Annotated in this window: 54 protein-coding genes (2 of these 54 only partly in view); 26 read left to right on the top strand and 28 right to left on the bottom strand. The window is 69.3% G+C overall.

All coding sequences use genetic code 11. The features are described from left to right. From AC1RRS_RS16310 to AC1RRS_RS16325, 4 genes are all read left to right on the top strand, one after another. Window positions 1–158 carry the final stretch of a class II aldolase/adducin family protein gene (locus AC1RRS_RS16310; protein WP_492856032.1) on the top strand. It extends 619 nt beyond the left edge of the window, so the window shows 158 of its 777 coding nt (coding positions 620–777); its start codon lies beyond the left edge, outside the window; the stop codon is at window positions 156–158. 176 nt (window positions 159–334) lie between these two features. Beyond that, the gene (locus tag AC1RRS_RS16315) at window positions 335–1,456 is read left to right on the top strand and encodes an efflux RND transporter periplasmic adaptor subunit (RefSeq protein WP_492856033.1); all 1,122 of its coding nucleotides are present in this window, start codon (window positions 335–337) and stop codon (window positions 1,454–1,456) included. Continuing rightward, window positions 1,456–4,602, top strand: a complete 3,147-nt coding sequence (locus tag AC1RRS_RS16320) for an efflux RND transporter permease subunit (RefSeq protein WP_492856034.1) — start codon at window positions 1,456–1,458, stop codon at window positions 4,600–4,602. Before AC1RRS_RS16315 ends, AC1RRS_RS16320 begins: the two co-directional genes overlap by 1 nt. Window positions 4,603–4,617: 15 nt before the next feature. After that, window positions 4,618–6,972 (top strand): thiamine pyrophosphate-binding protein, encoded by a 2,355-nt coding sequence (locus AC1RRS_RS16325; RefSeq protein ID WP_492856035.1) that lies wholly within the window; start codon window positions 4,618–4,620, stop codon window positions 6,970–6,972. A 131-nt stretch (window positions 6,973–7,103) separates the two neighbouring features. Here the strand turns inward: AC1RRS_RS16325 and AC1RRS_RS16330 are convergent, their stop codons facing one another. The 3 genes from AC1RRS_RS16330 to AC1RRS_RS16340 are packed head-to-tail and all read right to left on the bottom strand — an operon-like array spanning window position 7,104 to window position 8,347. Beyond that, window positions 7,104–7,466, bottom strand: a complete 363-nt coding sequence (locus tag AC1RRS_RS16330) for a nuclear transport factor 2 family protein (RefSeq protein ID WP_492856036.1) — start codon at window positions 7,464–7,466, stop codon at window positions 7,104–7,106. Between the two features lie 3 nt (window positions 7,467–7,469). Next, on the bottom strand, window positions 7,470–7,832 hold the full coding sequence (locus AC1RRS_RS16335) for a nuclear transport factor 2 family protein (protein ID WP_492856037.1): 363 nt from the start codon (window positions 7,830–7,832) through the stop codon (window positions 7,470–7,472). Further along, a complete protein-coding gene (locus AC1RRS_RS16340) occupies window positions 7,829–8,347 on the bottom strand; it encodes a c-type cytochrome (protein ID WP_492856038.1) in 519 nt (172 codons plus the stop codon). The genes AC1RRS_RS16335 and AC1RRS_RS16340 overlap by 4 nt, the downstream gene beginning before the upstream one ends. A gap of 288 nt (window positions 8,348–8,635) precedes the next feature. Here AC1RRS_RS16340 and AC1RRS_RS16345 point away from each other — a divergent pair, with 288 nt between their 5' ends. Next, complete coding sequence (locus AC1RRS_RS16345) at window positions 8,636–9,127, top strand: GcrA family cell cycle regulator (RefSeq protein WP_487288251.1); 492 nt, start codon at window positions 8,636–8,638, stop codon at window positions 9,125–9,127. 47 nt (window positions 9,128–9,174) lie between these two features. Beyond that, on the top strand, window positions 9,175–9,375 hold the full coding sequence (locus tag AC1RRS_RS16350) for a hypothetical protein (RefSeq protein ID WP_487288250.1): 201 nt from the start codon (window positions 9,175–9,177) through the stop codon (window positions 9,373–9,375). A gap of 160 nt (window positions 9,376–9,535) precedes the next feature. On the opposite strand, the gene AC1RRS_RS16355 is transcribed toward AC1RRS_RS16350, so the two are convergent. The 3 genes from AC1RRS_RS16355 to AC1RRS_RS16365 all read right to left on the bottom strand — a co-directional run bounded on the left by AC1RRS_RS16355 (window position 9,536) and on the right by AC1RRS_RS16365 (window position 12,214). Beyond that, window positions 9,536–9,991 (bottom strand): hypothetical protein, encoded by a 456-nt coding sequence (locus AC1RRS_RS16355; RefSeq protein WP_492856039.1) that lies wholly within the window; start codon window positions 9,989–9,991, stop codon window positions 9,536–9,538. 38 nt (window positions 9,992–10,029) lie between these two features. Then, complete coding sequence (locus AC1RRS_RS16360) at window positions 10,030–11,502, bottom strand: tyrosinase family protein (protein WP_492856040.1); 1,473 nt, start codon at window positions 11,500–11,502, stop codon at window positions 10,030–10,032. 64 nt (window positions 11,503–11,566) lie between these two features. Continuing rightward, the gene (locus AC1RRS_RS16365; RefSeq protein ID WP_492856041.1) at window positions 11,567–12,214 is read right to left on the bottom strand and encodes an alpha/beta hydrolase; all 648 of its coding nucleotides are present in this window, start codon (window positions 12,212–12,214) and stop codon (window positions 11,567–11,569) included. A gap of 223 nt (window positions 12,215–12,437) precedes the next feature. Between AC1RRS_RS16365 and egtB the strand changes: the two genes are divergently transcribed. Next, window positions 12,438–14,597 carry an ergothioneine biosynthesis protein EgtB gene (gene egtB, locus AC1RRS_RS16370; RefSeq protein ID WP_492856042.1) on the top strand — a complete coding sequence of 720 codons (2,160 nt, stop codon included), beginning with the start codon at window positions 12,438–12,440 and terminating at the stop codon, window positions 14,595–14,597. Window positions 14,598–14,768: 171 nt separating this feature from the next. Here egtB and AC1RRS_RS16375 read toward each other — a convergent pair whose 3' ends face one another. Further along, on the bottom strand, window positions 14,769–14,978 hold the full coding sequence (locus AC1RRS_RS16375; RefSeq protein ID WP_058350544.1) for a KGG domain-containing protein: 210 nt from the start codon (window positions 14,976–14,978) through the stop codon (window positions 14,769–14,771). Window positions 14,979–15,407: 429 nt separating this feature from the next. On the opposite strand from AC1RRS_RS16375, the gene AC1RRS_RS16380 reads away from it, so the two are divergent. After that, window positions 15,408–15,947: a DUF1345 domain-containing protein gene (locus AC1RRS_RS16380; RefSeq protein WP_487288245.1), complete on the top strand. Its 540-nt coding sequence runs from the start codon at window positions 15,408–15,410 to the stop codon at window positions 15,945–15,947. A 181-nt stretch (window positions 15,948–16,128) separates the two neighbouring features. Here the strand turns inward: AC1RRS_RS16380 and AC1RRS_RS16385 are convergent, their stop codons facing one another. The 3 genes from AC1RRS_RS16385 to AC1RRS_RS16395 all read right to left on the bottom strand — a co-directional run bounded on the left by AC1RRS_RS16385 (window position 16,129) and on the right by AC1RRS_RS16395 (window position 19,322). Beyond that, on the bottom strand, window positions 16,129–16,920 hold the full coding sequence (locus AC1RRS_RS16385) for an EF-hand domain-containing protein (RefSeq protein WP_492856043.1): 792 nt from the start codon (window positions 16,918–16,920) through the stop codon (window positions 16,129–16,131). 147 nt (window positions 16,921–17,067) lie between these two features. Further along, window positions 17,068–18,558 (bottom strand): ATP-binding protein, encoded by a 1,491-nt coding sequence (locus tag AC1RRS_RS16390; RefSeq protein ID WP_487288242.1) that lies wholly within the window; start codon window positions 18,556–18,558, stop codon window positions 17,068–17,070. Further along, window positions 18,555–19,322 carry a response regulator gene (locus tag AC1RRS_RS16395; protein WP_110121993.1) on the bottom strand — a complete coding sequence of 256 codons (768 nt, stop codon included), beginning with the start codon at window positions 19,320–19,322 and terminating at the stop codon, window positions 18,555–18,557. The genes AC1RRS_RS16390 and AC1RRS_RS16395 overlap by 4 nt, the downstream gene beginning before the upstream one ends. A 105-nt stretch (window positions 19,323–19,427) precedes the next feature. Here AC1RRS_RS16395 and AC1RRS_RS16400 point away from each other — a divergent pair, with 105 nt between their 5' ends. Continuing rightward, window positions 19,428–19,889: an EF-hand domain-containing protein gene (locus tag AC1RRS_RS16400; RefSeq protein ID WP_492856044.1), complete on the top strand. Its 462-nt coding sequence runs from the start codon at window positions 19,428–19,430 to the stop codon at window positions 19,887–19,889. A gap of 7 nt (window positions 19,890–19,896) precedes the next feature. Here the strand turns inward: AC1RRS_RS16400 and AC1RRS_RS16405 are convergent, their stop codons facing one another. After that, window positions 19,897–20,607: an MBL fold metallo-hydrolase gene (locus tag AC1RRS_RS16405; RefSeq protein WP_487288240.1), complete on the bottom strand. Its 711-nt coding sequence runs from the start codon at window positions 20,605–20,607 to the stop codon at window positions 19,897–19,899. A gap of 74 nt (window positions 20,608–20,681) precedes the next feature. Further along, window positions 20,682–22,298 carry an amino acid permease gene (locus tag AC1RRS_RS16410; RefSeq protein WP_487288239.1) on the bottom strand — a complete coding sequence of 539 codons (1,617 nt, stop codon included), beginning with the start codon at window positions 22,296–22,298 and terminating at the stop codon, window positions 20,682–20,684. 181 nt (window positions 22,299–22,479) lie between these two features. Here AC1RRS_RS16410 and hrpB point away from each other — a divergent pair, with 181 nt between their 5' ends. Next, window positions 22,480–24,924 carry an ATP-dependent helicase HrpB gene (hrpB, locus tag AC1RRS_RS16415; protein WP_492856045.1) on the top strand — a complete coding sequence of 815 codons (2,445 nt, stop codon included), beginning with the start codon at window positions 22,480–22,482 and terminating at the stop codon, window positions 24,922–24,924. Between the two features lie 36 nt (window positions 24,925–24,960). Here hrpB and AC1RRS_RS16420 read toward each other — a convergent pair whose 3' ends face one another. Next, the gene (locus tag AC1RRS_RS16420) at window positions 24,961–25,161 is read right to left on the bottom strand and encodes a hypothetical protein (protein ID WP_492856046.1); all 201 of its coding nucleotides are present in this window, start codon (window positions 25,159–25,161) and stop codon (window positions 24,961–24,963) included. A 219-nt stretch (window positions 25,162–25,380) separates the two neighbouring features. Between AC1RRS_RS16420 and AC1RRS_RS16425 the strand changes: the two genes are divergently transcribed. Next, a complete protein-coding gene (locus AC1RRS_RS16425) occupies window positions 25,381–25,851 on the top strand; it encodes a hypothetical protein (RefSeq protein WP_492856047.1) in 471 nt (156 codons plus the stop codon). Between the two features lie 149 nt (window positions 25,852–26,000). After that, window positions 26,001–27,497 carry an Asp-tRNA(Asn)/Glu-tRNA(Gln) amidotransferase subunit GatB gene (gene gatB / locus AC1RRS_RS16430; protein ID WP_492856048.1) on the top strand — a complete coding sequence of 499 codons (1,497 nt, stop codon included), beginning with the start codon at window positions 26,001–26,003 and terminating at the stop codon, window positions 27,495–27,497. A gap of 83 nt (window positions 27,498–27,580) precedes the next feature. On the opposite strand, the gene AC1RRS_RS16435 is transcribed toward gatB, so the two are convergent. After that, on the bottom strand, window positions 27,581–27,976 hold the full coding sequence (locus tag AC1RRS_RS16435; RefSeq protein ID WP_492856049.1) for a proteophosphoglycan 5: 396 nt from the start codon (window positions 27,974–27,976) through the stop codon (window positions 27,581–27,583). 192 nt (window positions 27,977–28,168) lie between these two features. Further along, the gene (locus AC1RRS_RS16440) at window positions 28,169–28,696 is read right to left on the bottom strand and encodes an RcnB family protein (protein WP_487288233.1); all 528 of its coding nucleotides are present in this window, start codon (window positions 28,694–28,696) and stop codon (window positions 28,169–28,171) included. A 179-nt stretch (window positions 28,697–28,875) separates the two neighbouring features. Between AC1RRS_RS16440 and AC1RRS_RS16445 the strand changes: the two genes are divergently transcribed. Together AC1RRS_RS16445 and AC1RRS_RS16450 are read left to right on the top strand one after the other, a co-directional pair. Then, window positions 28,876–29,601, top strand: coding sequence for a glutathione S-transferase N-terminal domain-containing protein (locus tag AC1RRS_RS16445; RefSeq protein WP_492856050.1), 726 nt, complete (start codon window positions 28,876–28,878; stop codon window positions 29,599–29,601). A gap of 174 nt (window positions 29,602–29,775) precedes the next feature. Further along, window positions 29,776–30,054 carry a sel1 repeat family protein gene (locus AC1RRS_RS16450; RefSeq protein WP_487288231.1) on the top strand — a complete coding sequence of 93 codons (279 nt, stop codon included), beginning with the start codon at window positions 29,776–29,778 and terminating at the stop codon, window positions 30,052–30,054. A gap of 65 nt (window positions 30,055–30,119) precedes the next feature. On the opposite strand, the gene AC1RRS_RS16455 is transcribed toward AC1RRS_RS16450, so the two are convergent. Further along, the gene (locus tag AC1RRS_RS16455) at window positions 30,120–30,860 is read right to left on the bottom strand and encodes a polysaccharide biosynthesis/export family protein (protein ID WP_110121984.1); all 741 of its coding nucleotides are present in this window, start codon (window positions 30,858–30,860) and stop codon (window positions 30,120–30,122) included. An 86-nt stretch (window positions 30,861–30,946) separates the two neighbouring features. Between AC1RRS_RS16455 and AC1RRS_RS16460 the strand changes: the two genes are divergently transcribed. From AC1RRS_RS16460 to AC1RRS_RS16470, 3 genes are all read left to right on the top strand, one after another. Further along, a complete protein-coding gene (locus tag AC1RRS_RS16460) occupies window positions 30,947–32,449 on the top strand; it encodes a GumC family protein (protein WP_492856051.1) in 1,503 nt (500 codons plus the stop codon). Window positions 32,450–32,548: 99 nt separating this feature from the next. Beyond that, entirely contained in the window at window positions 32,549–33,250 is a 702-nt protein-coding gene (locus AC1RRS_RS16465) for a P-loop NTPase family protein (protein ID WP_487288228.1), read from the top strand. Next, window positions 33,247–34,509 carry an O-antigen ligase family protein gene (locus tag AC1RRS_RS16470; RefSeq protein ID WP_492856052.1) on the top strand — a complete coding sequence of 421 codons (1,263 nt, stop codon included), beginning with the start codon at window positions 33,247–33,249 and terminating at the stop codon, window positions 34,507–34,509. The genes AC1RRS_RS16465 and AC1RRS_RS16470 overlap by 4 nt, the downstream gene beginning before the upstream one ends. Window positions 34,510–34,730: 221 nt before the next feature. Here AC1RRS_RS16470 and AC1RRS_RS16475 read toward each other — a convergent pair whose 3' ends face one another. From AC1RRS_RS16475 to crtY, 3 genes are read right to left on the bottom strand one after another with little or no spacing between them, the layout of a single operon-like run. Next, window positions 34,731–35,675, bottom strand: a complete 945-nt coding sequence (locus AC1RRS_RS16475; protein WP_492856053.1) for a phytoene/squalene synthase family protein — start codon at window positions 35,673–35,675, stop codon at window positions 34,731–34,733. Beyond that, a complete protein-coding gene (locus tag AC1RRS_RS16480; protein WP_492856054.1) occupies window positions 35,672–37,195 on the bottom strand; it encodes a phytoene desaturase in 1,524 nt (507 codons plus the stop codon). Before AC1RRS_RS16480 ends, AC1RRS_RS16475 begins: the two co-directional genes overlap by 4 nt. Then, window positions 37,192–38,379 (bottom strand): lycopene beta-cyclase CrtY, encoded by a 1,188-nt coding sequence (crtY, locus tag AC1RRS_RS16485; protein ID WP_492856055.1) that lies wholly within the window; start codon window positions 38,377–38,379, stop codon window positions 37,192–37,194. Before crtY ends, AC1RRS_RS16480 begins: the two co-directional genes overlap by 4 nt. A gap of 124 nt (window positions 38,380–38,503) precedes the next feature. Here crtY and folD point away from each other — a divergent pair, with 124 nt between their 5' ends. Then, window positions 38,504–39,382 carry a bifunctional methylenetetrahydrofolate dehydrogenase/methenyltetrahydrofolate cyclohydrolase FolD gene (folD, locus tag AC1RRS_RS16490; RefSeq protein ID WP_492856056.1) on the top strand — a complete coding sequence of 293 codons (879 nt, stop codon included), beginning with the start codon at window positions 38,504–38,506 and terminating at the stop codon, window positions 39,380–39,382. A 142-nt stretch (window positions 39,383–39,524) separates the two neighbouring features. Here folD and AC1RRS_RS16495 read toward each other — a convergent pair whose 3' ends face one another. From AC1RRS_RS16495 to AC1RRS_RS16520, 6 genes are all read right to left on the bottom strand, one after another. Continuing rightward, window positions 39,525–41,099, bottom strand: a complete 1,575-nt coding sequence (locus tag AC1RRS_RS16495; RefSeq protein ID WP_492856057.1) for a glycosyltransferase family protein — start codon at window positions 41,097–41,099, stop codon at window positions 39,525–39,527. Continuing rightward, window positions 40,994–42,199, bottom strand: coding sequence for a glycosyltransferase (locus AC1RRS_RS16500; RefSeq protein ID WP_492856058.1), 1,206 nt, complete (start codon window positions 42,197–42,199; stop codon window positions 40,994–40,996). Before AC1RRS_RS16500 ends, AC1RRS_RS16495 begins: the two co-directional genes overlap by 106 nt. Before the next feature lie 126 nt (window positions 42,200–42,325). After that, window positions 42,326–42,802, bottom strand: coding sequence for an Hpt domain-containing protein (locus AC1RRS_RS16505; RefSeq protein WP_110121973.1), 477 nt, complete (start codon window positions 42,800–42,802; stop codon window positions 42,326–42,328). A gap of 90 nt (window positions 42,803–42,892) precedes the next feature. Further along, a complete protein-coding gene (locus tag AC1RRS_RS16510) occupies window positions 42,893–43,672 on the bottom strand; it encodes an NAD kinase (protein ID WP_487288221.1) in 780 nt (259 codons plus the stop codon). Between the two features lie 59 nt (window positions 43,673–43,731). Continuing rightward, the gene (locus tag AC1RRS_RS16515; RefSeq protein WP_492856059.1) at window positions 43,732–44,049 is read right to left on the bottom strand and encodes a hypothetical protein; all 318 of its coding nucleotides are present in this window, start codon (window positions 44,047–44,049) and stop codon (window positions 43,732–43,734) included. Between the two features lie 5 nt (window positions 44,050–44,054). Next, complete coding sequence (locus AC1RRS_RS16520; protein WP_110121971.1) at window positions 44,055–45,176, bottom strand: DUF2336 domain-containing protein; 1,122 nt, start codon at window positions 45,174–45,176, stop codon at window positions 44,055–44,057. Window positions 45,177–45,319: 143 nt separating this feature from the next. Here AC1RRS_RS16520 and glpK point away from each other — a divergent pair, with 143 nt between their 5' ends. From glpK to AC1RRS_RS16545, 5 genes are all read left to right on the top strand, one after another. Next, complete coding sequence (gene glpK, locus AC1RRS_RS16525; RefSeq protein ID WP_492856060.1) at window positions 45,320–46,813, top strand: glycerol kinase GlpK; 1,494 nt, start codon at window positions 45,320–45,322, stop codon at window positions 46,811–46,813. A 181-nt stretch (window positions 46,814–46,994) separates the two neighbouring features. Then, on the top strand, window positions 46,995–47,954 hold the full coding sequence (locus AC1RRS_RS16530; RefSeq protein ID WP_492856061.1) for an SMP-30/gluconolactonase/LRE family protein: 960 nt from the start codon (window positions 46,995–46,997) through the stop codon (window positions 47,952–47,954). A 22-nt stretch (window positions 47,955–47,976) separates the two neighbouring features. Continuing rightward, complete coding sequence (locus tag AC1RRS_RS16535; RefSeq protein WP_492856062.1) at window positions 47,977–49,080, top strand: Gfo/Idh/MocA family protein; 1,104 nt, start codon at window positions 47,977–47,979, stop codon at window positions 49,078–49,080. Further along, window positions 49,080–49,922, top strand: a complete 843-nt coding sequence (locus tag AC1RRS_RS16540) for an alpha/beta hydrolase (RefSeq protein ID WP_492856063.1) — start codon at window positions 49,080–49,082, stop codon at window positions 49,920–49,922. Before AC1RRS_RS16535 ends, AC1RRS_RS16540 begins: the two co-directional genes overlap by 1 nt. A gap of 122 nt (window positions 49,923–50,044) precedes the next feature. Beyond that, window positions 50,045–51,064 (top strand): hypothetical protein, encoded by a 1,020-nt coding sequence (locus tag AC1RRS_RS16545; RefSeq protein WP_492856064.1) that lies wholly within the window; start codon window positions 50,045–50,047, stop codon window positions 51,062–51,064. Here the strand turns inward: AC1RRS_RS16545 and AC1RRS_RS16550 are convergent. Together AC1RRS_RS16550 and AC1RRS_RS16555 are read right to left on the bottom strand one after the other, a co-directional pair. After that, on the bottom strand, window positions 51,061–51,735 hold the full coding sequence (locus tag AC1RRS_RS16550) for a uracil-DNA glycosylase (protein ID WP_492856065.1): 675 nt from the start codon (window positions 51,733–51,735) through the stop codon (window positions 51,061–51,063). The two genes, AC1RRS_RS16545 and AC1RRS_RS16550, sit on opposite strands and share 4 nt — an antisense overlap. A gap of 12 nt (window positions 51,736–51,747) precedes the next feature. Next, entirely contained in the window at window positions 51,748–52,350 is a 603-nt protein-coding gene (locus AC1RRS_RS16555; protein WP_110121965.1) for a LabA-like NYN domain-containing protein, read from the bottom strand. A 10-nt stretch (window positions 52,351–52,360) separates the two neighbouring features. Between AC1RRS_RS16555 and folK the strand changes: the two genes are divergently transcribed. Further along, window positions 52,361–52,888 carry a 2-amino-4-hydroxy-6-hydroxymethyldihydropteridine diphosphokinase gene (folK, locus tag AC1RRS_RS16560; protein WP_492856066.1) on the top strand — a complete coding sequence of 176 codons (528 nt, stop codon included), beginning with the start codon at window positions 52,361–52,363 and terminating at the stop codon, window positions 52,886–52,888. 41 nt (window positions 52,889–52,929) lie between these two features. Here folK and AC1RRS_RS16565 read toward each other — a convergent pair whose 3' ends face one another. Continuing rightward, on the bottom strand, window positions 52,930–53,544 hold the full coding sequence (locus AC1RRS_RS16565; protein ID WP_492856067.1) for a sulfotransferase family 2 domain-containing protein: 615 nt from the start codon (window positions 53,542–53,544) through the stop codon (window positions 52,930–52,932). A 229-nt stretch (window positions 53,545–53,773) separates the two neighbouring features. Here AC1RRS_RS16565 and rpoZ point away from each other — a divergent pair, with 229 nt between their 5' ends. After that, window positions 53,774–54,133, top strand: a complete 360-nt coding sequence (rpoZ, locus tag AC1RRS_RS16570) for a DNA-directed RNA polymerase subunit omega (RefSeq protein WP_058350513.1) — start codon at window positions 53,774–53,776, stop codon at window positions 54,131–54,133. 80 nt (window positions 54,134–54,213) lie between these two features. Beyond that, on the top strand, window positions 54,214–54,230 hold the 5' end (the start) of the coding sequence (locus tag AC1RRS_RS16575) for a RelA/SpoT family protein (RefSeq protein WP_492856068.1). The gene runs 2,239 nt beyond the window's last position; the window shows 17 of its 2,256 coding nt (coding positions 1–17); its start codon is at window positions 54,214–54,216; its stop codon lies off the right edge, out of view.

A 54,230-nucleotide genomic window follows, 5' to 3' on the forward strand; every position in this document is an offset into this window, starting at 1 on the left:
CGCTCAGCGCAGGACGCGAGCACGTGCTGCTCGCTCCGGAGGCGGCCCAGGCCGAAGTGCGAAGCCAGACCGGCATGGGCCTGGGCATGATCGCGGGCCTGGCCTGGCCGGGGTGCCTGAGGCGGCTGGATCGCGAGTCCCCGGGCTACACGGACTAGCGCGTTCAAGGCGGCGCTTTGGCGACCGACGTTACGTCAAAGCGCTGCCATGAAAGTGTTGCGTCGATGAAATAAACCGTAATTCTAGTGTCACTAGACGCGGGTCTAGGGTGAGGTCATATGTCGCCGCAACCTAGACTTTGAGGCCCGGTTCAACGGGGCCGGAGCGTACCTTAGTGATCCGCAGGCACTTCTTCCTCATGGCGGCCGGCGTCGCCCTGGTTCTGATGATCGTGGCCGGCGGCGCCAAGCTTCTGCTGGGCGGCAAGGCCGAGGGGCAGGGCGGTCCGGGCGGCCGCGCCACCGCGGTCTCGCAGGTCAAGGTCGACAGCCGTCCGTTCACCGATCGCATCGAGGTGCTGGGCGTGGCCAAGGGCCGCCAGTCGGTGACCATCACCTCGAACACCACCGAGATGATCACCGCCGTCCACTTCCGCGACGGCCAGCAGGTGGTCCGCGGCCAGGTGCTGGTGACCCTGAAGGACGACCAGGAAAACGCCGGCATCGCCGAGGCCCAGGCCAACCTGAACCAGGCCGAGCGCGCCTATCAGCGCTGGAAGACCCTGGCCGACAAGGGCATCGCCCCGCGCGCCACCGCCGAGCAGTACCAGGCCGCCTACGAGACGGCCAAGGCCAGCGTCGCCTCGGCAAAGGCCCAGCGGCTGGACCGCGTGATCCGCGCGCCGTTCGCCGGCCGGGTGGGCATTTCCGACGTCGCCCCGGGCACGCTGATCGCGCCGGGCACGGCCATCGTCAGCCTGGACGACGCCTCGGTCGTGCGCGTCGATTTCGCCGTGCCGGACCGCTATCTGGCCACCCTGCGCGAGGGCCTGCCGATCCAGGCCGCCCCCGACGCCCTGCCGGGCGAGACCTTCCAGGGCCGCATCGCCCAGATCGACACCCGCATCGACGAGACCACCCGCGCCATCAAGGCCCGGGCAGAGTTCCCCAACCCCGGCGGCCGGCTGAAGCCGGGCATGCTGGTCAAGGTCGCCATCGACCAGGGCGTGCGCCAGGGCCTGGCCGCGCCCGAAGCGGCCGTGCAGTTCGAGGGCCAGCAGGCCTCGGTGTTCGTCGTCGCCAAGGGCGACAAGGGCCATGTCGCCCGCCGCACCAACGTGACCACCGGCCTGACCGCCGGCGGCTTTGTCGAGATCCGCTCGGGCCTGAAGGCCGGTGAGGTGATCGTGGCCGACGGCCTCAACCGCGTGCAGGACGGCGGCGCGGTGCGTGACGTCAACAAGCCGGCGGGCCAGCCTGGCCAAGACCACGCCAAGCAAGACCGCAAGGCCGGCTGATGCTTTCCGACATCTCCGTCCGCCGCCCGGTATTCGCCGCCGTCGCGGCGATCATCCTGTGCGTCATCGGCCTGGCCGCGTTCGGCTCGCTGCCGATCCGCGAACTGCCCAATGTCGATCCGCCCGTGGTGTCGATCTCGACCGCCTATCGCGGCGCCTCGGCCGAGGTCATCGAGGAGCGCATCACCCAGGTGATCGAGCGCCAGGTGGCCGGCATCCAGGGCATCGACCGGGTCAACAGCTCCTCGCGCGACGGCCGCTCGCAGATCAGCATCACCTTCCGCCTGGACCGCGACCTGGACGCCGCCGCTAACGACGTGCGCGACGCCGTCAGCCGGGTGTCGGCCAACCTGCCCGACCAGGCCGACCCACCGCAGATCGCCAAGGCCAACGCCGACAGCTCGCCGATCATCATCCTGAACCTGACCTCGACCACGCTGGATCCGCTGGAGCTGGCCGACTACGCCGACCGCTATCTCGTCGAGCGGATGTCGACCATCGACGGCGTGGCCCAGGCCAACCTCTTCGGGGCCAAGATCTACGCCATGCGCATCTGGCTGAACGCCGACGCCATGGCCGCTCGGGGCGTGACGGTCAGCGACGTCGAGGACGCGCTGAACGCCCAGAACCTGGAGCTGCCGGCCGGTTCGCTGGAAAGCAGCGCCAAGGACTTCACGATCCGCGTGGCCCGCGCCTACGCCAAGCCCGAGGACTTCGCGCGCCTGCCGCTGCGGCCCGCCGACGCCAGCGGTTTCGTGCTGCGCCTGTCGGACGTGGCCCGCATCGAGGAAGGGCCGGACGAGCGCCGGCGCCTGTTCCGCGGCAACGACGTCGACCAGGTCGGCATCGGCCTGACCCGCCAGTCGCAGGCCAACGACGTGGCCATCTCCAAGGCCGTGGCCAAGGAAGTCGAGGTCATCAACCAGACCCTGCCGGCCGGCACCAAGCTGGTGGTGGCCGTGGACAACTCGGTGTTCACCGCCGAGGCCATCCACGAGGTGTGGATCACCATGGGCATGTCGGTGGCCCTGGTGGCGCTGGTCAACCTGATCTTCCTGGGCAGCTGGCGCTCGGCGCTGATCCCGTCGATCGTCGCGCCGATCTGCATCCTGTCGACCTTCATCATCCTGGCCCCGCTGGGCTTCTCGCTGAACCTGCTGACCCTGCTGGCCCTGGTGCTGGCGGTGGGCCTGGTGGTCGACGACGCCATCGTCGTGGTCGAGAACATCCAGCGCCGGGTGGACGAGGGCGAGCCGCCGCTGATCGCCGCCCAGCGCGGTTCGCGCCAGGTGTTCTTCGCGGTGGTGGCCACCACCATCGTGCTGATCTCGGTGTTCGCGCCGCTGATGTTCCTGCCGGGCTATATCGGCCGGCTGTTCGTCGAGCTGGCCGTGGCCATCGCCGCGGCCGTGGCCTTCTCGGCGCTGCTGGCGCTGAGCCTGTCGCCGATGATGGCCTCCAAGCTGCTGAAGGGCGCCCACGGCGGCGGCTGGTTCAACAAGCGCATGGACTGGGCGATGGGCAAGCTGCGCGACAGCTACCGCGCCTCGCTGGAAAGCCTGCTGGGCGGGCGTGCCGCCACCTTCGCCGCCGGCGGGGCGGTGATCCTGCTGGCCGGCTTCGCGGCGCTGCTGTTCGTCAGCCTGCCCAAGGAACTGGTGCCGGCCGAGGATCGCGGCCGCGTCGACATCCAGATCAGCGCCCCGGAAGGGGCGGGCTTCGACTACACCTCGGCGATCGGCTCGCGGATCGAGAAGATCATGGGCCGCTATCGCGACGACGGCGTCGCCGAACGCACCATCCTGACCATCCCGCGCTTCGGCCAGAGCCAGTTCAACTCGGGCAACGGCGTGGTGGTGCTGAAGGGCTGGGGCGAGCGCGACAAGACCGCCGACCAGGTGGCCGCCGAGCTCAACAAGGATCTGTCGAAGATCACCGGCGTGCGGGCCGTGGCCAGCGTGCGCGGCGCCTTCCAGCGCGGCGGTGGCGGTGGTGGCGGCGGTGGGACGAACGTCGACCTGATCGCCGTCGGCAACGACTACGTCCAGCTGGCGAACTGGCTGAAGCCGATCCTCGACGCGGCCCAGGCCAATCCGGGCTTCTCGCGTCCGCGCATCGACTACGAGCCGACCGCGCCGCGCCTGTCGGTGCAGATCGACCTCGACAAGGCCGCCACCCTGGGCGTCTCGGCCCAGGCCGTGGGCCGGGCGCTTGAGACCATGTTCGGCTCGCGCCAGGCGACGACCTACATCAAGAACGGCCAGGAATACGACGTCATCCTGCAGACCGAGCTCGACCAGCGCCGCAGCGTGGCCGACCTCGACAAGCTGCAGGTGCGCACCAACGCCGGCGGTCTGGTGCCGCTGTCGACGGTCGTGAAGACCCAGCTGCGGGGCGACACCCCCGACCGGCCGCGCGTCGATCGCCTGCGCTCGGTGACCCTGACCACCCAGCTGTCGCCCGGATTCACGGTCGAGGACGCGGTGAGCTTCTTCCAGGCCCAGGCCGCGGCCCATCCGACCCCCGGCGTCAGCGTCAAGTGGGGCGGCCAGGCCAAGGACTATCTGGAAGGCTCGGGCGGCATCGCCATCGCCTTCGGCCTGGCCCTGCTGCTGGTGTTCCTGGTGCTGGCCGCGCAGTTCGAAAGCTGGATCCACCCGGCGGTGATCATGTTGACCGTGCCGCTGGCGGTCTTGGGCGGCCTCTTCGGCCTGCTGATGGCCGGCTCGACCATCAACACCTACAGCCAGATCGGCCTGATCATCCTGGTCGGCATCGCCGCCAAGAACGGCATCCTGATCGTCGAGTTCGCCAACCAGCTGCGCGACGAGGGACTGAAGGTCACCGAGGCGGTGATCGAGGCGGCGGCCCTGCGCCTGCGCCCGATCATCATGACCTCGATCGCCACGGCCATGGGCGCCCTGCCGCTGCTTCTCTGGACAGGAGCAGGGGCGGGAAGCCGCCAGACGATCGGGGCGGTGATCTTCTTCGGCGCCATCGTGGCGACCCTGCTAACCCTGTTCATCGTTCCGGTGTTCTACAACCTGCTCGCCCGCTTCACGAAATCTCCGGAGTGGACGGCGCGGCAGATCGAGGACTATGAAGCGCGCGAAAAGGCGGGCGAGGGGCATACCTCACCCGTATAAAACGGGTGAGGAAGCATGGCTGACGGGTCTCTGACGGCCAGGCGGCAGGAAATAGCGCTGCTGCGGCGTCTCGAGGAACGCATTCTCTGGCTGGCGTCGTGGACGATCCACAACGCCAACCACCTGCGTGAAAGCCGCGACGGTCTGAAGGTGGGCGGCCACCAGGCCTCCTGCGCCTCTATGACCACCCTGATGACGGCGCTCTACATGAAGGCGCTGCGGCCGCAGGACCGGGTGGCGGTCAAGCCGCACGCCAGTCCCGTGTTTCACGCCATCCAGCACCTGTTCGGCCGCCAGAGCCTGGACAAGCTGAAGGCCTTCCGCGCCCTGGGCGGCGCGCAGTCCTATCCGTCGCGCACCAAGGACGTCGACGACGTCGACTTCTCGACCGGGTCGGTGGGCCTGGGCGTGGCGGTGACGGCCTTCGCCTCGCTGGCCCAGGACTATCTGGCCGCGCGGGGCTCGGTGAAGCCGGAGAGCATGGGCCGGATGATCTCGCTGCTGGGCGACGCCGAGCTGGACGAGGGCAACATCTACGAAGCCCTGATCGAGGCCTGCAAGCACGACCTGCGCAACACCTGGTGGATCGTCGACTACAACCGCCAGAGCCTGGACGCGACGACCAAGGACCGGATGTTCACCCGCTACGGCGAGATCTTCGAGGCCGCGGGCTGGACGGTCGAGACGCTGAAGTGGTCCAAGCGCCAGAGGGAAGCGTTCGAGCGGCCGGGCGGGGCGGCGCTGAAGTCCTGGATCGAGACCGCGCCCAACGACCTCTATTCGGCCCTGACCTATCAGGGCGGCGCGGCCTGGCGCGAGCGCCTGACCGCCGACCTGGCCGGCGACGCCGACGCCCTGGCGCTGATCGCCGGCTACAAGGACGTCGATCTCGGCGAACTGATGACCGAGCTGGGCGGGCACTGCCTGGAGACGATCCTGGAGGCCTTCGAGCGGGCCTCGCAGGACGACGCGCCGCGGTTCTTCATCGCCTACACCGTCAAGGGCCTGCGGCTGCCGTTCCAGGGCCACAAGGACAACCACGCCGGCCTGATGAACCCCACCCAGGTCGCCGAGCTGCGCGAGCGGCTGGGCGTGGTCGAGGGCGAGGAGTGGGACGCCCTGTCGGGCCTGTCCGCCGCCGAGCGCACGGCGCTGAAGGGCCTGGTGGCCCGCGCGCCCTTCGCGGCGGCCAACAACCGTCACTACGACGCGCCGAGCGTGGCGACGCCGAGCGCCGACGAACTGCTGGCGGCGGTCGCGGGCGGCGGCGAGCAGTCCACCCAGGCGGCGTTCGGCAAGGTCATGTTCGACATCGCCGCCCGCAAGGACGAGTTCGCCGGCCGGGTGGTGACCACCTCGCCGGACGTGACGGTGTCGACCAACCTCGGCGGCTTCGTGAACCGGCGGGGTGTCTTCCATCGCCGGGCGCACGAGGACGTCTTCAAGCGTCGCCGCATCCCCTCGGCCCAGGTGTGGTCGATGGGCGAGACCGGCCAGCACGTCGAGCTGGGCATCGCCGAGAACAACCTGTTCATCGCCCTGGCGGCCCTGGGCCTGACCGCGCCGCTGTTCGGCGAGCGATTGTTCCCGGTCGGCACCCTCTACGACCCGTTCATCGCCCGCGGGCTCGATGCCCTGAACTACGCCTGCTACCAGGACGCCCGCTTCCTGCTGGTCGCAACGCCGTCCGGCCTGACCCTGGCCCCCGAAGGCGGCGCGCACCAGTCGATCGGGTCGCCCCTCATCGGCATGAGCCAGCCGGGGCTGGACGCTTACGAGCCGGCCTTCGCCGACGAGACGGCGGTGCTGATGGCCCACGCCTTCGAGCGTATCCAGGCGGCGGACGGCTGCTCGACCTATCTGCGCCTGTCGACCCGGAGCATCGCTCAGGCCGAGCGTGTGGACGAGGCCTGGCGGACTGGCGTGGTCGAGGGGGCCTACTGGCTCAAGCCCCCGGCGCCCGACACCCGGCTGGCAGTGGTCTATTGCGGGGCTCTGGCCCCCGAAGCCCTGGAAGCCCATGCGGCCCTGCTGGAGGACGAGCCGGGCGCGGGCCTGTTGGCCGTCACCTCGCCCGACGTGCTGCACCGCGATTGGACGGCTGCGGGCCGCTCGCGCTGGACGGACGGCGTGGCGCGGGTCTCGACGATCGAGCGGCTGCTGGCCGACCTGCCGCGCGAGGCGGGGCTGGTGACCCTGATCGACGGCGCGCCGGCGGCGCTGTCGTGGCTGGGCTCGGTGCGCGGCCATCGCCTGCGGGCGTTGGGCCTGGAGACCTTCGGCCAGTCGGGGGACTTGCCGGACCTCTATGGCAAGTACCGGCTGGATGCGGAGGCGGTTCTGGACGCCTGCGCGGATCTGCTGGCTTAGGGGAGGACCCCCTCCGGCCCTCCGGGCCACCTCCCCCAGAGGGGGAGGATCTGGTTGGCGCGGCGCTCTTCAAGATGCTCCCCCTCCGGGGGAGTTGTCGCGGAGCGACTGAGGGGGCGCCGAAGGCGTTTCTACCGCGTCCCCGGATCCGGCTGCGGGTCGATGCCCACGATCAGGCCGTCGCGCAGCAGATAGGCGATCACGGCGCTGTTCTGCGACCACAGGCGGCCGTCGGGGCGGCGCAGGGTGATCTCGACGTCGGCGTGGACCCAGCCGTCGGCCTGGGGCCGCACGCGCATCAGGCCGATATCGACGCCGGCCATGGCGAACTGGCGCTGGAAATAGCCGCGCGCGGCCTCGATCCCGGCGACGTCGCCGCCTTCCAGGATGTTGGCGAAGGCGATGTCGGGGTGCAGTTGGGCGACGACGGCCTCAAGATCCCGGCGGCGCGTCGCGTCGAAGTGCCGGGTGAGCAACACTTCAGCCTTTGCCATGCCTCACGCCTCGTCACGCTCTTCGGCGACATCCATGCGCGCCACCCGGCTCGCATGGAAGGTGTAGATATGTCGCACGAGGATGTCGGACCAGAGACGGCCCTGCAGATTGGTGACGATCTGCTTGGCGGCGACCGCCACCCGGTCGTCGTCCAGCGGGGTGAAATCGACCGGATTGGCCTCGACCCGAACCATCGCGTCGCGACGGGACCAGAAGTCGCGCATCGCCTCCAGACCCTGCACGCGGCCGCCGCCGATCTGGTCGGGCCAGTCGATCGCGGGGTCGAGCTCGGCGCAGAAGGCCTCGAAGTCCCCGCGGTTGAAGGCCGCGTAGAGCCGGGTCAGGAGGGCGACGCGGTCGTTCATTGAGCGGGAGCGGCCGGTGGAGCTGGTTTGTAGCCCGTCTCGACCTTCAGATAGGCGATCAGGTCGATCCGGTCCTTGGGATTGGCGAGTCCTGCGAAGGTCATCTTGGTGCCGGGCAGGGCGGTGCGCGGATTGGCCAGCCAATGGTCCAGGTGCTCGGCGTCCCAGGTGAAGCCGGCGGCCTTCACGGCGTCGGAATAGGCGTAGCCGGGGTGCGCGCCGGCCTTGCGGCCGAAGACGCCGTAGAGGTTGGGGCCGGTCATGTTGGGACCGCCCTGCGTGATGGTGTGGCACGAGCGGCAGAGGGCGAATTTGCTCTGGCCGTTCAGCAGGTCGCCGGTGTTGTAGGGGGCGGGGAGGGCGGCCACGGCGGCGGCCTTCTCGGCGTCGGTCGGCGGCGGGGTCGCGGGCGCGGCGGGGGCCGAGGCGGTTTCGCCGGAAGTCTCCCCCTTGGGCGAGCAGGCGGCCAGAGAGACGCAGAGCATGGCCGCGGCCACGACGGTGAGGGTACGCATCACAATCCCCGATAGGCGTTATGTCGCAAGGCTTGCGACGCCGCGCCGCATTCAAATCCAAGCCGGTTTCTGACCCGTGAATTCATCGTGGAACGACGTTATTCGGTCAAGGTCTTGCCGCAGTCTTTTGGGGCTCCCTGCGACAACGCACGCTATCTAGCGAGATTCGCAGGGGAAATGTGATTTCGAGAACCGTGGGTATGCACGGAAGAATTTGACCGTTGTTAACCATGATTCTACCCAAGAGAGGCGGGGGCTGATCCCGCGCCCAAAAAAGCGGATAGCGTCATGGACTGGAACGAGGAACGTACCGCCACGCTTAGGAAGCTGTGGCTCGAAGGATTGAGCGCAAGCCAGGTGGCCCGGCAACTCGGCGGCGTCAGCCGCAGCGCCGTCATCGGCAAGATCCACCGCCTGGGCATCACCGCCCGCGAGACCCCGGTCCGGCCGCGCACCGTCGCCGTCCGCGTCTCCCGCCAGGCGCCGCGCGCTCGCGCCGCGGCTCCGGCTCAGGCCCGACCGGCGCTCCGCCCGCAGACCGCGGTGATGGAAGACCTGACCCCCACCGCCGGCATTCTCGACCTGTCGATGCACTCGTGCCGCTGGCCGATTGGCAATCCGGACGCCGGCGACTTCGGCTTCTGCGGCCGCGAGACCGCCAGCAAGCGCGCCTCCTACTGCCCGGATCACACCCAGGGGGCCTTCCGTCGCTTCCAGTCGCCGTCCGACATCGACGCCTGGACCCGCCAGAGCCTGCCGCAGGAACGCCGCGTCCTCTGACGCGCCTCGACAGCTTCTCACAAACCCTCCCAATTCAGGGACATCCCATGATCCTCATCGAGAACGCCGCCGGCAGCAGCCAGGTGATCACGATCATCGAAGAGTTCGCCGGTCACTCGACCTCGCGCGACCTGCAGCCGGGCGACGCCGCCCGTATCCCGGTCGGCCAGTTCAAGTCGATCGTCGTCCGAGAAACCTATCCGGAAGACTGGATGAGCCGAGTGCGCAGCCGCCAGGCCGCTGCCTAGTAAGATCGCGTAACGACCGGATCTTCGCGGAACAGCGCGCTCGCCCGTAGGGAGGCTCGAGCAGGCGCTGAGGATCGCGACCCCGGCCGAAGTATCCGTACCCAGTACGAGCCCCGCGAGCCGCTCTGGCTCGCGGGGCTTGTTCGTTTTGGGCGTCAGCTCAGCAGCCGCCTTCGGCGATGGCGGCCAGGCGCGCCTCGCCCAGCACCGCGGTTGCGCCGTCGCCGTCGCCCGACACCGCTTCGAGGGTCAGGCGCAGGCGGGCCTTGCCGGCGTCCAGGCCCTGGCGGTCGACGCGGAAGCCGAAGCTCTGGGCCGGATCGCCCTTGCCGGTCGAGAAGGCGGTCTGCGGAAAGACGGCGGTGCGGCCCAGGGTCTGCACGCCCTGGGGGGTGACCAGGGCGAAAACGAGGTCCACCTGGCCCGAACGGGGCGGGGTGTAGCCGTCGACGCGGGCCACCAATTGCAGGCCGGGACAGCGTTCGGCGGCCGCGTCGCGGGCCAGGGCCGCCTCGGCCGGGCGGCCGACGACGGCCGTGGCGTTGGCGTTCGCTGAGCAGGCGAAGACGCCGAGTGAGACGGCAAGGGTGGGGGCGAGGGCGAGGAAGCGCGACATGATCCTGTCTCCTGCCTCAGCTTCGCCCCCGCCTGTGGTCAAACGATGACGATCTCGACCTTGGCGTTGGCGACGGTCTCGGGGGCCGCCGCGCCCGACTTGGAGTCGATCGCGATCAGCCGGACGCGGATGTCGTCGCCGAGCGTGACGCCAGCGGCGGTCAGGGCCTGCAGGGACGGGGTGAGGTCGGTAGAGGCCGAGATGCCTTCGCCGCCGCCGCCGTGGCCGGCATGGCCCTCGGAGCCGAAGAAGCCGATGGTCGTGACATAGCCGGGATCGCCCTCGCGCGATCCGCCGCCGCTGCCCGGGCCGTCGATATAGACCTTCACCTCGACATTGTCGGACGGCGGGGTCAGGCCGCTGATCAGGGCCAGGACGCGCGAGCCGAGCAGGGCCTGGGGCGTGCCCCCTGTCTGCGGCTTGGTCGCGCCCAGAAACGCCTGGCGGTCGCCGCCGGCCTGGGCGCTGGCCAGGAACTGGGCGCCGGTGTCGGTCGAGCGCTTGCGGGCGGCCAGGGAGCGCACGCCGAGGTCGGAGGCCGCGGCGGCCGAACCGCGGGCGAAGATCTGGGTGATGCGCTTGTCCGAGATCTGGCTCGCCGCGGCCACGCCGAGACGGGTGGGCGTGGCGCCGTAGGTGTAGCCCAGGGCCGTGACCTGCTGCACCTGGTTGGGGGTGGTCGACCACCACGAGCCATTCGGGGCCAGGTAGTTGTTCTGGAAGACCATGTTCTGCCAGAGACCTTCCTGGGTGTTCTGGCGGCCCAGGCCGTTCCAGCGCCACCAGATGCGGTCGATGTTGCCGTGGTGCATCTGGAAGATGGGATCCATCGGCGAGCGCGTCGTCGGCATCCAGCCGCCCAGCCGCACGTGGACGAGGTTGTGCGGCGTGGATTCGAGCACGCCCTGAGTACCGGTGCGGGTGGTGATCCAGCTGGGATCGAGGTTGTTCTGGCCGCGCGGGCGCGAGGTGCCGAAAACCTCGTAGTTGGTTTCGTTGTAGATCCTGTCCATCACCCCCTGGCCGACGATGTCGTCGGTCAGGACCACGCCGTTGTTGCGCGTCGGCTCGTACAGCGAATTGGTCTGGCCGTTGTAGGTGGGGTCGGAGAAGGCCTGGGGCACCTTGCGGTTGGCCGTCCAGTCCCAGTAGGGCATGGCGAAGCCAAGGTAGCCGGTGACCGAGCGGATCATCCGCTCGTACATGGTCACGTAGCCGCGGTGCCAGGGCAGGAAGTACCAGTTGCCGTGCGGGCACTTGTTGAAGCCGCGGTCGGTGCCGTGGATGTTGGCCATGTCGGTCCAGGTCGGGCCTTGGCCGGCGGTGCGGGCCTTCAGGATCCGCACCCCGTCGCGCAGGGCCACGACCGTCGGGTCGTTCAGCTTCAGCGAGTTGATTTCCTTGCGCACCGGCAGCGGCGCGGCGAGGGCCGACAGGCCCGGCGCGGTTCCGGCGAAGACGGCGCCGCCGCCGAAGCCGACAAGTTTGAGCATGTTGCGGCGCGTGGCCATGGCCGATCCCCCCGTTTTTGCGGTCGTTGGGTTCGACTATGCCGCAATGTCTCGGAAATGCAATCTATGCGGGATTGTCCCGCGCCTGCGCGCCGGAGTGTCCGGCCGTGGCGCGGATCAGTTCCGACAGCAGGGCGCGGCCGCGCGGCCAGGCGCCGTGGCCTGACTCGACGTTGATGTGGCCCGCCCGGCCCAGATCGACGAAGCGCGAGCCCCAGCCGCGGGCGAAGGCCTCGGCGCGGTCGATGGCGACATAGGGGTCGTCGCGGCTGGCGACCACCAGGCTCGGGAAGGGCAGGCGGCTGCGGGGAATGGGCGAGAAGCCGATCAGCAGGCGGCCCGCCGGCCCCTCGCGATTGACGTCGGCCGGGGCCACGAGCAGGGCGCCCCGCACGCCGCGTCCGCCGGTGACCTGGGCCAGGTGGCCGACCAGGGCGCAGCCCAGGCTGTGGGCCACCAGGATCGCGCCGGGGCGGCTGCGCACGGCCTCGGCCAGGCTGATGGTCCAGTCGCCGAGGGTCGGGCGCTCCCAGTCGGTCTGGTCCACGCGCTCGGCGTTGGGCAAGGCCCGCTCCCAGTGGCTCTGCCAATGGTCGGGACCGGAGTTGTAGAGGCCCGGCACGATCAGGATCGGCGGATCGTCCGGAGTCGATGACGACGGCGTGTCGCCGGGGCGGGGCGAGTGAGGAAAGGGGGGCGAGGCGAAGGACATCGCTAAACTCTTCAAGACGGGGCGCCGCCGGAGCGGGTTTGGTCCGCTTGTCGCTCTCGCAGCCCGCGTGGAGCAATCCAGATCAATTCAATAGGAATTGAGAACTGCTGATGACACCATGCTGGCAGCAGATGGCATTGCCCTCGTCCCGCGGAACGCCCAAGCTCCCGGTTCGTTGTGAACAACTGTCCGCGCGAGCGGAGCGTCTTCGCCAGGAGCGTGCATGAGTCCCGACGACACCCTGGTTCTGTCCGCCGTCGCCGCGACCGCCGACACGCCCCTTGCCCGCTACCGCGCCGTGCGCGAGCGGACCGAGGCTCTGGCCGCGCCGCTGTCGCCCGAGGACCAGGCGGCGCAGTCGATGCCGGACGCCAGCCCGGCCAAGTGGCACCGGGGCCATACGACCTGGTTCTTCGAGACCTTCCTGCTGGCCCCGTTCCAGCCGGGCTACAGGCCGTACGACCCGGCCTTCGGCTACATCTTCAACTCCTACTACGAGGCCCTGGGACCGCGTCAGCCGAGACCGCAGCGCGGCCTGATCACCCGTCCGTCCTGCGCCGAGGTCGGGGCCTATCGCCGCCATGTCGACGCGGCCATGGTGCGACTGCTGTCGGGGCCGCTGTCTCTGGATGTGCTCGAGCGGCTGGAGCTGGGCCTGGCTCACGAGGAGCAGCACCAGGAGCTGCTGCTGATGGATATCCAGCACCTCTTCGCCCAGTCGCCGCTGCAGCCGGCCTATCGCGAGCGGCCCGATCCGCCGCGGCCGGCGGCCAAAAGCCTGGGCTTCGTCGGCTTCGAGGGCGGGCTGGCGACGATCGGCGCCGAGGAGGGCGGCTTCGCCTTCGACAACGAGCGGCCGCGCCACCGGGTGTTCATCGAGCCCTTCCGCCTGGCCGACCGGCTGTCGACCAACGGCGAGTGGCTGGGTTTCATGGAGGACGGCGGCTACGAGCGGCCGGAGTTCTGGCTGTCGGACGGCTGGGCCATGGTCCAGGTCCAGGGCTGGGAGGCGCCGCTCTATTGGCGCCGGGAAGAGGACGGCGACTGGACCGAGTTCGGTCTCTCCGGTCGTCGCCCGGTGGATCTGGCCGCGCCGGTGGCGCATGTCAGCTATTACGAGGCCGCTGCTTTCGCTCTGTGGTCAGGCGCGCGGCTGCCGACCGAGGCCGAGTGGGAACTGGCCGCGCGCTCTGACGAGCGGCTGGAGCAGATGTCGGGGGAGGCCTGGCAGTGGACGGCCAGCGCCTATGCGGCCTATCCGGGCTTCCGACCCGGCGCCGGGGCGCTGGGCGAGTACAATGGCAAGTTCATGGTCGGCCAGATGGTGCTGCGCGGCGGGGCCGCCGGCACGCCGCCGGGCCATGCGCGGGCCAGCTATCGCAATTTCTTCCATCCCGGCCAGCGCTGGATGTTCGCCGGCGTGCGCCTGGCGCGCGACGGGGCCGGCGGGCGTGAGCGGACGATGGACAAGAGCTTTCGAGACGACGTTCTGGCTGGCCTGGGCGCCAGCCCCAAGAGCCTGCCCAGCAAGTACTTCTACGACGCCGAGGGCTCGCGCCTGTTCGAGGCGATCACAGAGCTTCCCGAATACTATCCGACCCGCACCGAGACGGCGCTGCTGCGCGCCATCGCGCCGGAGATCGCCGCCCGCATTCCGCGGGGCGCGGCGATGATCGAGTTCGGCAGCGGGGCCAGCACCAAGACGCGGATCGTGCTGGACGCCGCGCCGCAGCTGGCGGTCTACGCGCCGATGGACATCAGCGCCTCGGCCCTGGACGCCGCCGCCGCCGCGATCCGCGCCGACTATCCGGACCTGGAGGTGGCACCGGCCCTGGGCGACTTCACCCATCCGCTGGGCCTGCCGGCGGCGGCGCGGGGACGGCCCACGGTCGGCTTCTTCCCGGGCTCGACGATCGGCAACTTTCCGACGGACGAGGCGGTCGAGTTCCTGAAGGCGGCGCGTGGCCTGCTGGGTCCGGGGGCGCTGTTCGTGGTCGGGGCCGACATCGCCAAGGGGCAGGACGTGCTGATCCCGGCCTATGACGACGCGGCCGGGGTGACGGCGGACTTCAACAAGAACCTGCTGGTCCGGATCAATCGCGAGCTGGGCGGGCGGTTCGACCTCGACGCCTTCGCGCACAAGGCGGTGTGGAACGCCGCCGAAAGCCGGATCGAGATGCATCTGGTCAGCCTGAAGGACCAGACGGTGGAGATCGCCGGACGGTCGATCGCCTTCGAGGCCGGCGAGACCATCCACACCGAGAATTCCTACAAGTACGATCCCGAGGCCTTCGCCGAGATGGCGGGCCGGGCCGGCTGGCGCGTCGAGGCGCGCTGGATCAGCGAGAACCCCGCCTTCGGCGTCTTCGCGCTGCGGTCCTGAGGATTGGCCGGAAAAACGGCCTCACTACGAAGAATAGCAAACTGCGGCCGGCTGCTGGAGAGCAGACAGCCCAAGAACCCGGATCGGTCAGCCGATCCGGGTTCTAAAATCCTGATACGTGCGCCGCTACGCTCTGCCGCGCCGCCCGTCCCCCCCTCGGCCGCGGCATTGCTAGAGGTCGCGAGCGCCGAGGCGGCCGCCGCCGCGCGACGAGGAACCGCCCTTGCGGCCGGCGTTAGCGGCCAGGTCGCGGTCCTTGGCGAAGCTGCGTTTCTCGCTGGGGACGCTGGCGCCGCCTTTGCGAGCTATCTCGCGGCGGCGTTCCGGATCCATGGCGGCGAAGCCTCGGCGGCCCCGGGGCCGTTCGCTGTCGAGGTCCATGTCTTGCTCCTAATCGGGACTGGTCACGGGAGGAAACAGGCCCGGTCCGGCGCCGTATGGCCGATCGTCTCCCGGCTGCACCGGAGGCGGCTGCTGCGGGACTTCGTCGGGCGTGGAGCCCGGCGGTTCGTCCGGCGTTTGCGGCTCCAGAGGCGGCGGGGAGTCGGGGTCGGTCATGGCGTCGTTCCGGTGTTCCGGTGAAGTAACCGGTGAAGCCGAGTTCGGTTTCACGTGTCAGGCGAGACAAATGCGGCGTTAAGGACGATTGTCGCGCGAAAAGGCAGGTTGAGAGTGATGAGCAAAGGCGCCTTGAAGGTGGAAAAGACCTCAGTGTTTACAAGGCATTGGAAGCTTCTGGCGAGCTTCCTGGCGGGGCTTTTGGGGTGGGGTTTGGCCCGCCAAATGAATCTGCCCGGAAGCACGCATATTTTGATCGGCTGGGACGTTGGGGCGCTGATCTACGCCGTTTTGCTGTGGCGCCTGTTCCTCACCGCCGACGAGGCGAAGGTTCGCGCCAAGGCCGCGGCCGAGGACGAGGGGCGCTCGATCATGCTGCTGATCGTGCTGTCGGCGATCGCCGCCAGCCTGGCGGCGGTGGTGGCGGCGATGATCGGCGCGCGCTCCGCGGCGGCGTCGGTCAAGGACCTGACGGCGGCCTGCGCGGGGGTGACCCTGCTCTTGTCATGGATCGTGCTGCACTCGGTGTTCGTGCTGCACTACGCCCACCGCCACTTCGGCGGCGGGCCGGGGAAGGGCGGGTTCGGCTTTCCCGGAGAGCCGGCCCGCACCTACAAGGACTTCGTCTATCTGGCCTTCAGCATCGGGGCGACCTTCCAGGTCTCCGACAACGACGTGCGCACCGGGAGCTTGCGCAACCTCGTCACCGCCCACGCGGTGACGGCCTATTTCTACAACACCGCGATCCTGGCGCTGGGGATCAACATCATCGCCGGGGTGGTCAGCGGCTAGAGCTCATCGACATCCCGGGGTTCTGGCCTCTTTAGCCGAGTGTCCCCGCGAAGGCGGGGATCCAAGCCGAGGTCGGAGATGACCCACGGCCACGCCACATCCTGAAAGCCAGCTTGGATCCCCGCCTTCGCGGGGAGGAACGGTTTTTTGGCGTGACGATCGGACGTATGTCGGACCGGCCCTAGCCGCGGGGCGGCGGGCCGCCGCGGCCGCGACCACGACCCTTGCCGCCGCGTTCGTCGCCTTCGCCGTCGAGGATCTTCTGCATCGCGGTCTTGGGAAGTTCGGCCAGGGTCAGGCGACCGTCGCCGTCCTTGTCGAGCAACTTGAAGCGCGAGATCGCCGCCTTGGTCGCCTCGTCGCGGGTGATGCGGCGGTTGAAGTCGGCGTCGGCGCCCATCACCGGCTGGGGTTCGGCCAGCAGGGCGAAGGGCGTGGCGCCCAGCAGCATGTTGCCAAGGCCGTTGGGACGCCGGCGCGGGCCGTCGCCGTCGGGACCGCCGCCTTCGCCGCCGCTCGGGGCTTCCATGGCCTGCTGCGGCATGGCCGAGGCCTGGACGATCTCGGGCGCGATGTTGCGCTCGTAGGCCGAGACCTCGAAGCCGTCGACGACGCCCGACTTGTCGACGTCGAGGCGGTCGAAGAAGCGCAGGGAGTCGGCGACGAACTCTTCGCGGGTCAGGGCGCCGTCGTGGTTGGCGTCAGCGCCGGCGAACCATGCCGCGACCGGATAGGGCTGGCCGGGATCCGCGCGGAACGGCTCGCCCGCCGGGCTGATGAACACCTGCTTGCCGCCCGGACCGCCGCCCGGACCGCCCGGACCGCCAGGACCGCGTCCGTCCTCGCCCGGAGGCGGGCCGAAGCCGGGGCGACCGCCTGGACCGCCATTGGGACCGCCGCCGGGGGGCGCGCTGGCGCAGGCGGCGAGCGACAAGGCGGCGAGGGCCAGAAGAGGCAAGGCGCGTGCGGTCATGGAAGAACTCCTTCCCACCGCTTGAAGCCGCGCCGCGTTGCGCTCTGATGTCGCCGCCGCAACAGTGCGGTTCAGAGCGTGGCGGCCGAAAGTGTCGGCGGTTTCGGCGTCCGCCACGCGCCAGATAGCGGCCTGAAGCCCTTGGCTTCAGGCGGGCAGGGTGACCTTGGCGCGCAGGCCGCCTTCGGGACGGTTCGACAGCGAGACGTCGCCGCCGTGGGCGCGGGCCAGCGAGCGCACGACGGCCAGGCCAAGGCCGATGCCGCCGGTCTCGCGGTTGCGCGAGGGCTCGCCGCGGAAGAAGGGCTCGAACACCCGCTCCAGCTCGGCGGCCGGCACGCCGGGACCGTCGTCGTCGATCTCAATCACGGCGCAGTCGTTCTCGCGATAGACCCGGCCGCGGGCCGCGCCGCCGTACTTCAGGGCGTTCTCGACCAGGTTGGTGACTAGGCGCTTGAGAGCGATCGGGTCGCCTTCGACGACGATCTTCTCGCCTTCCTCGGCCGTGGCGTTTCCACCGGTCTCGGCGGTCTCGTCCATGACGCTTTCCAGCAGCGAGGCCAGTTCGAGCTTGGTGCGCTCGGCTTCCCGGCTGGTGTCGCGGACGAAGGCCAGGGTGGCCGAGATCATCGCCTCCATCTGGTCGATGTCGACTTCGAGCTTGTTGCGCACGTCTTCCGGCGCGGCCTCGATACGGAAGCGCAGGCGGGTCAGCGGCGTGCGCAGGTCGTGGGCGATCGCGCCGATCATGGCGGTGCGGTCTTCGACGTAGCGGCGCAGGCGCTCCTGCATGTTGTTGAAGGCGCTGGAGGCGGCGTTGACCTCGGCCGAGCCGAACAGGCTGAGCGGTGGCGCGCGCGGGTCGCGGCCCAGGCGCTCGGCGGCGGCGGCGAAGGCGGTGATCGGGCCGGCCAGGCGACGGGCGAACAGCCAGGCCAGCGGCGAGACGGCCAGCACCGACAGGGCCAGGATCAGCAGGATGCGCTGCTGCCAGCTGTCGAAGCGGAAGGTGGGCTTGGGCTCGACTACCATCCAGCGGCCGTCGGCCTGGCGCACGCCCAACTCGAAGTCGCCGAACAGGAAAGGCTCGTCGCGCATGATCGCCGCCAGGCGTTCGACCGACGAAGACATTCGCGGGGACATGCCGGGCGGGGGACCACCCGGGCCGGGCATGCCGCCCACGCCGTCCGGCCCAGGGCCGGGGCCGGGACCAGGCCCGCCGGGACCGCCAGGGCCGCCGCCAGGACCGCCCTGGGGCGGCGGCGACTTCTGCCGCTGGGTGCGCACGAAGAAGCGCGGACCGTTGTCGGTGAGGATCGAGATGCGCTCGACCGGCAGGTTGAGCTCGCGGCCGATGGCGGCCTTGAACTCGGCCCGACGCGGGGAGTCGTCGTTGTCGAGCTTCATGCCCGAGCGATGACGGATGACCAGGGGGCGTCCGTCGCGCGGGTGCACGATCTGGCCGGTCTTCAGCGCCCGGGTGATCTCGCTGAGGCGATAGAACTCGGGCGGGGGCGGCGGAAGCGTGAAGATGACCCCGATGGCGATCAGCTGCGCCGCCACCAGGGTGACGATCACAAGTCCCAGGGCCTGGGCGAACAGGGGAGCGTCGCGTCGCCCCGGGACTGCGAACTTCATGGCGTGCGAGTGACCTTGGGCGTGAACATGTAGCCCTCGCTGCGGATCGTGCGGATCAGTTCGCCGCCGCCGCCGTCGTCCAGCTTGCGCCGCAGGCGGCTGATCTGGACGTCGATGGCGCGGTCGTAGGCGTCGCTGTCGCGGCCGCGGGCCAGGTCCAGCAGCTGGTCGCGGGTCAGGACCCGTTGCGGACGCTCGACGAAGGCGCGCAGCAGCGAGAACTCACCGCTGGACAGGTTCACGACCACCGACTGCGGCGAGCGCAGTTCGCGGCGGACGAGGTCGAGACGCCAGCCGGCGAATTCGCAGGCCGCGCCCATGGTGTCGTCGCTCGAGCGCGGCTCGGCGCGGCGACGCAGGACCGCGCGGACGCGGGCCAGCAGTTCGCGCGGGTTGCACGGCTTGGGCAGGTAGTCGTCGGCGCCGAGTTCGAGGCCGACGATGCGGTCGGTCTCTTCGCCCATGGCCGAGAGCATGATGATGGCGGGGCCGTCCTGCGCCGCGAGGCGGCGGCAGATGGCCAGGCCGTCTTCGCCCGGCAGCATGACGTCGAGCACGACGAGATCGACCGGACCCTTTGCGAGGGCCTGTTCCATCGTGCGGGCGTCCTGGGCGCTGTCGACGACATAGCCATGGCGGACGAGGAAGTCGGACACGACGTCGCGAATGCCCGGATCGTCATCGACGATCAGGATGCGGGCGCCGGCGCCCTTGGTGGTGTCCGCGACAGCGGCGGACTGTGCTGTGGTCGGGGAGGTGTCCATGACGGTCGTCCTTTCATGCCCCTGTCACCGTCAGATTTCACGCTTGCAACAGGCGCGCAACCTGATCGTGACTCCCTAGCGTCAAATCGCCACGGAGCATTTTCCATGAACCGACTCGCTACCGCCGTCTTCGGCTTGTCCCTGCTGGCTGCCGGGGCGGTCCATGCCCAGCCGGGCCAGGGCGGACCCGGGCGCGGACCGGACGCCGACGGCGACGGCGTCGTCACCGCCGCCGAGTTCGAGGCCTCCGCCCTGCAGCGCTTCGAGCGTCTGGACGCCAACAAGGACGGCGTCGTCGACGCGGCCGAGATCGAGGCGCTCAAGAAGCGCTTCGAGGAACGCGAAGGCGGCAATGGCGGTCCGGGCGGCGGTCCGCCCGGGGGCTTCGGCGGCCGGATGCTGGCCCAACTCGCCGCGCAGGACGCCGATCACGACGGCAAGATCACCAAGGACGAAGCCCTGGCCGCGGCCCGCGAGCAGTTCGCCAAGTCCGACGGGAACAAGGACGGCAAGCTGACCGGCGACGAGTTCCGCATGGGTCCGCCCGGCGGCCGGCCGCCGCAGTAGGCGCTGCTCAGCCCGGTGAGCGGTTCACCGGAGCCGCGTAGCCGGGCCCCTTCATGGCGGCGACCGCCCGGTCGCCGACGAAGGGATTGTTGCGGCGCTCGGCGCCGAAGCTCGACATCGGGCCATGGCCCGGCACGAAGCGCACGTCGTCGCCCAGCGGCCACAGCTTGCCGGTGATGGCGTCGATCAGGTCCTGGTGGTTGCCGCGCGGAAAGTCGGTGCGGCCGATCGAGCCCTGGAACAGCACGTCGCCGACCTGGGCGAACTTCGTCTCGCGGTGGAAGAAGATCACGTGGCCCGGCGTGTGGCCCGGGCAGTGCAGGACCTCGAACTGGGTCTCGCCCAGGGTGACGACGTCGCCGTCCTCGAGCCAGCGGTCGGGCACGAAGATGCGGGCCTCGGGCACGCCGTACATCTCGCCGCTCTCCTGGATGCGGTCGATCCAGAACTGGTCGTCCTTGTGCGGGCCTTCGATCGGGACGCCGGTCCTGGCCTTCAGCTCGGCCGCGCCGCCGGCGTGGTCCATGTGGCCGTGGGTGATCCAGATCTTCTCCAGCGTCAGGCCCTGGTCGGCCAGGGCGCGCAGCAGGCGGTCGACCTCGCCGCCCGGATCGATGACGGCGGCCTTCTTGGTCTTGGAGCACCAGACGATCGTGCAGTTCTGCTGCAGCGGCGTGACCGGGGCGATGACGGCGCTGATCGGCGACGGGTTGGTCACGGGGCGGGCTCCAAACGAAAACGGGCGGGACCCGAAGATCCCGCCCGTCTGAACTAGAGACTACTGTCGGCAGATCAAGACCGTTCCTCGGGCGAACCCGGGGCCGGAGCGCCCGGCATCGGCGGAACCGAGGTGCCCGGCGCCTCGGCGGCCAGTTCCGGCACGTCGATCAGGCCGCGGCCCAGGTGGCTCTTGCGGATGCCGTAGGCCAGGTAGATCACCAGGCCCAGCGCGCCCCAGATCGGCAGCACCAGCATCGCTTCCAGCGGCAGGTTGAAGTAGAGCGCCGCGCAGCCGACCATGGCCAGCGGGCCCACGACCCAGACCAGCGGCGTCTTGAACGGACGGTGGCGCTTGGGATCCTTCACCCGCAGCACCATCACCGCGATCGCCACCATGAAGAAGGCGAACAGGGTGCCGGAGTTGGAGATGTCGGCCAGCTGGCCGACCGGGAAGAAGGCGGCCGCGATCGCGACGAACACGCCGGTGACCATGGTCACGATGTGCGGCGTCTTGAACTTCGGGTGGATGGCCGCGAGCTTCTCGGGCAGCAGGCCGTCGCGGGCCATGACGAAGAAGATGCGGGTCTGGCCGTAGATCATCATCAGAATGACCGAGGGCAGGGCCAGGTTGGCGGCCAGGCCCAGCAGGTTGCCGACCACGGGCCAGTTGATCTCGCGCAGCACGTGGGCGAGGGCTTCGTTCGAGCAGACCAGGCTGTCCTTGTTGGCGGCCAGCGAGCAGGCGGCCTGGAAGGCGGCCGAGCCGGGCTGGATGGCCGAACCGTCGGCGCCGAGCACCGGCTGGGCGCCGATGGCGCCGATCGCGCCGGAGGCCACCAGCAGGTAGAAGACGGTGCAGAGCGCCAGGCTGCCGATCAGGCCGATCGGGACGTTGCGCTGCGGGTTCTTGGTCTCTTCGGCGGCCGTCGAAACGGCGTCGAAGCCCACATAGGCGAAGAAGATCGAGGCGGCGGCGCCGACGATGCCCATGCCGCTGGTGCCCTCGGGGCCGAACCAGCCGTTGGGGGCGAAGGGCGAGAAGTTGCCGCTCTTGATGGCCGGGATGGTCAGCACGATGAAGGCGGTCAGGGCGGTGACCTTGATGGCCACGAGCACGGCGTTGACGCGGGCGCTTTCGGTGGTGCCGATGACCAGCAGGGCGGTCACGGCCAGGGCCACGACGATGGCCGGGATGTTGACGATGCCGGCGCTGAAGTCGGCGACGGGAATGAAGCCGTGCATCGACCAGGCCGGACCTGCTCTAAGCAGGGCTGGCCACTGGAAGCCCAGGGCGTTCTCGATAAGGCCGAGGAAGTAGCCCGACCAGCCGGCCGACACGGCGCTGGCGGCGACGGCGTATTCCAGGATCAGCGCCCAGCCGACCATCCAGGCCAGCGGCTCGCCCATCACGGCGTAGGAGTAGGTGTAGGCCGAGCCCGAGACGGGGACCATCGAGGCCAGTTCGGAGTAGCAGAGCGCGGCGATGGCGCAGACGGCGCCGGCGATCACGAAGCTCCAGATCATCCCGGGGCCCGCCTTCTGGGCGGCCGCAGCGGTCAGAACGAAGATTCCGGTGCCGATGATCGCGCCTACCCCCAGCAGCGTCAGCTGGATCGGTCCGAGCGAGCGATGAAGGGATTTTTTCTCAGCCGTCGCTAGGATCGCATCAAGCGATTTTACGCGCCACATAGTTCCTCCTGGATAGGCAAGACTCCCCCCCGGGGGTCGCCTTTAGAAAATTTTGCGGACGGTGACCCGTTTATGAGCATGGGGTCAAGGCCGCGCCGCCGAAGCGCGTAAATGTTCTCCCGTGGGCAGGCTAGTCCAGTCCTGCTTGGCGTTGATCCCCAGCCCAGCTAAAGCCGGCGCGATGCTGCCCATTTTTCAGGCCATTCCCGCGCTCAAAGGCGCCTTGAGCGACCGCGAGACCGCCGTTCTCGTCGCCCCGCCAGGCGCGGGCAAAACCACGGCCGTTCCCTTGGCGCTGCTTGGGGAATCCTGGGTCGGCGACGGCAAGATCGTCATGCTGGAGCCGCGCCGCCTGGCGGCTCGCGCCGCCGCCGCGCGCATGGCCCAGACCCTGGGCGAGGCCGTCGGCGAGACGGTGGGCTTCCGCGTGCGCCTGCAGTCGAAGGTGTCGGCCAAAACGCGCGTCGAGGTGGTCACCGAGGGCGTCTTCACGCGGATGATTCTCGACGATCCGGGCCTGGACGGCGTGGCCTGCGTGATCTTCGACGAGTTCCACGAGCGCAGCCTGGACGCCGACCTGGGCCTGGCCCTGGCGCGCGACTCTCAAGGCCTGCTGCGCGACGACCTGAAGATCCTGGTGATGTCGGCCACCCTGGACGGCGCCCGCGTCTCGGCCCTGCTGGGCGATGCGCCGGTGATCGAGAGCCGGGGGCGGATGTTCCCTGTCGAGACCCGCTATCTGGGCCGCGACGATCGCTTGCGGCTTGAGGAGCGGGTCGGCCGCGCGGTCGAGCGGGCCCTGGCCGAGGAGACCGGCAGCGTCCTCGTTTTCCTGCCGGGCCAGGGCGAGATTCGCCGGGCCGAGAGCTGGCTGGCCGAGCGCCTGCGTCGGCCCGACGTCGATCTGGCGCCGCTCTATGGGGCGCTGGACCCTGCCGAGCAGGACCGCGCCGTGCAGCCGGCCCCGGTCGGCCGCCGCAAGGTGGTGCTGGCCACCTCGATCGCCGAGACCAGCCTGACCATCGAGGGCGTGCGGGTGGTGATCGACGCAGGGCTCTCGCGGGTGCCGCGCTTCGACCCGTCCAGCGGCCTGACCCGGCTGGAGACCGTGCGCGTCGCCCGCGCCGCCGCCGACCAGCGCCGGGGCCGGGCCGGCCGCACCGAGCCGGGCGTCTGCTACCGCCTGTGGGATGAGCCGGAGACCCGCGCCCTGACGCCCTTCGCCCGGCCCGAAATCCTGGAGGCCGATCTGTCGCGCCTGGCGCTGGACCTGGCGCGCTGGGGCGCCAAGGACGCCGAGGGCCTGGCCTTCCTCGATCCGCCGCCGCGCGCGGCCTTCAGCGAGGCGCGCTCGCTGCTGACCCGGCTGCAGGCGTTGGACGCGGCCGGCGGGCTGACGCCCCACGGCAAGGCGCTGTCGAACATGCCGCTGGCCCCGCGTCTGGCCCACATGGTCGCCCGCGCCGCCGCTTCCGGACAAGCGCACCGCGCCGCCGAGATCGCCGCCGTGCTGAGCGAGCAGGGGCTGGGCGGACGCAGCGTGGACCTGCGCCAGCGGCTGGAGGGCTTTGGCCGCGATCGCACGCCTCGGGCCAGAGACGCCCGGGCCCTGGCCGAGCGCTGGTCGCGGCAGGCGGGCAGGCCCAGCGGGGCCGATCCGCTGGACGATGCTTTGCTGCTGGCCGAGGCCTATCCTGAGCGGGTGGCCCGCGCGCGCGGCAAGCCCGGCGAATACCAGCTGGCCAGCGGCCGCGGCGTCTATCTGGAGCCGACCGACGCCCTGGCCCGCGAGACCTGGCTGGCGGTGGGCGAACTGGGCGGCGGCGACGCCCGCGACCGCATCCTGCTGGCCGCACCGCTGGACGAGGAAGCCCTGCGCGCCGCCTTCGCCGACCGCCTGGTCGCCGAGGACCGGCTGGAAACCAGCGGCGGCGGCAAGCTGCGCGCCAAGCGCCTGCTGCGCCTGGGCAAGCTGGTGGTCGATGAGAAGATCATCGACAGGCCCGACCCGGCCCTGATCGCCGGCGCCCTGGCCGACCAGGTGCGGGCCGACGGCCTGGCGGCCCTGAAGCTGGGCGAGCGGGGCAGGGGGCTGCTCGACCGCGTGGCCTTCCTGAGGGCTAACGATGGAGACGCCTGGCCGGACCTGTCGGAAGCGGCCCTGGTCGCGCGGCTGGACGAATGGCTGGAGCCGCTGCTGGCCGGCCGCTCGTCATTGGCCAGCCTCGACGAGGGCACGCTGGAAGCGGCGATCAAGACGCTGATCCCGTGGGACATGCAGGGCAAGATCGAGGCCCAGGCCCCGGCGCGCTTCACCGCCCCGACCGGCTCCAGCTTCGCCATCGACTACGGCGCCGAGGGCGGCCCGCGCGTCGAGGTGCGGGTGCAGGAACTGTACGGCGTCGCCGAGCATCCGGCCGTCGCCCACGGCAAGGTCCCCCTGACCCTGGCCCTGCTGTCGCCCGCCCACCGCCCGATCCAGATCACCAAGGACCTGCCGGGTTTCTGGAAGGGCTCCTGGCGCGAAGTGAAGGTCGAGATGAAGGGGCGGTATCCACGGCATGTGTGGCCGGACGATCCCGCCAGCGCCGCGCCGACGACGCGGGCGAAGCCGCGGGGGACGTGAGGGGGCTGACGGCGCTGGCCTAGGTTAACGCCTACGCTATTGCGCTTGATCGGTGGTCAGCGTCGTTTTCACGCCTGCGTCCGAAGCGCCGTCCATACGGGCGCGGCGATCAGCCTCCTTTTGCTTGTCCTTCTTGGCTTGATCATGATGCCACTTGATCGAGAAGAACATCCCGACGCCCAGCACGATGATCTTGAGTGGGAAGAAAACGATAGGAAACAGGTTTTCCCAGTCCACGACTTCACTCCACCAAGATTTTCGAAAAATGCTGCGCGTCGCTTTTCTGAAGCGTGGGGTGTCTACCAACTTTGTTCGTTCAGGTGTCGTGGACAAAGTGTCCAATCGCGATAGCCAGCTTGGTGTCGGCTCCCTCCTCGGAGCGAGCGCGGGCTCGACACCACCTTGGGGCGCGCTTATGGCTAAGCTTTCGTGTTCGTGGAGCGTTGGGGGAATTGGATGCGTAGGTTTCTGATGTCGCTGAGCGTCGTGGCGGCGCTGGCCGGAGCTGTGTCTTCGGCCCAGGCCGGCGAGCACAGCGAGGCGATGGGTAAATGCCTGGTCGACTCGACGTCGCCGAAGGATCGCGAGGCGCTGGTCGTGTGGATCTTCGCGGCGATGAGCACGCACCCCTCGGTGGCGGCCTACGCCAATATTACGCCGGAACAGCGGACGGCGATGTCCCAGCGGACCGCGACCATGATGCAGCGGCTGATGCTCGTCGACTGCCGCAAGGAAACCACCCAGGCGCTGCGCGAGGACGGCGCCGACGCGATCGGGCAAGCCTTCGAGGTTCTGGGCGGGACGGCGATGGAAGGGCTGATGAACGACCCCAAGGTCGCTGCGAGCCTGGCGGAGCTGCAGGGCTTCATGGATGAGAAGGCGTTCGAGGGGCTGATCAACGAGGCGGCCAAGCCCGCCGCCAAGTAGTGGTGGCGCGGCCGGCGCGAGCAGGAGAATTCCGCTCCGAACCTTGCCTTCAACGACCCCTGCGGTGCATGAGGAACCCCTGACACGGCGAGGCCTGCTTCGCCGCCCGCGCTAACCGGCCTTCCGGCGACGGAGGGAGGATAAGAGACATGACCGAAGCTGCTTCGAAAGTGATCAAGGGTCGCACCGGCGACTGGGAAATCGTGCTGGGCCTCGAGGTCCACGCCCAGGTGGCCAGCAAGTCCAAGCTGTTCTCGGGCGCGGCCGTCGGCTTCGGCGCCGGTCCCAACGAGCAGGTCAGCCTCGTCGACGCGGCCATGCCGGGCATGCTGCCGGTGCTGAACGGCTTCTGCGTCGAGCAGGCGGTGAAGACGGGCCTGGGCCTGAAGGCGCAGATCAACCTGAAGAGCCGCTTCGACCGCAAGAACTACTTCTATCCCGACCTGCCGCAAGGCTATCAGATCAGCCAGTTCGACCAGCCGATCGTCGGCGAGGGCGTGGTCGTGGTCGAGCGTGACGACGGCACGACTTTCGACGTGCGCATCGAGCGCCTGCACCTGGAGCAGGACGCGGGCAAGTCGCTGCACGACCAGGACCCGAACGCCACCTATGTGGACCTGAACCGCGCGGGCACGGCGCTGATGGAGATCGTCTCCAAGCCCGACATGCGCACCTCGGAAGAGGCGGCCGCCTACGTCAAGAAGCTGCGCACGATCCTGGTCTATCTGGGCACCTGCGACGGCGACATGGAGAAGGGCAACCTGCGCGCCGACGTCAACGTCTCGGTCTGCCGTCCCGGCGACTACGAGAAGTTCCGCGAGACCGGCAGCTTCAAGCACCTGGGCACGCGCTGCGAGATCAAGAACGTCAACTCCTACCGCTACATCCAGCAGGCCATCGAATACGAGGCTCGTCGCCAGATCGAGATCCTGGAAGACGGCGGCGTGATCGACCAGGAAACCCGCCTGTTCGACCCGACCAAGGGCGAGACCCGCTCGATGCGTTCGAAGGAAGAAGCGCACGACTATCGCTACTTCCCCGATCCGGACCTGCTGCCGCTGGTGCTGGACCCGGCCTGGGTGAAGTCGATCGAAGAGACCCTGCCGGAACTGCCGGACGCCAAGAAGGCGCGCCTGCAGAGCCAGTACGGCCTGTCGGCCTATGACGCCGGCGTGCTGATCATCGAGAGCGACCGCGCCGACTACTTCGAAGCCGCCGCGAAAGGCCGCGACGCCAAGCTGGTGTCGAACTGGGTGACCAACGAACTGCTGTCGAAGCTGTCGTCGGGCGGCCATGAGATCGCCAATTCGCCGCTGCCGTCGTCGGACATCGCCCAGCTGGTCGAGCTGATCGAGAACGGCACGATCTCGTCGAAGATCGCCAAGGAGGTCTTCGAGCACATGTGGGCCGGCGAGGGCCGTCCCGCCGAGATCGTCGAGAAGCGCGGCCTGGTTCAGATCAACGACACCGGCGCCATCGAGGCGGCGATCGACGAGCTGATCGGCGCCAACCCAGACAAGGCCGCGGCGGTGAAGGAAAAGCCCCAGGCCATCGGCTGGTTCGTCGGCCAGGTGATGAAGGTCACCGGCGGCAAGGCCAATCCGGGCACGGTCAACGACCTGCTGAAGGCCAAGCTGGGTCTCTGACCCTCAAGCCTTGCGGACAAAATGAAAGGGCCCGTCGCGAGAGCGGCGGGCCCTTCTCTTTGGGGGACTCGAACAGACGCGCCCTATTGAGGCGTGGACGGGTCCTGCGGCGTCGCGGACGAGGAGGCGGCCGCGTCGTCGGCCGGCTTCTTGTGCTTCTTGGCCTTCTTGGCGGGCTTGGCCGCGTCCTCGGCCGCCGGGGCGGTGGTGGTCGAGGTGTCGCCCGGCGCGGTGGCCGAGGTGGGCGAAGCCGCGCCCGTGGCGCTGTCGGCCTGCGGCGTCGTGCTGTCGGTGGAGGGGGCGGTGGTCGAGGCCGACGGATCGGTGGTCGTCGTGGTCGATGAGCCCCAGCTGCCGGCGCCGGTCGAGGGCGGGGTCTGGGACGACGGATCGGCGGGGGTCTGCTGGGCGAGGGCCGATCCGGCGTAACCGGCGGCGGCGAGGGCGAGGACGGCGGCGGTAATGCGCAAGCTCTTCATCGGTAAGCGCCTTCGTGGCTGCGGCGTCGGACTGTGACGCGGAGCGAACGCTGGGGGCGGCTTGCGGCCGAAATGACCCCGCAATCGGGCTTTGCGGCCGCATGCATGACGCGCGCGCGGCGAGCATGGCGCAAAAACGGCGCCCCAGGTGGAGTTCCCAGGGCGCCGCAAGAGATCTCAGATACCGGCGATCTAGTTGTTGATGATCTCGAAGATCAGGCCGGTGGCGATGGCCGCCAGCACGTAGTCGTTGCCGGTGCGGTACCAGTAGTAGCCGCGCGGCGGGTGACGCAGGTGATAGCGGCCGTAGTCGTGAACCACATAGCCGCCGCCGCGATAGTAGGGCGGCAGGTAGCCGCCGCGGCGCCAGGCGCTGTAGCCGGGGCGATAGTCCTGACGGCCGTAGTAGTGGGCCGGCGGGGCGCCGTAGTACCAGCGGTTCTGGTAGTAGTAGCCGTTGTAGCGACGGTCATCCCAGCCGCGGTTGTCGCGACGGTCGTCACGTCGATCCCAGCGGCTGTCGCGGCGGTCGTCGCGCCTATCGTCGCGGCGATCCCAGCGGCCATCCCGACGATCGTCCCGACGGTCATCGCGGCGGTCGCCGCGGTCGTCATGACGGTCCCAGCCGCCGCGGCCCTGCGCCGAGGCGTCGGTGGCCATGGCGGCCATCGGGCCGGCGACCGAGGCCACGGCGGCGATGGTGAGCAACAGACGTTTCATGTGGACGTCTCCTTGTGGTCAGCGGTCGCCTTCCGGCGGCCAAGTCCCTCGACCTTGATGACCACGATGAGCTCCGCCGTCTGAACCCTCGCTGAACGGTCATGTCAGGATGCGTCTTGGCGTCGCGCGCCCGCATGGCCATGTTGGCGCGCAAGAACAGAGGTTCTCGGGAGACGCGCATGACCAGCCCCATCGAGCTGCACTATTGGCCCACGCCGAACGGCTGGAAGATCTCGATCGCCCTGGAGGAGATGGGGCTGCCCTACGAGATGGTCCCGGTGAACATCGGCACGGGCGAGCAGTTCAAGCCGCAGTTCCTGGCCATCAGCCCCAACAACCGCATGCCGGCCATCGTCGATCCGCAGGGACCCGACGGCCAGCCGCTCTCGATCTTCGAGTCCGGCGCGATCCTGCAGTACCTGGGTCGCAAGACCGGCCAGTTCTATGGCGAGAGCGAGCGCGACCGGGTCGGCATCGACCAGTGGGTGATGTGGCAGATGGGCGGCCTTGGCCCGATGGCCGGCCAGACTCACCATTTCCGCCAATACGCCCCCGCCATCATCGCCGACCAGAGGCAGCTGGCCTATGGCGCGATCCGCTACACCAACGAGACCCACCGCCTGTACGGCGTGCTCAACAAGCAGCTGGCGGGGAAGGATTTCGTCTGCGGCCAATTGTCCATCGCCGACTTCGCGATCTGGCCGTGGGTCGTGCCGTGGAAAAATCAGGGCATCCAGATCGAGGAATTTCCGGATTTGAAGGCCTGGTTCGACCGGGTCGGCGAGCGCGACGCCGTCCAGCGCGGCTTCAAGCTGGGGGCGGAGCTTCGCGCCGGAGGCCTGCAAGCGTCTGGAAAAGCTGCGGAACAGGCCCGCAGTGTTCTGTTTGGCCAGCGGGCTCGTTAACCAACCATATACCGGAGTTTATCAGGCGTAACTTCAATGAACGAGGCGTGTATTCGCGCCTCGATTCATGATCTCTGCGCGCTTAACTATATGTTCAGCGAGCGAGGTTTTCTCTGTGTTCATGGCCGAGCTGAACCACTGGGGTGAGCTCGGGAGGACTGGGGAATTGAAGTCATGATGATGAGCATCGAACCGCCCGCCGCCGTGATGGGCCTGCCGCTGCCGAGCGCCGAGTCGACCGGCGACGAACTGTTCCGCATGGGCATGCTGTATTCGACCGGCCAGGGCGGCGCCCCGCTGGACTACGTCTCGGCGCACATGCTGTTCAACCTGGCCGCCATGCGCGGTTCGGTCGAGGCCAAGGTCTATCGCAAGGAACTGTCGCAAGAGATGGCCAGCGAAGAAGTCGCCGAAGCCCAACGCCAGGCGCGCGAATGGCTGGCTCACGGCTGAACCACGGTTCAGCCGTTCTACCTTCTCGGGCCGGACGCCTCTGGATCCGGCCGTGATTTTCTAGACTAGTTGCTTAAGCCGTTGATCGCGTAGCTGAAGCTGATCGGCAGCAGGTCGCGCAGATACTGCTGCATGAAGAGACCCGCCTCGGACGCACCGCTCCGGGGCACATAGACGATGTCGAAGCGGCGAAGAGGCACCAGGTCCACGCCGCGCGGATCGGTCAGACCCTGCAACAGGTTGGCGGTGCGCATCATGGCCCGGCCATCGGGGCCCCGCCGGATGATGATCACCTGGCTGCGCTTGGACGAGCTCTTGAAGCCGCCGGCCTGGATGACGGCCCGCAGGGCGTCGCCGTCGCCGGTCATGTCGTAGACGCCGGGATTGCCCACCTCGCCGCCGACGAACACCTTGAGCGGCGCGGTGCTCTTGACCGAAACCTGCACCTGCGGACGCAGCAGCTGACGGCCATATGCCTGGGTCAGTGAGGCTTCCAGTTCCTCGATCGTGCGGTCGGCGGCCATGACCGGTCCGACCAGCGGCAAAGCGACGCGGCCGTCCGGCTGAATCACGGCCGACTTATTAAGTTCCGTGGCCGAAGGTACGCTCACCTCGATCTCGTCGCCCGGATAGAACCGGTAGGCGGGCTCGGCCTCGCTCCAGTCGGCGTAACCGATATTGGGAAACTGGCCGGTGGGCCGCGCGGCGGGCGTGATCGGCTCGCCGTCGATGTGGCCGCAAGCCGATAGGCCGCCGCTCGCGAGCGTCAGGGCCAAGGCGGTGGAGAGAGCGATGCGCCGATCCATGCGACGGTTCTTACCAAACATAGGTAACCAAACCTTAAGCCCGGAAGCCCCAGGGTTCGATTGAAGATTGGACCCATTGGATTCGCATGTCGACGAGCGCCTGGACCAGCGTGCCGCACGACCCGCCGTCGCGACGCGACTGGGCGGCCCGGGCCCGCTATGCGCCGACGGACTTCATCACGCTGCTGTGGCGTGAGCGCTGGCTGATGCTCGGCGTGTTCCTGGTGATCCTGTTCCTGGGGGCGGCCTTCGCTTTCACCCTGAAGAAGACCTACACCGCCAGCTCCAGCCTGTTCGTGCGCCTGGGCCAGGAATATGTCTACGAGCCGCGCGCCGGCGACGCCGCCCGCGGCGCGGTGCCCGACGTCGACCAGGTGATCCAGTCGGAAAGCGAGATCCTGGGCAGCGGCGAGTTGCGCGAGCGGGTGATCCGCAAGCTGGGCTTCGCCACCGTGTTCCCGGACGCCGCCGGCAAGTTCGCCGCGGCCAATCCCGAGCAGAAGCGCAAGATGATCGCCCAGGGGCGCGACAGCGTCGGCCGCAGCCTGAAGATCGAGACCGCGCCCGACAACTCGATCATCCGGCTGGCCTACCAGCACCAGGATCCCGAGACAGCCGAGAAGGTGCTCAACACCCTGCTGGAAGAGTACCTGATCTATCGCCGCAGCCTGCTGATCAACGACGACGACAAGGTGCTGTCGCGCCAGCGCGACAGCTTCCAGCAGCGCCTGGCCGAGACCGACACCGCCTACCAGGCTTTCCTGCAAAGCAACGACATCGGCGACTTCACCGCCCAGAAGACGGCCCTGACCCAGCTTCAGGCCCAGGTCGAGGGCCAGAAGTATTCGATCGAGGCCCAACTCCAGGACCGCGAGGGCCGTCTGGCCTCGGTGCAGTCGGAACTGTCGCGCACGCCTTCGGAAGCCGTGCTCTATCGCGACCAGGACATGTCGGCCTCGACCAAGCTGGCCCAGCTGAAGCTCGATCGCGAGAACCTGCTGTCGCGCTACCTGCCGACGGCCCAGCCGGTGCGCGACATCGAAGCCCAGATCGCCCAGCTGGAGCAGGGCGTGGCCAGCGGCCGCACCAATGGCGAGGGCGCGCGCCGCAGCGGCCCCAACCCGATCTGGCAGACCCTGGCCTCGACCCGCAACGACCTGGCCGCCGAGGTCGCGGCCCTGAAGCAGTCGCAGGGCGCCTACGCCCTGCAAGCCCAGGAAGTGAACCAGCGCCTGCTGCGCTTGGCGCAGCTGGAGCCCGAGTTCAACCAGCTGACCCGCGACCGCGACGTGCTGTCGTCCAACGTCCGCGACTTCACGGTCAAGGAACAGCAGGATGAGGCCCAGCGGCAGATGTCGGCCGAGAGCAGCGACAACATCCGCATCGTTCAGCGCGCGGTGGCGCCGTCGGAGGGCAAGAGCCTGAAGAAGCCGGTGCTGGTGCTGGCCATCCTGTTCGCCGCCTTCACCGCCGCCTGCGCGGGCCTGGTGCGGATGCTGCTGCGGCCGGGTCTTCAGACCCCGGCCTCGGCCTCGCGCACCCTGGGCCTGCCGGTGCTGGCCACGGCCGGCGTCAAGCGAGCGGCCTAGACGTTCGATCCCATGGGGCATGGGCGATTTGGTCGCCTTTCGCGCGAACATGGTTAGGCATTAGTTTCTACGGTCTTCAACGCGCGGCGATTCGGACGAATGGTGGATTTGAACGTCGAGATGGCTGAACTGTGGGGGTCGCTCGGCGCCCCCGCGGCCGGCCGTGCGCACGTCGTCCAGTTCGTCTCGGCCCGGCGGGGGGAGGGGACCTCGACGGCGGCCCGCGAGTTCGCCCGCTTCGCCGCCAAGCGCGCCGGCCGCCGCACCTGGCTGATCGACCTGGATCTCACCACCTCGCCGCAATACCAGGCCATCGCCGCCGATCCGGAGCGCTACGGCCCGCTGGGCTCGGGCGCGGCCGCCAGCCCCGACGGCTCGATGTTCTTCACCGTCCAGCCGCCGGCGCCGAAGCCGGACGGCGGGGTGTGGCCCGACGCCAAGTACGTGGCCGCCCACAGCGTCGGCGGGCCGCGCTTCTGGGTGACCCGCTTCAAGCGCGAAGCCCTGCGCGGCCGCCAGAAGGCCCACATCCTGCCCGGCGTCGAATATTGGGCGTCCCTGCGTCGCCATGCCGAGATCATCGTCGTCGACTGCCCGTCGGCGGACCGCTCGCAGGCGGCCCTGACCATCGCCCAGCACATGGACCAGACCGTGCTGGTGGTCAGCGCCCAGGAGGCCGACGTGCGGCCGCCGGGCCTGCTGCGCGACGCCCTGGCCTCGGCGGGCGGCCGCTGCGCCGGGGTGTTCTTCAACCAGGCCTCGGTGACGCCGCCGAGCTTCCTGCGGGCCATCCTGCCGTGACTTGGTCCTACGGCGGGCCGGTCAGCGTCGCGCCGCCGAGGCTCCTCTTTCCCCAGATCGCGATCTTCGTCGGCTCGGTGCTGCTGCTCCTGCTGTTCAGCGGCGGCTGGGAGCTGCCGCTGGTGGGCGAGAACGCCGACGAGGCCGGCTCGGCCATCCTGCGCGTGGCCTATCTGCCGGCCTATGCCGCGGGCTTCGCCCTGATCGCCCTCGACCCGCGCAACAGTCTCCGCGTCTCCGTGCGCCAGCCGTTCCTGTTCGCCCTGATCGGCATCGTCTGCCTGTCGGTGCTGTGGTCGATCGCGCCCGACGTCACCACGCGCCGGGCCTTCGCCGCGACCTGCACCACCCTGTGCGGCGTCGCCCTGGCCGGACGCTTCCGCTGGCGGGAACTGGCCGAGGTGATGGCCGCGACCTTCGCGGTGCTGATCGTCGCATCATACGTGGTCTGCATCGCTGTGCCGCGCATCGGGGTGATGACCGAGCTCTTCCCCGGCGCCTGGCGCGGCCTGTGGCGCGAGAAGAACGGCCTGGGCGGCATGATGGCCTTCGGCTTCTGCATCCTGTCGGCGGCGGCTTTGCTGAACCCGCCGCGGGCCAAGCTGTGGTGGGGTTTCGCGGGCTTGGCGGTGGGCCTGGTGCTGATGTCGACCTCCAAGACCTCGCTGGTGTCGCTGATGCTGGGCGTGGCGGCTTTGGGCTTCGTGCTGATCGCCCGGCGTGGCCCGGCGGCGGGGGCGGCGGCGACCTGGACGGCGGTGACCGGCGTCGTGCTGCTGGCGGCCTTCCTGCTGCTGGCCTCGGACGTGTTCTTCGCCATCCTGGGCAAGGACGCCACCCTGACCGGCCGCACCAAGATCTGGAGCGCCGCCATGGTCGAGATCCAGGACCGGCCCTGGCTGGGCTATGGCTATCACGCCGTTTGGGGCGACAAGAGCGGCTGGGGGCCGTTCGCCTGGATCAGCAAGAACGCCGGCTTCCAGGCCCAGCACGCCCACAATTCCTGGCTGGAGCAGTGGCTGGGCATGGGCCTGTTCGGCCTGGCCGCCTGGGGGCTGTTCTACATCCAGACCATGGCCCTGGCCCTGCTGGCCGTGTTCCGCGACCGGGGCGCCTTGCTCGCCTTCCCGTTCCTGGTCGTCTACAGCCTCGTGGCCCTGACCGAGAGCATCGCGGTGGCCTACAACGACTTCCGCTGGGTGCTGTTCGTGGCCCTGGCGGCCAAGCTGGCGTTCCCGGATCGGGAGCTGGAGCGGTAGGGGACGTTTCTCGCGGCCCCTCTCTCATGGAGAGAGGGAGGGGCCCGCGCCGTAGGCGTGGGAGGGTGAGTGGGTAGGCGAAGCCCCTGGACGATCTTGGCGCTGTTGCGGGCGATGTGCCGGCACGCCGGCTGAAGGTGTAACCACTCACCCTCCCATCGCTCCGCGATGGGCCCCCTCCCTCTCTCTAAGAGAGAGGGGATCGGTTGGCGGCGATGGCCCTAGATCCGCGACCACATCGCAGGCCGTTGCGGCGCGGCGCCAAACCGGTCCAGCGTCGCCGAGCGCAGGGCGACAATCCCGCCTTCCAGCGCCCGCCAGGCCTTCATCCGTCCACTGACGACTACGCGCTCGTCCCAGGCCGCGGGGCCGGCGGCGACCACGTCGAGGCCGATCTGGCGGTAGACGCCGCGCGCCGCCGCGATGGCCCAGGCCGAGCGGACGGGCAGGTCGCGCAGGCCCCAGCGGGCCGAGGCGTAGTAGGGCTCGGCGGCCTCGACCAGCCGACGGGCGAAGGCGGCGACGTCGTCCCGACGGGCCTGGTCGGTCAGTTGTTCAGGCGTTAGCGAAAGCTCGGCCAGCCAGGCGCGGGGCACGTAGACGCGGTCGTTGCGGGCGTCCTCGACGATGTCGCGGGCGATGTTGGTCAGCTGGAAGCCCAGGCCCAGGTCCTGGGCCCGGCGCAGCGTCGGCAGGTCGTCGGCCGGCACGCCCATGACGATGGCCATCATCGCGCCGACGACGCCGGCCACGCCCCAGCAATAGGCCAGCAGGTCTTCCAGCGTCTCGTAGGCGCGACCTTCGACGTCCATGGAAAAGCCGTCGATCAGATCCAGCGCGTAGCGCTCGGGGATGCCGCGCCCCAGGGCCACGGCCTGGAAGGCGGCGAACACCGGATCGGTCGGGGTTTCGCCGGCCAGGGCGGCGCGGGTCTGGGCGTAGAGGGCTTCGAGCCGGGCCGGGGCGTCGGCGACCGGGCTCATGCCGTGGCCCAGGGTCTGGCCGTCGATAACGTCGTCGCAGTGCCGGCACCAGGCGTAGAGCATCTCGGCGTCGGCGCGCGTCTCGGCGTCGAACAAAGCCGCGGCGGCTGCGAAGCTCTTGGACCCCTTCTGGATCGCCTCGCGGCTTTGCGCCTCGATGTCCTGAGCTTCGAGCGCGCTCATTCGGCGGCCGGAGCCAGGGTGGCGAAGTCGTCGATCATCAGCCCGGCCGTGGCCTTGGCGCTGCCGACCACGCCCGGAATGCCCGCGCCCGGATGGGTGCCGGCGCCGACGAAATAGAGGTTGGGGATCACGTCGTCGCGGTTGTGGGTGCGGAAGAAGGCGCTCTGGGTCAGGATCGGCTCCAGCGAGAAGGCCGCGCCCTTCCAGGCGTTGAGGTCCTTCACGAAATCGTCCGGGGTGATGAAGCGGCTGGTGACCAGATCCGCCGAAAGCCCCGGAATGTAGTGCTTTTCCAGATAGGCCAGGATGCGGTCGCGGTACTTCGGCCCCTCGACCGACCAGTCGATGTCGGCGGTCTGCAGGTTGGGCACAGGCGAGAGGGCGTAGAAGGTCGAGCAACCTTCCGGGGCCATGGCCGGGTCGCTGGCGGTCGGGTGGTGCAGGTAGAGCGAGAAGTCCTCGGCCAGGGCGTTCTTGCCGTAGATCTCGCCGATCAGTTCCCGATAGCGGTTGCCGAAGCAGATGGTGTGGTGGCGGATCTCGGGGTGCTGGGTCTTGAGGCCGAAATAGACCACGAACAGCGACGGGCTCCAGCGCTTGGCTTCCAGCGCCTTGCCGACCTTCTTGCCGCGCGGGTCCTCGCGCAGCAGGTGGCGGTAGGTGTGCATGACGTCGGCGTTGGAGGCGACCGTGTCGAAGGCCTCGAAGCCTTCCTTGGTGATCACGCCGGTGACGCGGCCCTCGCGCACGGCGATGCGTTCGACCGGGCGCGACAGGTGCAGCTTGCCGCCCAGGTCCTGGAACAGCTGGGCCAGGCCCCGCACCAGGGCGTGGGTGCCGCCGCGCGGGAACCAGACCCCGCCGCGCCGCTCGAGCGCGTGGATCAGGGCGTAGATCGACGAGGTGGCGAAGGGGCTGCCGCCGACCAGCAGGCTGTGGAACGACAGCGCCTGGCGGACGTGCTCGTCCTTCACGAAGCCGGCGACCTTGTCATAGACGCTGCGCCAGGCCTGCAGCTTCATCAGCGACGGGGCGGCGGCGATCATGCTGCCGAAGTCGAGGAACGGCACGGCGCCCAGCTCGACATAGCCCTTCTGGTACAGCTCTTCGGAATAGTCGTGGAAGCGGCGGTAGCCTTCGACGTCGGCCGGGTTGCGGGCGGCGATCTGGCGATCGAGGCCTTCCTGGTCGTTGACGTAGTCGAAGACGTCGCCGTCTTCCCACAGCAGGCGGTAGAACGGATCGACCGGCAGCAGTTCGACATAGTCCTCGATGCGCTTGCCGGAGAGCTCGAACAGCTCCTTGAGGCAATCGGGGTCGGTGACGACCGTGGGGCCGGCGTCGAAGGTGAAGCCGTCCTGCTCCCAGACATAGGCCCGGCCGCCCGGCTTCTCGCGACCCTCGAACAGGGTGACGTCGAAGCCCTGTGACTGGAGCCGCACCGCCAGGGAGAGGCCGCCGAAGCCGGCGCCGATCACGGCCGCCTTCGGACGGGGCGGGAGCGAGGCGTGGGCGTTCATGCGTCTTGTCCTCCGAACACGGAACTTTCGCGGATGCACTTCATGGCGGCCGGGATCGGCACCGGCGGCTTGCCGATCAGAATCCGCGCCTGATCGCGCCAAGTCAGTCTCGCGGCATAGAAGCGCTGAATCAGCGGCGCCGATAGCCGGTAGAAGCGCTCCAGCACCCGATAGCGCTCTTCCGGCGCGCAGGCGCGGAACAGCATGCGGTTCAAAAGGCGCAGGAACCGGCGCTTGCGCCACACGGCCTTGGACTGGCTTTCGACGCAGGCGCGCACCGTGGCGCTGGTGATGCGGGGCAGGGCGGCGATCCTGTCGGCCAGGCGCGCGGCGTCGGGCAGGGAATAGCCGGTGGTCGGCTGGAACAGGGCGGCGCGCAGGCCGACCTCGGCCACCTGCGGCCGGGCTTCCGCCCAATAGGCGTCGATGTCGCCGCCCAGGGCGATGGGCAGCACGCCGTGCTCTTCGCGCTCGACCGCCTCGATGCTCCAGCCCTGGCCCTTGGCGTAGTCGGCGATGGCCTCGGAGAGGGCGATGCGGTCCAGCGCCGGTCCGTCGCTGTAGCGGGTGTCCTCGACCAGCAGGCGGCGGGCGTCGAGCGGCAGGACGTAGACGAAGCGGTAGCCGTCGGTCTGCGGCACCGTGGCGTCCATGATGATCGGGGCGGTCAGGCCGTGGGGCGCGGTAAGGCGCAGGTCCTGGCCGACGAACTTCTGCCAGCCCAGGGCCAGGCGCTTGCTGCGCCGCGCGCCACGGCCGTCGATCACCGCGCCGGCGACGATGCGGCGGCCGTCGGCCAGCGTGACTTGATGTGGATTGACGTCGACGACCGAGATGTTGGTCCAGGCGTCGGGGCCGAGGGCGCGCGTGACCACTTCGTGCAGGCGACGCGAGGTGATGGCCAGATAGGGCGTGGGCAGGCGGCGGCTATGGGCGGGAAAGCGCACCTCGTAGCCGCTCCAGCGATGGGCGATCAGCGGCCGCAGCCAGCCGCCAATGGCGGCGTCGACGTCGGTCTCGAAGTGGCACCAGGTGTGCTGGCCGCCGATGGTCGCGCCGCGCTCCAGCAACAGCACGCGCAGGCCCGGCCGCAGCGCCTTGAGGCGCAGGGCGATCAGGCTGTTGGCCAGTCCGCCGCCCACCAGGACGACGTCGGCGCGCAACGCGGCGGACGGAGATTCCATCCCCTCGGCTCTAGCACGAAAGAATGACGTCCACGCCAGAGCGTTCGCATGAACTTGGCGCGGGTTCACCGGTTGCACCTGGGCGGGCGAGGGGATAGGGGAGCGCGCACAGGAGCGCCCCCACATGACCCAAGCCGCCATCATCGACGGGAAGGCCTTCGCCGCCCGCCTGCGCGAGACCATCGCCGCCGAGGTCGCCGGCCTGAAGGCCGAGCATGGCCTGACCCCCGGCCTGGCCGTGGTGCTGGTGGGCGAGGATCCGGCCAGCCAGGTCTATGTGCGCAGCAAGGGCGAGCAGACCCTGGAAGCGGGCATGCATTCGGAAACCCACCGCCTGCCGGCCGAGACCTCGCAGGCCGAGCTGCTGGCCCTGGTCGAGCGCTTGAACTCGGATCCGGCCGTGCACGGCGTCTTGGTGCAGTTCCCGGTGCCCGACCACATCAGCCAGGCCGCCGTGGTCGCCGCCATCTCGCCCGACAAGGACGTCGACGGCCTGACCGTGGCCAACGCCGGGCGCCTGGCCAGCGGCCTGCCGGCCCTGACGCCCTGCACCCCGACCGGCTGCATGATGCTGCTGCGCGACCAGCTGGGCGACCTGTCGGGCAAGCGCGCCGTGGTCGTCGGCCGTTCGAACCTGATGGGCAAGCCGATGGCCCAGCTGCTGCTGGCGGCCGACTGCACCGTCACCATCGCCCACTCGCGCACCAAGGACCTGCCGGCCGTCGTCCGCGAGGCCGACATCGTCGTGGCCGCCGTCGGCCGTCCGCAGATGGTCAAGGCCGATTGGGTGAAGCCTGGCGCCGTGGTCATCGACGTCGGCATCAACCGCATCCCCAAGGATGACGGCAAGACCCGTCTGGTGGGCGACGTGGCTTTCGACGAGGTCAAGGAAGTGGCCTCGGCGATTACGCCGGTGCCGGGCGGCGTCGGTCCGATGACCATCGCCTGCCTGTTGGCCAATACGGTGCTGGCGGCCAAGCGGCTGAACGGGATCGGGGAATAGAGATTAGACCCTCTCCCTGTGGGAGAGGTGTCGGCGAAGCCGACGGAGAGGGAAGGGGCTGAGGACTGTCAGCTTCGCGGAAGCTGAAAACGGCCCCCCTCCGGCGCTTCGCGCCACCTCCCCCAGAGGGGGAGGATCTTCCTCAGTCGGCCCGCCGATAGACGATCAGCGACGACTTGCTGAGCTTCACGGTCGTCACCGGCCGGTAGTGGCTCGCCAGCTCCGCATCGACGATGCGGACGACGGCGAAGTTGAAGTCCTTGGCGCGGGGCGTGCGGTCGACGATGACGCCGGGGCGGGTCGCCAGGATGCGGCGCACCTCGGTCTCCTGGTCCATGCCGACGGCGCCGTGCTCGCGCAGCAGGTTCAGGTGGCCGGCGAACGGCCAGCGCGAGGGCAGCGGCGCGCCGGTCAGGTGATAGAGGATGCTGTCGCCGTTCCAGACCCACAGGCCTTGCGACAGGCCCGGCCGGATGGCGGCCAGCAGTTCGCTCATCTCTTGCGCGTCGCCGCGCTTGGCCTTGCCCTTCACGAAGGCGACGCCGTCGGCCGTGACGCCCAGGGCGATGACGGCCGAGGCGATCACGATGCCCAGCCGGCGCTGACGGGGCGCGAACAGCGGGGCCATGGCCAGGGCCAGCGGCGCCAGCAGCGGCAGGGCGTAGTGGTCGAAATAGGTGCCGAAGATCAGGTAACCGCCCAGCGCCGCCGCCAGCCAGCCGATCGCGAAGCCGAACGCCGTCCGGCCGCCGGGACGCGCGCGCCAGCCGCCGATCCAGGCGGCCAGGCCGACCGCCAGGAGCGGCGGGGCCAGCAGGCGGGCGGCCTTCAGCAGGCGAGGGGCCAGTTCGGCGTCGCTGGCCTCGGCCCGGGCCCCGATCGACAGGAAGTTGGCGTAGACGAAGGCCTGGGCCTCGCCGCGCCAGGCGTAGAAGGCCAGGGCCAGCAGGGTGGGCACCAGGGCCAGGCCGATCCAGAGCGCGGCGTCGGCCGCCAGACGCGTCCAGGACCGCGAGGCTCGCCACGAGACGCCCAGCAGCAGCACGCCAAAGGCGAAGCCCTCGAACACCACGGTGTATTTCAGCTGCAGGCCAAGGCCGATCAGCAGCATGGCCAGGCAGCCGAGGCGGCGGATCCTGCGCGGGTCGGCGTTCAGCGCTCGATAGGCCGCCAGGGCCGCGCCGGCGACGAGCAGGTTGTAGAACACCGGCGCCTGGCCGCCCCAGCCGCCGGCCAGCGGCAGCATCAGGAGGTAGACCACGCCCGCCGCGGTCGCCGCGACGATCCCGGCCGCGGGAGCGGCGAGACGGGCGATCAGCAGGGCGGTTCCCGCCGCGAACAGGGTCGCGACCACCTGGTACTGTACGATCCCGTCGCCGCCGAGCAGGCGGATGGCGGCGAAGAGCGTAAACAGTCCGACCGGCTTGCGGTCCCAGATGTCCACATAGGGCAGGGCCCCGTGCAGCATGCGGTCGCCGACCAGCAGGTAGAAGTTCTCGTCGACATGGAGCAGCGGGTTGCCGAACTGCCAGGCGCGGATCGCGAAGGCGGCGGCGAGCAGCAGGCCGCCGGCCAGGATCCAGGCGCGGCGGTCGGGAGCGGGCGAGAAGGTCAGGCGCGGCTCTCCCCGGCCAGGGGGGGGGCGGTCTGGGTTTCGGCCTCCGGGGTTTCGGGAATGTCGCGCCAGGTGACCCGGCGCGAGGCGTGATAGTTCCACAGCGCGCCCAGCACCGCGCCGCCGGCCCCGGCCAGCGCCCAGGACGCGCCGATGGCGTTGAGGCCGGCGCCGGCCAGGTCGTTGATCAGCGCGCCGCCGAGGCACGCGGCGTAGAAGCTGAGCAGGCCGCGCCACAGGGCCGCGCCCCGCAGGCGCTTGTCGCGGAAGGTCAGGACGTTGTTGAGCCCGAAGTTCCAGGTCATGGCCGCCAGTATGGCCAGGGTCTGGCCGCTCCAGAAGGCCATGTCGGCGGCCTGGGTAGCGCCCAGCACGCCCAGGTGGACGACGAGGCCGCTGGCCCCGACCGCCAGGAACTGGAAGAGCCGCGCCGAGAGCACGCCGTTGGTGCGCTTCTCGGCCAGCAGGCCGATCAGGTCGAAGGCCACCCGCAGGTCGAGCTTGGACTCGCCGCCGGCGCGCGGCAGCAGGGCGGTGGGGATCTGGGCGACGGCGGGACGGCGCGTGCCCGAGGCGACCACGTCGACCAGGATCTTGAAGCCGACGCCCGACAGGCGCGGGCGGACGGCCTCGTACCAGTCGCGGCTCATCAGGAAGCAGCCGCTCATCGGGTCGGCCAGGCGCAGGCCCAGCAGCAGGCCTGCCAGGTTGACGCCGCCCCGGCTGATGGCGTGGCGCACGCCCGACAGGCCCGAGCCCGCGCCGTCGAGATAGCGGCTGGCCACGACGAGGTCGGGCTGCTGCGCGCTCATCCTGCGCAGCATGGCGCCGATCAGGCGCGGATCGTGTTGGCCGTCGCCGTCCATCACCGCCAGGGTCTGGCCGCGAGCGGCGTCCCAGCCGGCGATGGCGGCCGAGGCCAGGCCGCCGACGCCTTCGCGCTTGAGCAGGCGGATGGCGGGACGGCGCATGGCCACGTCCAGCACGGCCCGGGCGGTGAGGTCGTCGGCGGAGTCGTCGACGACGATGATCTCATGGAAGACGTCGGCGAGGTCGGCGCTCAGCGCCTCGAGCACGCCGCCGATGGCCTCGTGTTCGTCGAGGGTGCAGATGACCACCGAGACCTGCGGCCGGTTCCAGTCGGCGGCCGCGGGCGAGGCGGCGCGACGCGCGGGACGGATGGTGGTGGTGTGCTGACCCATGGGAACGGCGCTCCGTTGGAAGGAGCGTCAGGTTCCCGGAGAACTCTGCCGGCAGTTTGTTGTGTTGGTATCGGGCGTCAGTCGAGCTTGTTGCAGCCTTGACGCAAATGAGGATTCTGGCCGGCGTTATCCGGCCAGATATTCCGCCACGCGGCCTTCCAACTCGACCGCCAGGGCGCGGCCGACCGGGTGCTCGTCGGTCTTGATCTCGTCGCGCACGCAGGCCTTGATCGCGTCGATGTGAGCATCGACCAGGAACATCGGCGCCTGCAAGCGGGTGGCCGGATCGTCGATCAGCTTGCACAGCGAGGCCGCCAGGCGCGTGATCAGCGGGAATTCGTAGGTGGCGCCCAGGCCCTTCAGGTCATGGGCTCGGAGATAGAGGGTCTCGACCGTCTGGGCGGTGAGGCCGTCGGCCCGGACGCCCTGACGGGCGGCTTCGAGCTTGGTGATCTCGTCGTTCAGCCATTGGGCGAAGTTGCCCGACAGGCTCTTCAAGGCCGCTTCGGCCTTGGCGATGGCGGCCATGTCGATACCGCCACGCCCGCCCACCTTGAGCTTGAGCATGTTCGGCACCTGGATAACCTCAGCGGGCTTATTCATCGGGTCGCCTCCCCGTCGGCGTTACTTCGGGAACGGTCACATGCCAGGCGTTAAGAATGAGTGAGATCGCGATTTCACCCACACGAAAGCTTACGCAGAGAACTGTTCGGTCAGCACACGCTCCTCGAGACTGCGGCCCGCGTCGAACAGCATCGACAGGGTCGAACCTCGGTCTTCGGAAATGTGCACCTCGACGACGTCGCGGACTTCATAGTTGTCGGCCACGGCGCTGACGGGCCTCTTATCGCATTCCAGGACCTCGAACGTCACCCTCGCGTTCTGCGGCAAAAGCGCGCCCCGCCACCGCCTGGGTCGAAAAGCGCTGATCGGGGTGAGGGCCAGCACCTGGGCGCCGATCGGGATGATCGGTCCGTGGGCCGACAGATTGTAGGCGGTGGAGCCGGCCGGGGTGGCCACCAGGGCCCCGTCGCAGACCAGTTCGCCCATCCGCACCTTGCCGTCGATCGAGATGCGCAGCTTGGCGGTCTGGCGCGTCTGGCGCAGCAGAGAGACCTCGTTGATGGCGAGCGCCCGGTGCTGGCGGCGGCGAGAATCGATGGCGACCATGGCCAGCGGATGGATGACGGCGCGCTCGGCGGCGTTGATCCGCTCCAGGAGGCCGTCCTCGCTGTACTCGTTCATCAGGAAGCCGACCGAGCCGCGGTTCATGCCGTAGATCGGCTTCTGGCTGAGGATGGTCTCGTGCAGCATCTCCAGCATGAAGCCGTCGCCGCCCAGCGCCACGACGATCTGGGCGTCCTCGCCGGCGTCGCCATAGCGGGCGGTCAGGCGCTCGCGGGCCTCGATGGCTTCGGGGCGGTCGCTGGCCTGGAAGGTCAGGCGAGTCGAGTAAGGCTGGGCTTGGAACATGCCGGCCCAAGTGGCGGGATCGCCCGGCGCTTGTCAAACAACAGGCGGGGAAGCCTTCGTCAGGCGACGTTGGCGGGCTGCGCCAGGCGCCGGCGGATGGTGTTCATCGTCCCTCTGCCGGGGTGGGCGAGCGACAGATAGCCCAGGCTGAATTCGTAGTAGACAGCGATGGTCTCCCCATCGACGGTCAGGGAGCCTTCGACGAAGTCCTCGTCGGGAACCCAGGCGGGCAGGCACAGCGCGCCGCCGAGCCGACGCGCGATTTCGTCCAGCCAGGGACGAAACGGCGTAGTGAAGTCGCAGGCTTCGCCCCAGAAATGAAGCGTCCAGCCGTACCGGTCGTCGTGTCCGAGCGAAGCGGGGCTGGGGAGGCGCACCGAGGTCAGGCGGCGCTGACGGCCTGGCGGAAGGCCATGGCGGCGATGTCCGGGCGGAACGGGCCGAAGGCGCCGCTGGCCTTGCGGGCGGCTTCCGCGCCGCCGCCGGGACGGCCGCCGTTCAGCTGGCGCACGTGCTCCAGGATGGTCGGGAAGACGCTGCGATCGATGCCGACGGCCGAGCAGGCCAGGGCCAGCAGTTCGGGACGGTTGCTGTCGATGGCGCGGCGCACCTGGCGCACGTCGAAGCGGCCAAGGCGCGCCATGGCGAAGACGAAGAGGGGCAGGCGGCCTTCGCGCAGCACGCGCAGCAGGTAGCCGGGGCGCAGCTGGCCGGCGGAGTCGAGCTTCTCGACCAGGGCCGCTTCCATCTCCTCGCGGTCGGCCTCGTCCTCGACGGACAGGGCGCCGACGGCGGTGGGCTGCAGGCCAAGATGCGCGGCGTGGGTGGCCTCGTCGACGGCGGCGCGCAGCTTGACCGGGTCGAGCTCGAAACGCTCGGCCAGGGAGTCGCGCAGGGCGCGGCCGACCCACAGATAGAGCTGCTCGGCCAGCAGAGGCGACAGGCCTGGATGGCGGACCAGGGGCGAGCGCAGGGCCACCACGTCCTTGGCGTGGCCGACCAGGCGGCCCATGGCGTCCTGGCTGAGCTGGGCGGTGGTGTTGCCGGCCAGGGCGGTCAGCACGGCAGGCTCGGCCTGCGAGAGGATGGCCTCGACCACCGGCGCGCGCAGGCCCGGACGGCGGGCGACCTCGATCTGGTGCTCCAGCGTGGCCTGGACCAGCAGGCGGATCAGGTCGTGGTCCTGCAGCACGGGGCTGCGGGCGATGATCGGGCGGGCGATCTCGATCTCGTCGAGGGCCAGGATGTTGACCAGGGCCGACGGGGCCCAGGCCGCGTCAGCCAGGCGTTCGGCCAGGCGCTGGCGGATGTCGCGCTCGGCCTCGACCACCAGGGTCATGAAGATCGAATCGAGCAGGATCTGGATTTCGGGCGCGGCGGGCTTGCCCTGGGCCTCGCCGGTCTCGCAGAGATCGATCACCCCGGAGAGCAGCCGTTCGCGATCTTCCGGCTCGCGGCTGCGGGCCAGGGCTAGAAGTTCGGCGGTCTGTACGGCTTGGCTCACGACCCTCCTCGGGCGCCAAACGAGACTATGGGCACCTTGGTGTTTCCAGATGAAAACATGCTTAAACAGGTCAAGCCACGGAACCGAGAGAATAGCGGCGCTCTGTCGCAGGTGAAGCGGGCGTCTTGAAAGAGGAAACGCGTATGGGGCGAGCACTGATCCTGGCGCTGGACCAGGGCACCACGAGCACGCGGGCGATCCTGTTCGACAGCGAAGGGGCCGCCGTGGCCGAGGCCGGGCGTCCGCTGCGCCAGAGCTACCCCAAGGACGGCTGGGTCGAGCACGACGCCGACGAGATCGCCGCCGCCTGCGTCGCCGTGATCCGCGAGGCGGTCGAGAAGTCCGGCGCCGACCTCGACGCGGTCGTGGCGCTGGGAATCACCAATCAGCGCGAGACGGTGGTGGTCTGGGACAAGACCACCGGCCGGCCGATCCATCCGGCCATTGTCTGGCAGGATCGCCGCACGGCCGAGGCCTGCGAGAAGCTGCGCAAGGACGGCAAGGAGGCCGAGGTCACGGCGGTCACCGGCCTGCTGCTCGACCCCTATTTCTCGGCCACCAAGATCGCCTGGCTGCTCGACAACGTGCCCGGGGCGCGGGCCAAGGCCGAGGCAGGGCAACTGCTGGCCGGGACGATGGATACGTGGGTCATCTGGAAGCTGACGGGCGGCGTTCGGCACGTCACCGACGCCACCAACGCTTCGCGCACCCTGCTGTTCGACATCCAGGCCCAGGACTGGTCGCAGCCGATGCTCGACCTGTTCGGCGTGCCGCGCTCGCTGCTGCCGCAGGTGTTGGACTGCGCCGCCGACTTCGGCGAGGTCGGGGCCCAGGTGCTGGGCCGGCCGCTGCCGATCCGCGGCGTGGCCGGCGATCAGCAGGCGGCGCTGATGGGGCAGGGCTGCATCCGGCCGGGCGAGATGAAGGCCACCTACGGCACCGGTTGCTTCATGCTGATCAACACCGGGACGACGCGGCCGGTCTCGGCCTCTCGGCTGCTGACGACGGTGGCGGCGCGGGTGAACGGCCAGGCGACCTATGCGCTGGAAGGCTCGATCTTCGTGGCCGGCGCGGCGATCCAATGGCTGGGCGAGGGGCTGGGGATCACCGGCGGTCCGCGCTCGGCCGAGGCCCTGGCCCGCTCGGCCAAGGCCGACCATGGGGTCGTCGTCGTGCCGGCCTTCACCGGCCTCGGCGCGCCCTGGTGGGACGCCAAGGCGCGGGGCGCGATCTTCGGCCTGACCCGCGACGCCGGCCTGCCCGAGATCGCTTCGGCGACCTACGACGCCTGCGCCCTGCAGAGCCGCGACCTGATCGAGGCCATGCGCGCCGACGCCCCCGACGCCTTTCTCGGCGAGGCCCAGTTGCGCATCGACGGCGGCATGTCCAAGAGCGCCTGGTTCAGCCAACGCCTGGCCGACCTGACCGGCCTGCCGGTGGCGCGGGCCAGCTACCAGGAGACCACGGCCTTGGGCGCGGCCCTGTTCGCCGGGCTGGGGGCGGGGGTCTACGATTCGGTGGAGACGGCCGCCAAGGCGCGCCCGGCGGCCGAGGATCTGAAGCCCGCCATGGCCGTCCATGCCCGCGAGGCGGCCTATGCCCGCTGGCTGGACTGCGTGCCGCGCGTGCGTTCCTGAGGGAGCGCCGCAAATCTCAAGACGTGTCGACAAGCGTCTCGCCAACCTGGGCGGGCATTGCTATGACATCGCTGTCAAAAGCAATAACCGCATAAGGGAGGCCTCACGCATGACCGCGACGCGCCGCACCGTCACGCTGGCTCTCGGAGCCGGCGCCGCACTCGCCGCCGGAGGCCTTTCCATGTCCGCTCAAGCCGCCCCGACCGTGGGCGCCATCCGCCGCCTGTCGCCCGCCCTCGACGCCGTGGTCGCGCCCGATGCGAAGATCGAGATCCTGGCCGACGGCTTCGTCTGGTCAGAGGGGCCGGTCTGGGTGAAGGACGGCCAGTACCTCGTCTTCTCCGACGTGCCGGCCAACATCATGTACCGCTGGAGCCGGAAGGACGGCAAAAGCGTCTTCCTGTCGCCGTCCGGCTATGACGGCCCGCCGACCAAGATCTTCCGCGAGCCGGGTTCGAACGGCATGGCGCTGGACGCCAAGGGCGACCTCCTCGTCTGCAATCACGGCTATCGGGCGATCACCAAGCTCGACTTGAAGACCAAGGCCAAGTCGGTCGTCGTCGACCGCTATCAGGGCAAGCGCTTCAACAGTCCCAACGACCTGGCCGTGGCCAAGTCCGGCGCGATCTACTTCACCGATCCGCCCTACGGCCTGGAAGGCCTCGACGCCTCGCCGGCCAAGGAACTCTCCTTCAATGGTGTCTACCTGCTGCGCGCCGAGGGTTCGCTGGCGGTGGTCGACGACAAGCTGACCTTCCCGAACGGCGTGGCGCTCAGCCCCGACGAGAAGCGCCTGTATGTGGCGGTCTCCGATCCGGAAGGGCCGGTGATCATGGTCTACGACCTGGGCGCCGACGGCCTGCCGACCTCGCGCAAGGTGTTCTTTGACGCCGCCGCCCTGCACAAGGCCGGCGGTCCGGGCCTGCCCGACGGCATGTGCCTGGACACCGAGGGCCGCCTCTACGCCACGGGCCCGGGCGGGGTGCTGGTGATCACGCCGGCGGGCGAGCTGATCGGCGTCATCGAGACCGGCGGCCCGATCGCCAACTGCGCCTTCGGCGAGGACGGGCGGACCCTGTTCCTGACCGCCGACAAGACCCTGGCGCGGGTGCGGCTGAAGACGACCGGCCTGGTCTGGTAGCGAAGAAGGGAAGGGCGAGGTGATGAACAAGCGCACGTTCCTGCAGGCCGGCCTCGCCGTCGGCGCCATGGCCGCCTCCGCGCCGGCCGCCGCCCTGGCCCAGGCTAAAGCCGAGGGCCGAAAGCTGGGCTATGCGGTGCTGGGCCTGGGCTACTACGCCACCCAGATCATCATGCCGCGCTTTTCCGAGTGCGAGCATTCCAAGCTGGTCGCCCTGGTCAGCGGCTCGCCGGACAAGCTGGCCAAGTACGGCGCACAGTACGGGATCCCGGAAAGCGGCCGCTATTCCTATGAGACCTTCGATCGCATCGCCGACAATCCGGCGGTCGACATCGTCTATGTGATCACCCCCAACAGCCTGCACCGGCCGTTCACCGAGCGGGCGGCCAAGGCTGGCAAGCACGTGATGTGCGAAAAGCCTATGGCGACCTCGGCCGCCGACTGCGAGGCGATGATCGCCGCCTGCAAGGCCGCCGGCCGCAAGCTGATGATCGGCTATCGCAGCCGCTTCGAGCCGCACAATCTGGACGCCATCGCCCTGTCGCGTGGCGGGGCGCTGGGCCCCGTGCGGACCATCGTCGCCGACCACGGCTGGACGGCAAGTGACCCGACCATGTGGCGGGTCAAGAAGGCACTGTCGGGCGGCGGCAGTCTGATGGACATCGGCATCTACAGCCTCAACGCCGCCCGCTACCTGACCGGTGAGGAGCCGATCGCGGTCAACGCCATGGAATCGACCGACCGCTCCAACGCGGTGTTCGCCGAGGTGGAGGACACCATCAACTTCCAGCTGCTGTTCCCGTCCGGGGCCACGGCCAACTGCGTCTCGACCTACAGCGCCAACTGCAACCGCTATCGGGTGTCGGGTCCCAAGGGCTGGGTCGAGATCGATCCGGCGACCAGCTACGAGGGCCAGACCATGCGGGCCAATCTCGACGGCCAGGCCAGGCCCCGCACGCCGCCGGCGACTAAGAAGAGCCAGTTCGCCGGCCAGCTGGACCACCTGTCGGAATGCATCCTCACCGGCCGCGATCCGATCGTGCCGGGCGAGGAGGGGCTGAAAGACCTGCGGATCATCGAAGCCATCTACCAGGCGGCCCGCGAAGGCCGGACGGTGAAGCTGTGATGCGCCGCCTGATCCTCGCCGCGACCATTGCGCTCGCCCTGCCGAGCCTGGCCTGCGCTCAGCAGCGCGTGGCCTTGTGGCCCAACGGCGCGCCGGGCTTCGAGGCCCGCAAGGCCATCCCCGAACAGGCGGCCGAATATTGGGCCAAGTCGATCAACGACCCGTCGGTGACGGCCTATCTGCCGCCGGCCGACAAGGCCACCGGCGCGGCGGTGATCGTCCTGCCGGGCGGCGGCCACAAGATGCTGGTCATCCATCCGGAAGGGACCGACGTCGCCAAGGTACTGAACCCGATGGGCGTGGCGGTGTTCGTGCTGAAGTATCGCCTCAGCCAGGAGGAAGGCTCGCCCTACACGATCGACCACGCCCGCCAGGACGCGGTGCGGGCCGTGCGGCTGGTGCGCTCGCGCGCCGCCGAGTTCGGGGTGGACCCGAAGAAGATCGGCCTGATGGGCTTTTCGGGCGGCGGCGAGGTCGTGGACCTAGCCGTCTACGGTTCGACCGCCAAGGACCAGAAGGTCGATGCGGTCGACGCCGTCAGCGGCCGGCCCGACTTCCAGGTGCTGATCTATCCGGGTCCCGCCGGCATTCCCGACAAGATCCCGGCCGATGCGCCGCCCGCCTTCATCCTGGCGGCCGACGACGACGAGTGCTGCTCGGCCCCGCCGGTGGAGCTGCTGGCCAAGTTCCGGGCCGCCAAGGTTCCGGTCGAGTTCCACCTGTTCCAGAGCGGCGGTCACGCCTTCAACATGGGCTTCCGCACCGACAAGGCCGCGATCAAGGCCTGGCCCGAGCGGCTGCGCGACTGGCTGAGCGACAACGGCTGGACGACGCGACCTTAAGTTCCGGTCAATCCAAGGGTGTGAAGGTCGCCGCCGCTAGGGGAGGGCGTCTTGGGGACGGCTCGCTCCAGGTGCGGCGCGGATCGTACGCGCGGCGATTTCAGTGTCTGGAGTGCGTGACGATGACCGTGACCTTGTCGGGCCGCCCGGTGCGGCGCCAGGAAGACCTTTCCGCGACGACGCAATTGATCCTTTCGCTCATTCCCTCGGGCGCGGCCTGGCTGGAGTGGGCGATCAGCCCCGGCGCGCGGCGGTTCGACTATGTGGACGAGAGCGGACTGATCGCGGATCTCCAGTCGGGTCTTCATGGCGTCGGTCAGATCGTGCTGCCTGGGCTCGGCCTTGCGGTCAGCCCGCTGAAGCTGATGCAGATCAGCGCCGCCGACCTGAAGGTCCTGATCGCCGCCGAACAGACCGGGTCGGAACCCGACCTGGCCAAGGCGCGCAAGGTGCTGACGAAGACCGGCCTGCTGACCCTGGCGGACTATTGGACGGGCCGGGCCCTGCTGTCCGAGCTCGGCGTCGGCGACGCTTCGGTGTTCCAGTTCATGGACAGCCAGGGCCAGGCCGCGATCCTTGGACTGGTCGAGACGGTGCGGCGCGCTGGCCGGACCACCGCCCGGGAGGCGGCGCTGTTCGCCCTGGGCAAGGCCTGTTCGACGGTGGAGTTCGCCGACCATGTCGAGATCTATGTCGGTCTGGTGGTGCGGGCAGGGCAGACGGCGTCGAACTCCGAAGCGCGCGTCGCCCTGGTCGAGGATGCGTTGGCGACGCTGCGGCCCTGGCTGTTCGAGCGACTCGAAGGGCCGCTGATCGTCGGTCCGAAGGATCAGGTCACGGTCGCCCTGGCGCTTCGCAACTGGATCCTCTCGGGCAGGACCCTGGGCTTTGGCCGGTTATCCCTCGGGGCGCGTGAGATCGTCGCCTTCCAGGCGCAGGCGAACGCGGCCACGATCGTCGAGGCGGGGCGGGCCTTGGCCAAAGCCGTGGCGGTCCTGCTGGAAACCGTTCAGCTCCGCGGCGGCGTGGTGGAGCAGGACGGCGCCATGCGCTTCCGATTGCAGGATGACCGATACGTCGCGGAGGTCCGGCTCGACGCCGACGGCGCCCTGACCCTCGACCGCATCAGGGCCAAGGCCTAGTCGGCCGCGTCCACATAGGCTCTCACCCGCGCGAACAGCTCCTCGAACATCGGCGTCGTCAGGCGTCCGGTGTTCGTATTGAGCCGCGAGCAGTGATAGCTGTTGAAGATGCGGTAGGGGCCGGCTTGGAACTCCGAGCCGTGGCCGGGGATGCCGGCCGAGGCCTTCAGGCCCAGGGTCTTCAGCACATTGCGGCGAGAGACGTCGCCCAGCGTGACGATGGCCTTGAGGTTGGGGAACATGTCCAGCCGCGCCTTCAGGAAGGGACGGCAGGTGTTCTCCTCGGAGGTCTCGGGCTTGTTGCCGGGCGGGGCGCAGCGGACGGCGTTGGTCACCGCGCAGCCGACCAGCTTCAGCGAGTCGTCGATGCGCGCCTCGAACTTGCCGGTGGCGAAGCCGTACTTGAGCAGGGTGTCGTAGAGCAGGGTCCCGGCGTAGTCGCCGGTGAAGGGGCGGCCGGTGCGGTTGGCGCCCTTGCGGCCGGGCGCCAGGCCCACGACCAGCAGGCGCGCGTCCTTGTCGCCGAACGACGGGGCCGGGCCGTTGAAATAGTCCGGATAGAGCGCCTCGTTCTCGCGGCGATAGGCCACGAGGCGCGGGCACAGCGGGCAGTCGCGGGGCGGCTCGGCCGGGGAGGGGACGACCTCGCCGACGATGTTGGAGTGCTGCATGGCCTTTAAGTCTCAGTATTCGTCGTCGGCTTCGCGTTCGGCCGGGGTGCGGGCGTCGGCGGTGGTGTAGCGCTGTTGCGGCGCGCGTTGCGGGCGGCCGATGATGTTGCCCAGGTCGTTGAGGTCGACGAAGTTGTCGGCCTGGCGGCGCAGGTCGTCGCTGGTCATAGGCGGCTGGCTCTTCATCGTGGAGACCACGGTGACGCGGCGGCCCTTGCGCTGTACGGCCTCGACCAGGGCGCGGAAGTCGCCGTCGCCCGAGAACAGCACCAGGTGGTCGACCGTGTCGGCCATCTGCATCATGTCCACCGCGATCTCGATGTCCATGTCGCCGCGCCAGCGCTTGCGACCCTGGCTGTCGGTGTATTCGCGGGCCGGCTTGGTCACCAGGGTGAAGCCGTTGTAGTCGAGCCAGTCGACCAGCGGGCGGATCGGCGAATAGTCGTCGTTCTCGGCGATGGCGGTGTAGTAGTAGGCCCGCACCAGCAGGCCGCGCTTCTTGAATTCGTCGAGGAGCTTGCGGTAGTCGATGTCGAAGCCCAGCGCCTTGGCGGCGGAATAGAGATTGGCCCCGTCGATGAACAGCGCCAACCGCTCGGTCGGATAGAAGGTCACGGGTAAATCCTTGAAATATCGGCTTGATCGAAATGGTCTGGACGCGGCCGTGGTCGTCGCCCTCGGCTGCAATCTGCCTGGAGCCTATACGAGTCGCGAGGCCTTGTTGGAAGCGGCGGTTTCGGCGCTGGCCGGCGAGGGCATGGCGGTGGTCGCCCGTTCGGGCTGGTGGACCTCGGCCGCCTGGCCCGATCCGACCGGGCCGGCCTATCTGAACGGCGTGGCACTGGTGGAAACCGATCTTTCGCCCGCCAAGGCCTTGGCGGCCCTGCATCGCATCGAAGCCGAGTTCGGTCGCGCCCGGGCCGAGCGCAACGCCGCCCGCACGCTGGACCTTGATTTGATCGCCCACGGCCGGACGGTGACGGAAGGAAACCTTGTCCTGCCGCATCCGCGCGCCCATGAGCGGCTGTTCGTCATGGGGCCGCTGGCGGAGGTGGCGCCCGGGTGGGTTCACCCGGTGCTGGGGCGAAGTGCGGTTGAATTGGCGGCGGAGGCGACGGTGGGGGCTGACGCGCGGCCGTCCCCCAATCCGTAAAATCCCCACGAAAGCGGGGATTTTACGGGGAGAGGTACAGATCACCACGCATAGCCGTGCAGTCGGATCTCCCGCGCGAAGATCTTCTCGATCCGCACGGCCTGGCGCAGGCTGAGCACCTCGCGGTAGGAGCGCCGATCCGGACGCCAGCCGCTCTTGGCCTTCACCGGCAGGCGGCCCGACCACGGCACGCCCAGTTTCTCGAACACGTCGCCCAGTTCGCGGTCGAGGCGCTCGTAGCGCAGCACGCGGTCGACCAGGGGCTTGCCGGAAAGGCGGCTGGCGTAGAGCGGCAGGTTCAGGGCGTAGTCGCCGGCGGCCAGGTAGCGGTCCAGGCAAAGCTCGCGATCGCCGCCATGGGAGGCCGAGTTCCGCTTCATGAAGTAGTGCGACAGCGTCTTGTCCCACGGATTCCGCTCCACGCAGAAGGTGAAGTAGTCGCGCCAGAGGTCGGGAACCTTGGCGGCGACCTGGGCCGCCGACATGTGGTTGGTGAAGCCGGCGGCGTTGCGCGGCTGGTGGCCGGGTTCGGGCGGATGGACGGGGGTGACGACGTCTTCCGGGCCGCACAGGCTCGACAGATAGGCCTCGATGCTGGTGCCGGCGGTCTTGCGGGTCTTGATGAAGATGAAGCGGTGGCGGTGCGAAATGATCATGGCGACAGGGTCGGCGAACGCTGTTGCGGCCGATTTTCGGGATTCTGGACCTTGTCGCGCCCCTGTATCGAAGCGACTTCCCGATCGTGACCGTTGTTGCGACTGGACTTTGCGCCGGGGAGGAGGCATACACGCCGCCTCGCGAAAGCTGGGTTACAGCCGAAGCGGCGTTGCGTGACGCCGCACGGAGCCCTATTTTGCAAGAGCCAACGCTCAGCCCGAGGAATTCATGGCCCGCGTCACCGTCGAAGATTGCGTCGAGAAGGTTCCGAACCGCTTCGCGCTCGTCCTGCTGTCGGCGCACCGCGCCCGCGGCATCTCGGCCGGTGCGGCCCTCATGGTCGATCGCGACAACGACAAGAACCCGGTCGTCGCCCTGCGCGAGATCGCTGACGACGTGATCGATCACGAGGGGCTCAAGGAGCACCTGATCACCACGCTGCAGCGCGTCGACGAGCACTCGGAAGCCGAGGAAGAGGCCGAAACCCTCGCCCTGCTGGCCGATCCGACCCACATGCAGATGAGCGAACTGGAACTCGTTCGCGCGCTGCAAAGCGACCGCGACGGCGGTCAGGAGGAGCGGTACTGAGCCCCGACGGCGCAGACCCTCTGATCATTGAAGCGGCGCCCGCCGCCGCTACGCCCGAACGCGCGCCCGAATTCTTTCCTTTGCTTGGAGGGGAATC

It is taken from the genome of Caulobacter sp. GW821-FHT12A07, assembly GCF_058807655.1.

What these genes read in the sequence shown, in the direction of transcription:
- AC1RRS_RS16320 (WP_492856034.1), top strand. Translation starts at nt 1,456, where the DNA reads ATGCTTTCCGACATCTCCGTCCGCCGCCCGGTATTCGCCGCCGTCGCG.
- AC1RRS_RS16325 (WP_492856035.1), top strand. Translation starts at nt 4,618, where the DNA reads ATGGCTGACGGGTCTCTGACGGCCAGGCGGCAGGAAATAGCGCTGCTG.
- AC1RRS_RS16330 (WP_492856036.1), bottom strand. Translation starts at nt 7,466, where the DNA reads ATGGCAAAGGCTGAAGTGTTGCTCACCCGGCACTTCGACGCGACGCGC.
- AC1RRS_RS16335 (WP_492856037.1), bottom strand. Translation starts at nt 7,832, where the DNA reads ATGAACGACCGCGTCGCCCTCCTGACCCGGCTCTACGCGGCCTTCAAC.
- AC1RRS_RS16340 (WP_492856038.1), bottom strand. Translation starts at nt 8,347, where the DNA reads ATGCGTACCCTCACCGTCGTGGCCGCGGCCATGCTCTGCGTCTCTCTG.
- AC1RRS_RS16345 (WP_487288251.1), top strand. Translation starts at nt 8,636, where the DNA reads ATGGACTGGAACGAGGAACGTACCGCCACGCTTAGGAAGCTGTGGCTC.
- AC1RRS_RS16350 (WP_487288250.1), top strand. Translation starts at nt 9,175, where the DNA reads ATGATCCTCATCGAGAACGCCGCCGGCAGCAGCCAGGTGATCACGATC.
- AC1RRS_RS16355 (WP_492856039.1), bottom strand. Translation starts at nt 9,991, where the DNA reads ATGTCGCGCTTCCTCGCCCTCGCCCCCACCCTTGCCGTCTCACTCGGC.
- AC1RRS_RS16360 (WP_492856040.1), bottom strand. Translation starts at nt 11,502, where the DNA reads ATGGCCACGCGCCGCAACATGCTCAAACTTGTCGGCTTCGGCGGCGGC.
- AC1RRS_RS16365 (WP_492856041.1), bottom strand. Translation starts at nt 12,214, where the DNA reads ATGTCCTTCGCCTCGCCCCCCTTTCCTCACTCGCCCCGCCCCGGCGAC.
- egtB (WP_492856042.1), top strand. Translation starts at nt 12,438, where the DNA reads ATGAGTCCCGACGACACCCTGGTTCTGTCCGCCGTCGCCGCGACCGCC.
- AC1RRS_RS16375 (WP_058350544.1), bottom strand. Translation starts at nt 14,978, where the DNA reads ATGGACCTCGACAGCGAACGGCCCCGGGGCCGCCGAGGCTTCGCCGCC.
- AC1RRS_RS16385 (WP_492856043.1), bottom strand. Translation starts at nt 16,920, where the DNA reads ATGACCGCACGCGCCTTGCCTCTTCTGGCCCTCGCCGCCTTGTCGCTC.
- AC1RRS_RS16390 (WP_487288242.1), bottom strand. Translation starts at nt 18,558, where the DNA reads ATGAAGTTCGCAGTCCCGGGGCGACGCGACGCTCCCCTGTTCGCCCAG.
- AC1RRS_RS16395 (WP_110121993.1), bottom strand. Translation starts at nt 19,322, where the DNA reads ATGGACACCTCCCCGACCACAGCACAGTCCGCCGCTGTCGCGGACACC.
- AC1RRS_RS16400 (WP_492856044.1), top strand. Translation starts at nt 19,428, where the DNA reads ATGAACCGACTCGCTACCGCCGTCTTCGGCTTGTCCCTGCTGGCTGCC.
- AC1RRS_RS16410 (WP_487288239.1), bottom strand. Translation starts at nt 22,298, where the DNA reads ATGTGGCGCGTAAAATCGCTTGATGCGATCCTAGCGACGGCTGAGAAA.
- hrpB (WP_492856045.1), top strand. Translation starts at nt 22,480, where the DNA reads ATGCTGCCCATTTTTCAGGCCATTCCCGCGCTCAAAGGCGCCTTGAGC.
- AC1RRS_RS16425 (WP_492856047.1), top strand. Translation starts at nt 25,381, where the DNA reads ATGCGTAGGTTTCTGATGTCGCTGAGCGTCGTGGCGGCGCTGGCCGGA.
- gatB (WP_492856048.1), top strand. Translation starts at nt 26,001, where the DNA reads ATGACCGAAGCTGCTTCGAAAGTGATCAAGGGTCGCACCGGCGACTGG.
- AC1RRS_RS16435 (WP_492856049.1), bottom strand. Translation starts at nt 27,976, where the DNA reads ATGAAGAGCTTGCGCATTACCGCCGCCGTCCTCGCCCTCGCCGCCGCC.
- AC1RRS_RS16440 (WP_487288233.1), bottom strand. Translation starts at nt 28,696, where the DNA reads ATGAAACGTCTGTTGCTCACCATCGCCGCCGTGGCCTCGGTCGCCGGC.
- AC1RRS_RS16445 (WP_492856050.1), top strand. Translation starts at nt 28,876, where the DNA reads ATGACCAGCCCCATCGAGCTGCACTATTGGCCCACGCCGAACGGCTGG.
- AC1RRS_RS16450 (WP_487288231.1), top strand. Translation starts at nt 29,776, where the DNA reads ATGATGATGAGCATCGAACCGCCCGCCGCCGTGATGGGCCTGCCGCTG.
- AC1RRS_RS16455 (WP_110121984.1), bottom strand. Translation starts at nt 30,860, where the DNA reads ATGGATCGGCGCATCGCTCTCTCCACCGCCTTGGCCCTGACGCTCGCG.
- AC1RRS_RS16460 (WP_492856051.1), top strand. Translation starts at nt 30,947, where the DNA reads ATGTCGACGAGCGCCTGGACCAGCGTGCCGCACGACCCGCCGTCGCGA.
- AC1RRS_RS16465 (WP_487288228.1), top strand. Translation starts at nt 32,549, where the DNA reads ATGGTGGATTTGAACGTCGAGATGGCTGAACTGTGGGGGTCGCTCGGC.
- AC1RRS_RS16475 (WP_492856053.1), bottom strand. Translation starts at nt 35,675, where the DNA reads ATGAGCGCGCTCGAAGCTCAGGACATCGAGGCGCAAAGCCGCGAGGCG.
- AC1RRS_RS16480 (WP_492856054.1), bottom strand. Translation starts at nt 37,195, where the DNA reads ATGAACGCCCACGCCTCGCTCCCGCCCCGTCCGAAGGCGGCCGTGATC.
- crtY (WP_492856055.1), bottom strand. Translation starts at nt 38,379, where the DNA reads ATGGAATCTCCGTCCGCCGCGTTGCGCGCCGACGTCGTCCTGGTGGGC.
- folD (WP_492856056.1), top strand. Translation starts at nt 38,504, where the DNA reads ATGACCCAAGCCGCCATCATCGACGGGAAGGCCTTCGCCGCCCGCCTG.
- AC1RRS_RS16500 (WP_492856058.1), bottom strand. Translation starts at nt 42,199, where the DNA reads ATGGGTCAGCACACCACCACCATCCGTCCCGCGCGTCGCGCCGCCTCG.
- AC1RRS_RS16505 (WP_110121973.1), bottom strand. Translation starts at nt 42,802, where the DNA reads ATGAATAAGCCCGCTGAGGTTATCCAGGTGCCGAACATGCTCAAGCTC.
- AC1RRS_RS16510 (WP_487288221.1), bottom strand. Translation starts at nt 43,672, where the DNA reads ATGTTCCAAGCCCAGCCTTACTCGACTCGCCTGACCTTCCAGGCCAGC.
- glpK (WP_492856060.1), top strand. Translation starts at nt 45,320, where the DNA reads ATGGGGCGAGCACTGATCCTGGCGCTGGACCAGGGCACCACGAGCACG.
- AC1RRS_RS16530 (WP_492856061.1), top strand. Translation starts at nt 46,995, where the DNA reads ATGTCCGCTCAAGCCGCCCCGACCGTGGGCGCCATCCGCCGCCTGTCG.
- AC1RRS_RS16535 (WP_492856062.1), top strand. Translation starts at nt 47,977, where the DNA reads ATGAACAAGCGCACGTTCCTGCAGGCCGGCCTCGCCGTCGGCGCCATG.
- AC1RRS_RS16540 (WP_492856063.1), top strand. Translation starts at nt 49,080, where the DNA reads ATGCGCCGCCTGATCCTCGCCGCGACCATTGCGCTCGCCCTGCCGAGC.
- AC1RRS_RS16545 (WP_492856064.1), top strand. Translation starts at nt 50,045, where the DNA reads ATGACCGTGACCTTGTCGGGCCGCCCGGTGCGGCGCCAGGAAGACCTT.
- AC1RRS_RS16550 (WP_492856065.1), bottom strand. Translation starts at nt 51,735, where the DNA reads ATGCAGCACTCCAACATCGTCGGCGAGGTCGTCCCCTCCCCGGCCGAG.
- AC1RRS_RS16565 (WP_492856067.1), bottom strand. Translation starts at nt 53,544, where the DNA reads ATGATCATTTCGCACCGCCACCGCTTCATCTTCATCAAGACCCGCAAG.
- rpoZ (WP_058350513.1), top strand. Translation starts at nt 53,774, where the DNA reads ATGGCCCGCGTCACCGTCGAAGATTGCGTCGAGAAGGTTCCGAACCGC.